This window comes from Streptomyces sp. GL_141 (genome assembly GCF_057834385.1).
Genome location: NZ_CM174402.1, coordinates 680,309 through 737,979 on the forward strand (window position 1 = coordinate 680,309; position 57,671 = coordinate 737,979).

A 57,671-nucleotide genomic window follows, 5' to 3' on the forward strand; every position below is an offset into this window, starting at 1 on the left:
CCTCGATGTCGAAGGTCCCGTCGCGCCGGATCTGCTCGTCGGTCAGACGGCCGGCCAGGGAGCGGCGGCGCCGGTCGGGGACGAGCTCCGGGGTCAGCGGCATCGGCAGGCCGGCGAGGATCTCGTCCAGCGGGCCGGCCAGTTCGGAGTCGAAGGGCGGCGGTGGGGCCTGCCTGCCCTGCTGCCGGAGCTGCGCGGAGTCGGCGTACACGGGGTGCGTGGTCACGGGGCTCCTCACTCGGCGCTCAGCAGGGCGAACGCGTCGATCTCCATCAGCAGGTCCGGGCGGTACAGGGCGACCACCTGGACGACCGTGCTGGCCGGCGGCCGGCTGGTGTCGATGAACTCGTCGCGGGCGGCGAGGATCAGCGGCACGTGCGCGATGTCGGTGACGTAGTAGGTGAGTTTCATGACGTCGGCGAAGGTGGCGCCGACGGCGGCGAGGCAGCCCTCCATGTTCCGGAAGACCTGCCGCGCCTGCGCGGTGGGGTCGCCCGCCCCGACGAACCGGCCGGAGGCGTCGAAGGGCATCTGGCCGGCGATCGCGGCCAGGCGTCCGGTTCCCGTCACCACGTGGGTGTAGCCGGAGCTGGGGGCGACCCCGGGCGGGTCGGAGACATGGCTGAGTCCTGTGGTCGTGATGGTGTCCGCCATGGTGGGCGACTCCTCTGTGCGGTAGCGGTAGCGGTTGCGGTGGGTGGTGGGGGTGGGCGGGGCGGGGAGCGTCATGCGGCGGTGAGGCGCACGGGGAGGCTCTCGGCGCCGTTGACGTGGATGGAGTGCAGGCGTCGTACCGGGCCGGCCTGTTCGATGCGGCGCACGCCGTCGAGCAGTTCGGTGAACAGCACGCGCATCTCGGCCCGGGCGAGGGTCGAGCCGATGCAGAAGTGTTCGCCCGCGGCGAGGGCGATGTGCCGGTTGGGACCGCGGGTGATGTCGAACCGGTACGGGTCGGCGAAGACCTCCTCGTCGCGGTTGGCGGAGGGCAGCCACAGCACCACGCGGTCCCCCGCGTCCAGTCGCCGGCCGCGGATCTCGTACGGCCGGGTGGCGACGCGCATGCTGTGCGTGGCGCTGGAGGTCCAGCGCAGGACCTCCTCGATCGCCCCGGGCATCAGTCCGCGGTCGCCGGAGAGGCGCTGCCACTGGTCCGGGTGCTCCAGGAAGGCCTGGACGCCGCCGATGAGCGCGAGGCGTCCGTTCTCGGTGGCGCCGATCAGGTTCTCGCAGTTGAGTACGACTTCCTCCTCGGTCAGGAGCTCGCCGTCCACGGTGCCGTTGACCAGGGCGCTGATCAGGTCGTCGGTGGGCCGTTCCATGCGCTGGAGCAGCAGTTCCTCGAAGTACTCCACGATCCGGGGGTGGGCGACCAGCGAGGTGTGGGCCTCGAAGGCCTCGTTGGTCCACCGGTACAGGGCCTCGTGGTCCCGTTCGGGCACGCCGAGGATGTGGCAGATGACCGAGAGGGACAGCCGGCCGGCGATGTCGTGGACGACATCGCACGTCCCCTGCTCCAGGGCCCGTCCGAGCACGGTGCGGGTGGCCGCGCGGATGTGGCCTTCGAGACCCCGTACGGCACGGGTGTTGAACCAGTCCGCCATCAGGGAGCGCAGCTGCTTGTGCCGGGGTGCGTCCGTCAGGGCGAGGGTCAGGCCGCCGCCCGGGTCGTCGCCGAGTGCGGCCTTGCGCAGCAGGACTCCGTACCGCGAGCTGAAGGTGGCGGCGTCCCGGTAGACCGTACGGATGTCCTCGTGCCGGGTCAGGGACCAGAAGGCGGGCAGGTCGGTGGCGGGCTGCCGGTGGACGGGGGCGTGGGTGCGCATCCACGCCCACACGCCGTGCGGGTCGCCGGTGGCGTGCAGGGCGGGGTCGGTGAGCAGTTCGGGGTCGGTGAGCGGGGCGGGCGGCAGAGCGGTGGTGGCGGCGGTGGCGGCGGTGGTCATGAGGGGGCTCCTGCGGCGATGGTGTGCACGCGTTCCGTGAAGAGCTTGGTGAGGTCGCGGGCGGTGCTCCCGGCTACGGCGTCCGGGCGGAAGGCGACGTCCAGGCGCAGCCCGTGGTCCTGTGTGGGCCACAGTTCGGCGTGCAGTTCGAGGGGCAGATCGAGGTAGGGCCGGCGTACGAACGTGGTGCGGGTGCCCGGGAGGTCGAGCAGGGGCTCCGCGTTGTCCTGGCAGGCGAAGAGGGTCTGGTAGAGGGGCGGGCGGCCGTCGCCGGGCGGGTCGACGAGGGACACCGCGTCCGGGAACGGCACGTCCTGGGTGGTGAAGGCCCGCGCCACGATCCGGCCGGTGTGCGCGAGGGCGGCCGCGGTGTCGTCCAGTGCGGCGCCGCGCATCCGCAGGCAGAGCATGGTGATGTGGCAGCCGATGGCGTGCTCCAGTTCGGCTCCGGCCCGCTGGGCGAGGGGGACGCCCACGGCGAAGTCCCGCTCTCCGGTCACCTCGGCGAGGCTCGCGGCCCACTGGTGGAACAGGACGACGAACCGGGTGACGCCGGCCTCCGCGGCGGCGGCGTCGATGCGGGCGAGGACCGCGGCGGGCAGCTCCGCTTCGATCCGGCCCGGCGCCGCCCGCTCGCCCGGGGCGGGCCCGGCGGACGCCGTGGGCGCCGTGGGCCAGTGCAGGGGTGGCAGGCCCGCGAGCTCCTCGCGGAGCCGGGCGAGCTGCTCCTCGGGGCGGGCCTGCCGCTGCCGGGCGAGCCGCAGGCGGTGGATCGTGGCGAGCGACGGCCGGGGCCCGAGCGCTGCCGCCGCGGTGGTGAGGCCGGGCTGGTGACCGGTGCCCAGGTCGCTGGCCAGCACCCGCTGCGACCAGCGGTGGAAGGGGCGCTGCCGGGCCCGGTAGGCGGTGGCGAGGTCGTCGGCGAGGATCCGTTCCGACCAGCCGTCGAAGGCGACGTGGTGCACGACGCAGCCGAAGACCGTCGTCCGCCCGGCCGTGCCGCGGACCGGGACGACGGCGGTGCGCCACACCTCCGCGAGGTCCGGGAAGAGCTCCTCGGCGAGGTGGGTGTGCACGGCGTCCAGCGCCTCGTCCACGCCGTCCGCCGGGTCCAGGACGTCGAGGGGCTGGGCGGGGATGTCCGTGGGGCGTACCGCCGGGCGGGGGTCGAGCACGTACGCGGAGCGCAGGGCCTCGTGCCTCCGGTGTACGGCGGCCACGGCGGACTCCAGGGCGGCGAGGTCGAGGTCTCCCTCGACCACCCAGGTGAGCAGGCAGTGGCCGGTGCGGTCCTCGGGGTCGAGCAGTTGGCGGGTCAGCTGGACCAGTTGCAGGGGGGTCGGCGGCACCTCCGCCGGGGCGGTGTCCCCGGCCGGCGGCGCGGGCGGCGCGGACAGCGGGGCCTCGGCGGCGAGTCGTGCGGCGAGGCCGGTGACGGTGGGGTGCTCGTACAGCCACGCGAGCGGCACGGGCCGGCCGAGCCGGGTGGCGAGCCGGGCACACAGCCGTCCGGCGCCGAGCGAGGTGCCGCCGAGGTGGACGAACGGCACGTCGAGGCCGATCGTGTCGCGGCCCAGCACGGCGGCGAAGGCCTCGGCTACGGCGCGTACCGCCGGGTCCCGAACGGCATCGGGGCGTACGCCGTCCTCGCCCGGCCGCCGGGGGGTGTGGGGATCGGGCCGCCGCGGTACCAGGGCCAGGAGCGCCCGTTCGTCCAGCTTGCCGCGGGCGGTCACCGGCAGCGCGTCCACGGCCACGACCGCGGCGGGACGCTGGTAGGAGACGAGGGACCGGTCCAGCACGCTCCGGGCGCCGTCCAGCGGGTCGCCGGGGCGCACGGGCACGCAGAACGCGACGAGTTCGAGACTGCCGTCGGCGCAGTCCCCGCGGGCGAGGACCCGGCAGTGGCGTACGCCGGGGAGCAGCTGCTCCACCTGGCGCTCGACTTCGGCGGGTTCGACGCGATGGCCGCGGATCTTCAGCTGCCGGTCGGCCCGGCCGGCGTAGCGGAGCAGGCCGGACCCGTCCCAGTGGCCGAGGTCGCCGGTGCGGTACACGCGCACGTCCCGGCCGTCGAGGCTCACGTGCTCGAAGCGGGCGGCGGTGAGCTCGGGATCGCGCAGGTACTCCAGGGCGAGGCCGTCGCCGGCGAGGCAGATCTCGCCGGTCTCCCCCGCCTCGCACGGGCGGCTGCCGTCGAGCACCCACACCTGGGTACCGGGGACCGGCCGGCCGAGGGGGATGCCGCCGGGCGCGTCGCAGTCGGCTTCGGTGATGCGGTGGGTGGTGGCGAAGACGGTGCTCTCCACCGGCCCGTAGCCGTTGAGGAGCAGGACGGCGGGATGGCGGCGCAGGAAGCGGCGGACATGGCCGGGCGAGAGGCGCTCGCCGCCGATGGCCACCTGCCGCAGTCCGCGGAAGCTGTCCGGGGCCTCGTCCACGATCATGTTGAACAGGCTGCTGGTGAGCCAGACGGTGTCCGCGCCGTGCCGGGAGACGGCGTCGGCGAGCCCCGCCGCCGACAGGTAGGGGTCCGTCACGATCAGGGACGTACCGCCGTTGAGCAGGACCGACCAGAGTTCGAGGGAGAAGGCGTCCCACGGGGTCGCGGCGGCCAGGGGCATCACGGTGTCGGCGGCGAACCGGGCGAAGCCGTTCGGCTGGAAGAGGCGGGCGGTCGCCCGGTGCGGGGTGAGGACTCCCTTGGGGCGGCCGGTCGTTCCCGAGGTGAAGAAGACGCAGCAGGGGTCCGCCGCATCGACCGGGGCGGGGAGGAAGCCGGGGGCGGGCTCCAGGGGGCCGGTGGGCGGGGACCATACGGCGGTGGTGGACTCGGCGGGTGCCTGGCCGGCGGGGGCGATCAGCAGGGGCGGGTCGAGCTGCCCGAGCACGTCCGCGAGGCGCCGGCCGGGCCAGTCCGGTGGCAGCAGGCAGTACGCGGCGCCCGTCTTGAGCACCGCGAGGAGCGCGGTGACCAGTTCGGTGCTCCGGGGCAGCAGGACCGGGACGATGTCGCCGCGGCCGACACCGGCGCCGGCCAGCCGTGCGGCCCAGGCGTCCGAGGCGGCGTCCAGTTCCGCGTAGGTGGTCACGCGCTCGCCCTCGACGAGGGCGGTGGCACCGGGACGGGCGCGGGCCCGGCGGGCGAACGCCTCGTGCAGTCCGCCGCCGGGCGCGGAGTTCGGGGGACCCTCGGTCCACTGCGGATCTGGTCGCATGCTCGATCTCTCCCCTCGGGTTGCCGTGGGTTGCCGTCAGCTCCGACAACTACGGGGCGATGGCCACGGTCTGACCGACCACGGCGTGACGCCCTCCACCTCTGCCATATTGTCAATGACGTTGCCATCAAATTGCCAGTTCTGGCAACCTCATGGGGCAGGCCGGTTTCCGATCGTCTCTCCAAGGCGCCGACCGGCCGCCGCCCTCCCGCCCGGGAGAGCGCTCCTTGATCGAGCAAAGGTGAGGACATGGCGCGCGACCGTTCCCTCGACATCGCCGTGACCGGCGTCTCCGGCCGGTTCCCCGGCTCGTCGGACCTGGCCGGATGGTGGGAGGCCCTCAAGGCGGGCCGGGTACTGACCACGCGGTACGACAGGCGGCGACTCGTCACCGCCGGTGTGCCCGAGCATCTGGTGGACGACCCGGACTTCGTGCCCGTGCACGGCCATCTCGACGATGCCGACCGGTTCGAGAACGCCCTGTTCCGGATCAGTCCGCGCGAGGCGGAGATGATGGACCCCCAGCTGCGGCTGATGCTGGAGTGCGCGTGGACCGCGCTCGAGGACGCGGCCGTGGATCCGCTGGGCTCCCGTACGAGGACGGGCGTGTACGCGTCCGCGAGTGCCAGCGGCTATCTTCACCGCATGATCGCGGGCGGTCTGCTGGACGACCTGACGATCGAGGACGCCCTGCACGGCGCCGCTCCGGACTTCCTGGCGAGCCTCATCGCCTACAAGCTCAACCTGACCGGGCCCGCGCTCGCCGTGCAGACGGCCTGCTCCTCCTCCCTGGTCGCCCTCCACCTGGCCGTCCAGGCCCTGCTGAACGGCGAGTGCGACCAGGCGCTGGTGGTCGCTTCGGGCATGGCCTACCCCCAGGCCGGCCACCTGCGCGTGTCCGGCGGCATCCACTCGGCCTCGGGCCACTGCCGGCCCTTCGACGAGAGCGCGGACGGGGTCGTGGCCGGGTCCGGCGTGGGCTGTGTCGTACTGCGCCGCCTCGACGACGCCCTCGCGGAGGGCCCCGAGCCCTACGGGGTGATCCTCGGCACCGGGGTCAACAACGACGGTGCGGCGAAGGCCGGTTACTACGCCCCGTCCGCCGGCGGCCAGCAGGCCGCGATCCGGGCCGCGCTGGACGCGGCCGACGTGGACGGTGCGAGCATCGGGTACCTGGAGACGCACGGCACGGGCACCGCCATCGGCGACCCCATCGAGTGGTCCGCGGCCTCCGCCGCCTTCCGCGAGGCCGGCGCGCGTCCCGGCCAGATCGCGGTGGGGGCCCTCAAGGCGAACACCGGCCACCTCGACAACGCGGCGGGGCTCGCCGGCCTGATCAAGGCCCTGCTGGTGGTCCGGGACGGCATCGTGCCGCCCCTGGCCGGCTTCACCCGGCTCAACCCGCTGCTGGAGAACGACGGTTCGCCCCTCCACGTCCCGACCCGGGCCACCCCGTGGGCGGGCCCCGAGCCCCGCCGGGCCGGGGTCAGCTCCTTCGGTGTCGGCGGCACCAACGCGCACGTTCTCGTCGAGGCCCCGCCCGCTCCCGCCACCCGGCCGGAGGAGGAGGGCACACCGTCCGCGGAGCACCTGGTCGTGCTGTCCGCGGCGGACGGTGCGGCGCTGGACCGCTCCGCCGAACGGCTCGGCCGCCATCTGGCGGCGCACGCGCCGCGCACGGCCGACGTGGCCCGCACCCTCGCCACCGGTCGGGCCGCACTCGGCGAGCGGCTCGCGGTGACGGGACGCACCCCTGCGGAGGTCGCCGAACGCCTCGCCCGTGGTACCGGTGTGGTGCGCGGCAGCCGTCCCGTGAACGGGCCCGCGCCGCTCGTCCTGGCGTTCCCCGGACAGGGAAGCCAACGGCCCGGAATGGCAAGGCCGTTCGCCGAGGCCCTGCCCGGCTTCCCGGCGGCCCTCGCGGACTGCCTCGCCTCCTTCGAGTCGGAGCTCGCACGCGTCCTGGAGAGCGCCCTGTACGACCCGGACTTCCCCGAAGCCGAGCTGGCCCGGACCCGTCTTGCCCAACCCGCCCTCTTCGCCGTCGAGTTCGCCGCCGCTACGGCCCTGCGCGGGCTCGGCGTGGTACCCGCCGCGGTGGTCGGGCACAGCCTGGGCGAGATCACCGCGGCCTGCGTGGCAGGCGTGCTCGAACCGGCCGACGCGGCCCGTCTGGTGGCCCTGCGCGGCCGGTTGATGCAGGACTGCGCGCCCGGCGCCATGCTCGCCCTGGGCTGCGGCGAGAGCGAGACCCGCGCGCTGATCGACGCGTCCGGCCTGGCCGTGGAACCGGCCGCCTTCAACTCGCCGGCGGCCAGCGTGGTCGCGGGCGCCCACGAGGCCGTCGCGGCCTTCGAGTCCTGGCTGGCGGGCCGGGTCCAGGCACGGCGGCTGCGTACGAGCCACGCCTTCCACTCCGCGCTGATCGAACCGGCCGTGGCGCCGCTCGGCGCGGAGCTGTCGCGGATCGCCGTACGGGCGCCCGCGCTGCCGTGGGCCACCACGAGCGGCCGGCTCGTACTCCCGGGCGAGGACGTCGACCCGTACGGCTTCGCCGAGCGGGCCCGCGACACCGTGCGGTTCGCCCAGGCCCTCGACGCGCTCGCCACCCACCTGCCCGGGGCGCTCGTCCTGGAGGTCGGGCCGGGCCGGGCGCTGGCCGCGATGGCGGACGCCGCGGACCTCACCGCGGTGCCCCTCACCGCCGGTGGCGGCACGCCGGGCACCGCCCGGGAGGTGCTGACGGCGCTGGGCACGCTGTGGACCCTGGGCCAGCCGGTGGCGCTCGGCGCCCTGTGCGCCGCGGGCCAGCCGGTCCGGCTGCCCGGCTATCCGTGTGCCGGGCCGCGCCGCATCGCTCCGGAGGCGGCCGCGCTGCCGGCCCGTCCCGCGGACGCCGGAGGCCGGACTGCCGCTCCGGCCGCTCCTCCCGCCGCAGCTCCCGCTCCCGCCCCCGCTTCCGGGCAAGCCGGGGCCGGTGCGGCGGCCGGACCGGTCCCCGGTTGGGACGCGGTCCCGCCCGCCGACCCGGCCGTGCTCCTGCCCCGGCTCTGGCACGAGCTGCTCGGCCATGAGGAACTCACCGGCGAGGCGGACTTCTTCCTGCTCGGCGGCGACTCGCTGCTCGTCACCCGGCTCGCCCGCAAGCTGCACGCCGAGCTGGGCGTCAAGGTGCCGATCCGCGGCCTGCTGCTCGGCAGGACGCTGGGCGGGCAGATCGAGCTCGTGCGCGGCCTGCTGGAATCCGTACCGGAGCCTGCTGCCGCGGCCGGCTGAGCCGCCCGCCACGGCGCGGAACGGCAGCCGCCCCCGGACATCTGTCCGGGGGCGGCTGCCGTTCGGTGCGGGCCGGTTCGGTGCGGCCGGTTCGATGCGGGGGCCTAGGCCGCCCGCTCCGCGCCGGGGGCGGCCGTGAGCTCGGTCCGGGGCACACCCGGCGCATCGAAGCCAAAGACCTGTGCGTAGACGGAGAGTTCGGCGTGCAGACAGGCGATGACCGTGTCCGCCCGGCGGAAACCGTGCTGCTCACCCGGGAAGGTCAGGTAGGCGTGCGGAACCCCGCTGTCCTCGATGCGCTCCAGGAAGGCTTCGGCCAGGGACGGCAGGCAGATGGGGTCGTCGAGCCCCTGGAGGAGCACGAACGGCGCCCGGATGAGGTGGGCCCCGCGCAGCGGGGACACCTGGGCGTAGCGCGCCGCGGCCTGCGGCCAGGGCCCGACCAGGCTCTCCAGGTAGCGGGACTCGAAGTCGTGCGTGCCGCCGTCGCTCCAGCTCTCGGGATCGAGGAGCGGGTAGTAGATGCCGGCGGCGCCGTACAGATCGGGTTCGGTGGCGAGCGAAGCCGCCGCCGTCCAGCCGCCGGCGCTGCCGCCCCGGATGCCGAGGCGGTGGGGATCGGCCAGGCCCTGGGCCACCAGCCCGCGGGCGGCGGTCGCGCAGTCGCGCACGTCGATCACGCCCCACTGGCCGCGCAGCCGGTCGCGGTAGCGTCGGCCGAAGCCGGTGGAGCCGCCGTACTGCACGTCGACCACGCCGATCCCGCGGCTGGTGAAGTAGGCGACGGACAGGTCGGCCACCAGCTGGCTGCGGGTGGTCGGCCCACCGTGCGCCTGCACCAGGAACGGCGGAAGCTCGCCTTCCGGGGCCGAGTGGCCCGGATGGTACGGCGGGTACACGAAGGCGTGCACCTCCTCGCCGTCCTCCCCGTGGAAGACGGCGTGGTAGCCCGGTGGCAGGTGGTCCGCGTACGCCGTGTCGGGAGCGCGCAGCACCTCGGCGCCGGCCACCGGCTCGTCGGCGTCCGGATCGATCAGGAGCAGGGTGCGCGGGCGGCGCGGACCCGCGGCGCTCGCCACGAGTCGGCGGCCGTCGGCGGCCAGCACCGCCCACTCGGTGTACTGATCCGCGCCGTCGAGGTCCCGCAGCGTGCCGTCCGGTTCCAGCACCGCGAGCCGGCGGCCGCCCGTGCCGTGGGCGACGAGGATCCGTCCGCCGCCGATGGGGAAGAACCACTGGGCCCCGATGCGCCACAGGGCGTCGCCGAACTCCTCCTCGCGCGGACACAGGGCGCGGCTCGCGCCGCCCGGGGCGAGTTCGTAGAGGTTCCACCAGCCGTCCCGGTCGCTCAGCAGGTACAGCACGCCGGGCCGGTCCGGGTCCCATTCGGCCTGGCTCACCGAGAGGCCCGGTCCGCCGGCCACGGCCTCGGCCGGGCCGAGCGTCCCGTCCGGGCCCGCCGGGGCGCACATCACGCGCGTCCCGTCCCACGGCATGTCCGGATGGTCCCAGCCGAGCCAGCACACCTGCGTACCGTCCGGTGACACCTTGGGCCCGGTCATGAAGTGGTGGCTCGCGGCGAGCACCCGTACGGCCTCGGGGTCCCGTGCGCCCGCTCCGTCCAGCGGAAGGGCGACCAACTCCCTGCGCACATCGGCCGGGTGGTCGCCGATCTCCTCCTCGCGCAGGCACCAGACCTCGTCGCCGACCCGGGTGAAGTCGCAGTAGCGGGCCCCCTGGGGCACCGCGGGCACCGGACTGATCGGCTCCGGAGCGCTGCCGGGCCGCATCCGGTACACCCGCTGGTCGGCCCAGTGGGTGAAGACGCAGCCCGCCTCCGGGCCGTCCCCGAGCGGGAGCCAGGGCCGGCCGCCGTACTCGATGACCCGGGTGCGCACGTCCCAGTCGGGGCCGAGCACCTCTTCGACGGCGCCTTCGGGGGTACGGCGCACGAGGACGCTGCGGCCGGAGTCTCCGGGGCGCAGCTCGGTCCACCACACCTCCGGGCCCACGAGGGCGGCCCATTCGGTGCGCGCCTCGCCCGCCGCGGCTACGGCGGCGGTGACCGGGGAGTTCCAACTTCCGTACGGGGCGGTTCGTTTCATCTGTCCGGGCGTCGGCGCGGGCCCGGAGCGCCGGGGGTCAGTCACGGCCCGCGCTGTACGAGGTGGTGTCGCCGCGCAGGGCCTCGCTGGGACGGCCGTCGACCCCGACGGGGACGGGTGCGACGACGGTGAGCCGCTCCCCGCGCCGGTACTGGTTGCCGTAGTCGTAGATCGCGTAGTGCGCCGTGGACTGGTTGTCCCAGATGGCGATGTCGCCGACCCTCCACTGCCAGCGGACGTTGTGTTCCGGCCGGGTCAGGTAGCCCTGCAGCATCCGGATGATGTCGCGCGAGGCTTCGGGGCCGTAGCCCACGACCCGGCGGGCGAAGCCCCCGAGCAGCAGGGAGCGTTCGCCGGTCTCGGGGTGCACACGCACGGCGGGGTGCTCGGCTTCGAAGACGGTCGAGATGTAGTGGCCGCGCTCGATGACGGTGTCGTCGGTGAAGTCGCAGTCGTTGCTGTGCACGATCCGCAGCCGGTCGGCGAAGTCGCGCAGCTCCGGGGGCATGCTCCGGTACGCGGTCGCGGCGTTGGCCCAGACGGTGTCACCGCCCACCGGGGGGATCACCTTGCTGTGGAGGAACGCGAAGGCCGGGGGGCGCTCGATGAAGGTGAGGTCGGTGTGCCAGTGGTTGGCGCGGGTCCCCTGCTTGGAGTCCATCTCCCTCAGGTTCGGGCGGCCTTCGGGAGCTTCGTAGATGGGGTGTCCGAGGGTCAGGGTGCCGAAGCGCTGCGCGAAGGCCGCCTGGGCCCCGTAGTCGAGGTCCTGGTCGCGCAGGAAGATCACCTTGTGCTTGAGGAGCGCCGCGCGGATCGCGGCGACGGCCGTGTCGTCGAGCGGGCCGCTCGCGTCCACGCCGCCGATCTCGGCACCGGCGTTCGTGGTCAGTGGCGTGACCGTCACGCCGGTCCGAGGGAGCAGAGTCTCCGTCATGGCTGTTGCCCTTCCGTGGGGTTGCCTGGGCCGGGATCCCACCACCCAGGTTTGACAAAACATTGCCACCTTCGTGACACCTCTGGCAATATCAATTGCCATGAAGCTCCACGGACCAGCGAAGGAGTCACCATGGCATCGCTGACGCGGTACGAGACGTCGGCCGCCGTGCCCACGGCACCCCCACCTCCGGCAGGAGGTGAAGCGCCACCCCCGGTCCATGAACTCGTGGGCCGGTTCGCGCGGACCGTCCCCTCCCGCACGGCCGTGCGCAGCGGTGCGAGCAGCATCAGCTACGGCGAACTCGACGCGTGGGCCGGCCGGATAGCCGCCGGGCTGGCCGCGGCGGGCGTGGGACGCGGCGACCGCGTCGGGGTGCTCGCCGAACCGTCCACCGCCATGGTCGCGACGGTCCTCGGCATCGTGCGCAGCGGCGCCGCCTACGTGCCCGTGGACCCCTCGCATCCCGACCGGCGCATCACCGGCGTCCTCACCGACGCCGGGGTCAGCGCCGTCGTGGTCACCGGCACGGGGGGCGACCGCCTGGCGGGCATCGGCGTACCGGTGGTCTCCGCGGAGTCCGGGAAGGACGCGGAGAACGGGTCCGGGGCAGGTGCCGGGGCTGAGGCAGGGGCCGGGGCTGAGGCAGGAACCAGGGCTGAGGCAGGAACCAGGGCCGGGGCTCAGGGCGGGGCGGGCGGCGCCCAGGAGCCGCCCGCCGCCACGGTGGGCGCCGGCGATCCCGCGTACCTCATCTACACCTCCGGCAGCACCGGCGAGCCGAAAGGAGTCGTCGTCGAGCACGGCCAGCTGGCCGCTTCCACCGCGGCCCGCCGCCTCGTCTACCCCGGCGAGCCCGTCTTCCTCCTCGTCTCGCCCCTGGCCTTCGACTCCTCCGTGGCGGGCCTGTGGGGGACGCTCACGGCCGGCGGATGCCTGATCGTCGCCTCCCCCGACGAGGTACGGGACCCCGAGCGCCTGGTCGGGCTGGTCGAGCGGCACGAGGTCACCCACCTGCTGTGCGTGCCCTCCCTCTACGGCGTGCTCCTCGACGCCGCCCGCCGGCTGGGCGCCGAGCGGCTGCGCTCCCTGGAGACCGTGATCGTGGCAGGCGAACCGCTGCCGCCCGAGCTGGTCGCCCGGCACTTCGCCCAGCGCCCGAGCGGGACCGCACTGGTCAACGAGTACGGGCCCACCGAGGCGACCGTCTGGGCCAGTTACCACCGCTTCGAGGCCCCCGGGCCGGTCACGATCGGCCGACCGGTTCCGGGAGCCCGGCTGTACGTGCTCGACGAAGCGCTGCGTCCGGTGCCCCCGGGCGGCGAGGGTGAGCTCTACATCGGTGGTGCGGGCGTGGCCCGCGGGTACCACGGCAGGCCGGAGGCCACCGCGAAGACCTTCACCCCGGACCCGTTCGCCGACTCCCCCACCGCGCGCATGTACCGCACGGGCGACCTCGTACGCCAACTGGCCGACGGCACGCTGGCCTTCCTCGGCCGACGCGACCACCAGGTCAAGATCCGCGGACACCGTGTGGAACTGGGAGCCGTCGAGGCCCACTTGTCCGAACTGCCGGGGGTCCGTGAAGCGGCCGTCGTCGTGGACGGCACGGGCAGTGTGCTGACGGGCTTCGTCCTCGCCGCGGAACCGGCGGATCCGGCGGATCCGGCGGATCCGGCGATCCCCGCCGACCCGGCCTCCCTCAAGCAGCAGTTGGCCACACGGCTGCCGGGCGCCATGGTGCCCGCGCGCATCGTGGTGCTCGACCGGTTCCCGCGCACGGTCAACGGCAAGACGGACCGGGCCGCGCTGAGCCTGCGGGCCGCGGTGCAGCCGGCGGCGGCCACGGTCGCCCCGGCGCCTCCGGCCGCCTCCGGGGATCTGACCGCGCAGGTGTCCGCGGCCTGGGCCGAGGTGCTCAAGACCACGCACGTGCCCTCTGATGTCAACTTCTTCGACCTCGGCGGACATTCGCTCGCCATGTACCAGCTCCGTGAGGCGCTCGAACGGCACACCGGACAACGGCCGCCGCTCGTCGCACTGTTCCAGCACACCACCGTGGCGGCACAGACCGCACTGCTGCGCGACGGCGCGGACCAGCCGGCGGACGGCGCGCGGGACGCCCGAGCGCGGCAGGACGCCGCCCGCCGGGCCCGCGCCCTGCGGGCGAGCCGCCGGACCGCGGAGAAGCAGGAGGCATCATGACCACCGCCATTTCCCCCGCCTCCTCCCGCCTGCTGCGGTGCGCGGCTCCCGATCCCCACGCGCGCGTCCGCCTCGTCTGCTTCCCGCACGCCGGGGGTTCCGCGGCGTTCTTCCGTGACTGGGGCGCGGCTCTGCCCGGCATCGAAGTGCACGCGGTGTGCTATCCGGGACGTGCGGAGCGGATCGCCGAGCCGCCGCCGACCGACCTGCGCCGGCTCGCCCACGACATCGCCGACGCGGTCGCGGAGCTGGCCGACCGGCCCGTGGCCCTGTTCGGGCACAGCATGGGCGCGCCCATCGCGCTGGAGACCGCCGCGGCCCTGGAGGCCCGGGGCATCGAGCCGGTCCGGCTGTTCGCTTCGGGCTCGCGCAACGCACCGTATCCGCCGGCCGGGGACGGACTGGACGCGGACGAAGCGGAATGCGCAGAGGACACGTCCGACGCCGCCGTCATCGAGCACCTGCTCACGCTCGGCGGCACCGATCCCGAGCTGGCCGCCGACCCGGAGTTCCAGGAGCTGGTCCTGCCCTATGTGCGCGCCGACGGACGCGCGTTCCGCACGTACGTCCCCCGTCCCGACCTCTCGGTGCGGTGCCCGGTGACCACGGTCAACGGAGACGCCGACGAGGACGCCGACCTGCGCCCATGGGCCGAACTGACCCGGGGCGGCCTGCGGGAGCACGCGATGCCGGGCGACCACTTCTATCTGGTGCCGGCTCCTCCCCACGCCCTGATCCGGCAGGCCCTGATCCCGGCGCCCGCCACCGCGGGCTGACATCCGCCGGGCGCCGTGCGCCACCGGCCACGGCCGGTGGCGCACGGCGCCCCATCCACCACGGAGCAGTCGGAGGAGTCCACATGCCCAGGCCCGACCAGGTCGTCCTCGCCCGTACGCACCCGCCCGTGCACGAGCTGGTGGCCGCCGTCGTCCGCAAGGTGCCGGCCCGCACCGCTGTGCGCACCGGAACCGATGCGGTCACCTACCGTCAACTCGACCTGTGGGCCGGGCAGATCGCCCGGCGGCTCGCCGCGGCCGGGGTGGGCCGCGGCGACCACGTGGGCGTGCTCGTCGAGCCGTCGCCCGCCCTGGTCGCCGCCGCGCTCGGCGCCCTGCGCGCGGGCGCCGCCTACGTTCCCCTCGACCCGGCGACACCGGCCGGTGACCTGGGTGCCGCCCTGTCCGGCGCGGCGGTGCGCTGCGTCGTGACCCGGGGCGCCGGCTCCGGCACCGGCGCGACCTGGTCGGCCGGTCCCGGTGCGGTGCGGCTGCCCGCCGTGGCGGTGGAACCGCACGCCGCCCCGCCGGTGCCGGAGCCGGTGCGGGAGTGCGCCACCTCCCCGGTGAGCGCACCGGACGGTCCCGCCTGCGTGACCGTTCCCGGGCCGCGCGGCCCGCGCGCGCCCGGTGGCGTGGTCGTCACGCATGCCGAGCTGTCCGCCGCGATGACGACGCGACGCGCGCTGTGTCCGGGGACCCCGGTCCTCCTGCTGGCAGAGCCCCTCGCCCACGAGGTCGCCGCGGCGGGCCTGTGGGCCGCGCTCGCCGCAGGCGGGCGGCTGATCCTGGCCACCGAGGAGCAGACGCGTGAGCCGGGAGCCCTGGCAGGGCTCGTGGAGCGCCACCGGGTGACCCAACTCCTCTGCACGTCCGGCCTCTTCGACGAGCTGCTGGGAGCCACGGGCCGGCCGGGTCTTCGCCAGCAGCTGCGCACACTGGACACGGTGACGCTGGCCGCCGGACCGCCACCCGAATCCCTGATCGATCGTCACGAGGCCTTGCTCGGGCAGGCTGTGAGGCTCTTCGACGTTTCCCGATCCACCCCCACCCCCACCCCGGCCACCCCCGCGACCGGCCCGACCGGCCCGACCGGCGCGGCGGTCGACGCGGACGCTCGTGGACGCTTCGGCCGCCCGGACGCCGTCGTCCGCCGGCTCGCCCGGCCCGCCCCGCGCACCCGGGCCGGAGCCGTGCCCGCGCGCTAGGGGATCCGCGGGATCCCCGCCGCCGACCCGGAAGGAGTACGACCCACATGCCCTCCATGCCCTCCATGCCCCCCGAACCCGCTCCTCCCCATCCCCTGCGCCCCATCCGCGCCGAGGAGTTCGAGGCCTGGGCCCGGACCGTCGCCGACAGCTACGGCGAGGACCGGACGGAGTCCCAGCTGGCCGTGGAACGGACCACGATCGAACTCGACCGCACCCTGGGCGCGTTCGACGGGGACCGGCCGGTCGGCGGCGCCGCGCTGTACACGCGGGCGCTGACGGTGCCCGGTGCGATCGTTCCCGCCGCCCGTGTGGTCTGGGTGGGCGTGGCCCCGACCCACCGGCGGCGCGGCGTCCTCACCTCGCTCATGCGCCGGCAACTGCACGACGTCCACGCGGCGGGGCGGGAGCCGATCGCCGTACTGAACGCCTCCGAGGCGGCGATCTACGAGCGCTTCGGCTACGGCCTGGCCTCGTACCAGGCCGACTACCTGGGCGACACCCGGGCGATGGCCTTCCGGCCCGGGACGGACCTCGGCCGGGGCCGCATCCGGCTGCTGCCCCGCGAAGCGGCCCGGCCGGTCATGGAGAAGCTCTACGACACGGCCCGCACGCTGACCGTGGGCCGGATCGACCGGCCCGGCCCCTTCTGGAACGACCGGCTGTACGACGAGGAGCACGCCCGGCAGGGGGCCACCACCCTGCGCTTCGCCGTGTACGGCGAGCCCGACGGCGAGGTGAGCGGCTACGCCTTCTACCGGCTGCGCGGAGGCGGTCACGAGAATCCGCACAGCACGGTGGAGGTCGGCGAGGTGGTGACCACCACCGGGCCGGCGTACGCGGCCCTGTGGCGCTACCTCATCGACATCGACGTCCACCCGTGGGTCCGCTACCGCGGCGCGCCCGGCGAGCCGCTGCTGCACCTGCTGGCCGACGCACGGTCCCTGCGCACCACCGTCTCCGACGGCCTGTGGGTGCGTCTCGTCGACGTCGGCCGGGCGCTCGCGGCGCGCCGTTACGCGGCGCCGCTGGACGTGGTCCTCGACGTGGAGGACCGGTTCTGTCCGTGGAACACGGGGCGGTTGCGGCTGTCCGCCGACGGCGGGTACGTCTCCTGCGCGCGCACGGCCGCTCCGGCGGATCTGAGGCTGACGGCGGCGGAGCTCGGCGCCGCGTACCTGGGCGGTACGACGCTGGACGCGCTCGCCCGCGCCGGCCGCGTCACCGAGCTGCGACCCGGTGCGCTGGCCCGCTGTTCAGCGGCCTTCCGGTGCGGCCACGAGCCGTGGTACTCGGCCGAACACTGAGCGCGCGCCCGACCCGCCGCACGAGCCCCGCGGAGCGCGATCCGCGGGGCTTGCCGCGTGCCGGGCCCGGCCCGTCACGGGGTCCGCTGGTTGACCCAGCGGCGCTGCCCCGCGGGCCAGGGCTCCCGGGACGCGGGGGTGGCGAGCAGCCGGCGCAGCCGGGCCAGGCGCGCCGAACGCGCCGGGAGGGACAGGGCCGGCCCCGCCGCGAGCAGCGCGAGCGCCACCGCGTTCAGGGCGGCGAGCGCCCCGAAGACCGCTCCCGTACCGGCGAGGAGGGCGACGAACACGCCGACCGGCGGCCCGGCGCTCCACACGAGAACGGTTCCCGTCGGCGCCGGGGGCGGGGCGAAAGCCGCGGCCCAGCCGAGCAGGAGCACGAGTCCCGCCACCGCGGGTGCCGACAGGGCCGGCCCCGCGGCCAGGCCCGCTCCCGCGACCGCGCCGAGGCCGAGGGACAGCACCGCCCGCGTCCGGGGGCCGGGAACGGGCGGCCGGTGGCCCGGGGCGGTGCTCCGCGTGCGGGAGCCCAGGCGCGGGCCGAGCAGGGCGGCGCCCGTCGTCATCGCGGCGAGCGCCGCCCCGGCGGCGTACCCACCGGGCATCCGTCCCGCCAGGAGCACGCCCGCGGGGACGGCGACCGCCGTCTGCAGCGCGCACAGCATCCGTGCCGCGCCGCCCGCGTGGCTTCCGGTCAGGGCCATCCGTCTCCCACCTCTCCCACCCTCTCTCTGCCGGTCGGTCAGAAGAACGTCCGCACGAGATCGATCACGGTCTCGCCGCGGGTCACCGGGATCAGCTGCCATTTGTCGAAGGCGGTGCACGGGTAGGCGAGGCCGATGCCCGCCCAGTCGCCCACGCGGACGTCGTTGCCGGGTGCCAGCCGGATGAAGGCGTGCTGGTCGTTCACTTCCTTGATCACGCAGTCGTGCAGCGGCCGCGTGGATCCGTCGTCCCGGCGGACCAGTTGCGGCTCGGGCTGCCAGGCGTCGAAGGACAGGTCGCGCTTGCCTGCCGTGACCAGGGCGAGGCCCGGTTCGGGTCGCGAGGTGACCCGGCCCCAGGCCCGCAGTGCGGGGCGCAGCCGCCCCTCCCCCGCCGCCTCCCGGGAGAACGGTGACATCCAGCGGTAGAAGCCGTCGTCGTGGGCGATGTAGCAGCCGCTGCGCAGGACCGGGAGCACGTTCAGCCCGTCCGGCCAGGGCTCGGTCAGGGCCTTGGCCACCTGGTCGAAGAAGCAACTGCCGCCGGCCGTCACCACGACGGTGCCGGTCTCGAACAGCCGCTCCTGGTGGATCAGTTCCGTCACCTCGCGCATGCGGCGCAGGAAGCCGTCGATCACGCCGAGGCTGTTCGGCGAGGGGTCGTTGACGAGGACGCCCTCGTATCCCCCGACGCCGGCCAGCCGCAGCACCGGACTGTCGGCGACCGCGCGGGCCGTGGCGAGGGCCTCCGCCACCGTGCGGGCGCCGGCCCGGCCGCCCGTACGGCCGATCTCGACGATGACGTCGATCGGCCGCGCCGGCGCGGGCCGCAGGGCGGTGAGGGCGTCGTGCATGCGCTGGACGACCTCGGGCGAGTCGGCGAAGCAGCTGAACCGGTAGCCGGGATCGCTGTCCAGGTCGGCACTGACCCAGTGCAGCGACGGGGCATCGACGAGTTCGTTGGCGAAGAGGACGTTCGCCACGCCGAAGTGGCGGTAGACGCGCAGCTGCGCCGTGTTGGCGGCGGTGATCCCCCAGGCTCCGGCGTCGAGTTGGCGGGCCCAGAGCTGGGGGGCCATCGTGGTCTTGCCGTGCGGGGCGAGCTCGACGCCGCGCTCCGCGCACCATTTGGCCATGGTGGTGACGTTGTGTTCCAGGGCGTCGGCGTCGAGCGTGAGCACGGGCCCGACGAACCCGTCGTCGAAGAGGTTCAGGCCCCGGGCGGCCAGCTCGGCCACCGTGCCGCCTTCCGCGGAGACCGGAAGTCCCTTGAAGCGCCAGTCGATCAGCTCGTCGCCGAGGGCCCGGAGCGCCTCCCGGTCGATCGCCTCGTGCGGTGTGGTCACCGTGATTCCTTTCCGTGTGCTGTGTGTCGCTGCCTGTCGCTGCGGTTCGGTCATTCGACGATCGCCCGCAGTTCCCGGGCGAACACGGCGATGTCCTCGGGGGTGTTGTAGTAGTGGGGTGCCACCCGCACGGCGTGGTCGATTCCCTCGCGACGCATGAAGAGGGGTGTGTGACTGCCCTGCGCCACCCAGACGTTGACGCCGCGCGCGGCGAGTTCGTCCCGCAGGCGGGGCGCCGGCGCGCGGTCGCACACGAAGGTGACGATGGACGCGTGGTGCGTTCCGGGGTCGACGAGCCGGGTTCCGGGCAGTTCCACGACCGCCGCGCGCACCAGGTCGCGCAGCGTGTCTCCGGACGGCACGGCGGTGCTCTCCGTACGGCGGAGATGGTGCCGCAGGGCCGCGTCGAGCCCCAGCACGGCGGCTGCCGAGCGCTCGGCGTACTCGAACCGCCGCGCGCCGTCGGCGTGCACCTCGTAGGTCGTGTCGGAGGTCATGTCGGCGACGTGCAGATCGTGGAACGGGGGTCGCGCCCGGGCGCGCAGGCGCGGTCCGATGTACGCGAACCCGGTGCCGCGCGGTCCGCGGAGGAACTTGCGGCCCGCACCGGTGAGCAGGTCGCATCCGATGTCCCGTACGGAGACGGGCAGTTGTCCCACCGACTGGCAGGCGTCGACGAGGTACAGGCACGGCCAGGAGGCCAGGACCTGTCCGATCTCCTCGACGGGGTTGACGATGCCGCACCCCGAGGGCACGTGCGGGACCGAGACCACGGCCACGTCCTCCCGGATGGAGTTCCGCATCCAGTCCACGTCCAGGTCGCCGCCGGGCAGCAGGGGTACGACCTCGATCCGTACGCCCGTGCGGCGCCGTAGCTCGGTCCACAGGATGAGGTTGCCCGCGTACTCGTACGGGGTGATCCAGATCCGGTCCCGCGCCGAGAGCGACAGGGCCGTGACGGCCGCGGTCCAGGCGCGCGTGGCGCTGTCGAACAGCGCGAGGTCCTCGGCCGGCGCGTCGAGCACGCGGGCCAGGTTCTCGTACACGCCCTTGTCGAGGGTGTCCGCGTGCCACAGTTCGGTCTCGTACGCGCCGCCCCGCGCCTCCCTGCGCAGGCAGTCGGTCATGGCCTCCACGACGGCGGCGGGCATGAGGCCTGCGCCCGCGGTGTTGAGGTGTACGGGCATGGCTCTCCTCGTGGGTCCTGGTCTTCCGGGGTCAGGAAGCCCGCGCGAGAGCGGCGGCCTCCGCGAAGGATCCGTCGGCGCCGAGCTGCTCGGGGTCGCCTCCGGCACGCTGCCACTTGCGGTACTTGGAGGCGTAGCTGAGCAGGGTCTCCTGGTTGCGCCGGCCGCGGGAGCGGGTCAGGATCCCCGCCCACAGTCCGTCCCAGCGGGCGTAGGCGGGGTCCCGCAGCAGGACGCGGTGGGCGCGCTTCATGTTCCAGAACGGCACGCCCGTGTTGAGGTGGTGCACCAGGTGGTAGTTGTCGTGGTGCCGGCCGAGGAGGAACCGCTCGATCGCCCAGCCGTGCCGGTTGCGGGTCATCAGGATCTGCCGCGACTCGCTCTCCGGCAGCGGGTAGTGCTCGGCCAGCTCCGAGAGCCAGCCGATGGCGATGGCCGTGGTGAACAACGGCACGAACCAGAACAGCAGCAGTTCGAGCAGCCATCCCTGCCAGGTGCACACGGTGGCGATCGCGGCCCATTGCAGGAGCATCAGGACGAGTTCGGTGCGCTGGCGGATCGGCATGGACACCGTGGCCGCGTCCGCCTTGAAGAGGATGCGGTCGCGGACGACGTACGTCACGTACTCCGCGGCCCGCAGGCCGAGGATCGCCTGGGCGATGTTGCGCAGGAAGAAGGTCCGGTCGGACTGCGTGTGGTCGTAGAGGCCGACGCCCACGTGGAAGTTGTAGTCGGGGTCCTTCTCCGGGTCGCCGAGGAACCGGTGGTGGAAGCCGATGTGGGAGTGCCGGTACGGGTTGTACATGTGCAGGACGAGATAGCCGGAGAACACCGTGCCCAGGGCGAGGTTGAGCCGGCCGTTGCGTGCGAGCACCTTGTGCGAGGACTCGTGCAGCAGGTTCACGAAGGCCCGCTGCGTGGACCCGATGAGGACGAGCGCGACGGGGTAGAACCAGTAGGAGACGCCCACGCTGAGCCAGACCGATGCGGCCAGGATCAGGTAGTCGCAGAGCAGCGCCAGCGGGGCGTGGTGGTTGTCCAGCGTGCACAGCTCTCGGAGCTCCTTGCGCACGGTGCGGTCGAGCCTGCTGAAGTCCAGGCTGCGGAGGTCGTTCTGTACGGTGGTCGTCACGTTTCCTCTCCAGGTGCAAAAAGGGCAGCACGGCGCGGACCGGAACAGACGGGGAAGGGCGCCGTCGCGCGGTCGGTTCCGGGAGCTCGGTGGCGCATCGCGCATCGCGGACCCCGGCGGGCGGCGGCGGGCGGCGGCGGGCGGCGGCGGATCACGCTGCGGGCCGCCCCGGCCGCCGGGGGAAGGCGACTGCGCCGTGGGGCGTCAGGCGGTGGGGCCGGCGAGGATCGCGTCGAGCAGCTTCTCGGCGCCGTAGCGGACCACGTCGGTCGCCGGCAGGCCGGTGGCCGCCTCGATGGCGGCGATCTCCGCGCGCGCCTGTTCGTCCGAGAGGCCCGCGGTGATGAGGGAGAGGCCCACGATCGGGCAGCGGCCCTCCGGCCACACCCAGCTCGCGCCCTCCGCGTGCATCTCGATCGCCCGCTCCAGCGAGGGCAGCGGGTGGTCCGGCAGGTACTTGATGGCCGGCCGGCTCAGGTCGTGGCACATGATCAGGGAGTCGGCGCGGCTGCCGTGCATCAGGAACAGCGGACCGCCGGAGCCGCGCGGGTGGTTGAGCGCGCCCTGCCCCTCGACCAGGACGAGGTCGCTGTCCTCGACGGCGGCGCAGACCTCCTCCTCGATGATCTTGGCCACGTAGTCGACCATGATCGCGTCGATCGACACGCCCCGGCCGGTGATCATGGTGCCGATCTGCCCGGTCGCCACGAAGGCCGGCGCCAGGCCGCGGCGCAGCGCCTCCTTCTCGATCTCCAGCATCGTGGTCATCTTGCCGATGCCGCAGTCGGTGCCGACCGTGAGCACGGTCCGCGAACCGGGCCGGTGCGTCTTGATCTCGAACACGGGCTTGCCGTCGTCCCGGAACTCGACGACATAGCGCTCCCTCGGCTCCCGGCGGACGTCCCAGAGCCGGGCCCCGCTGCGCTCGGCGGCGGCGCTGATCTCCTCGTCCTCGGACAGCATGGTGTGCAGGCCGTTGATCACGTCGAGGCCGTGGCCGATCGCCTCCAGGACCATCGGCCGCCAGCTCGGCGGCAGGATGCCGCCGGTGGGCTCGGTCCCCAGCAGGACCGCGTCCGGCTGGAGGGCCAGCGCGGCGGCGATGTCCGCCACGATCGGGATCCCGGTGCCGAGTCCGCCGGTGACCACCTCTCCGGCGTCCCGGCCGGCGTTGTCGCGGTCGACCACCGCGACCACGCGGTCGGAGCGGTACCGCAGGATGCCGGTCACGGTCTTGGCCGTGCTCGGGGTGATCTCGCCGTCGGCGAGGATCGCGATGCGCTTCAGATGGTCCATGTCAATGCCCTTCGTTCCGAGGTGCGGTGGTGGTGTGGGCTTTCGCCCCGGTGTGGTCTGTGGCCCCGGTGTGGTCTGTGGCCCCGGTGTGGACGTGTGCCGGGCCGCGGGCTTTCGCGGGTCGGTGAACGTGTCCCAGGTGGAGGCAGACGCCGACGATCGCGGCCGTGCCGAGGCCCAGCCAGTACCAGTCGCCGGCGCCATGGTGGTAGCTGGTCAGGAAGACGGCGCCGCCGAACAGCGAGCCGAGTGCCTCGCCCGAAGTCAGCGAGACGCCCTGGAGGTTGGAGGAGGCGATGGGGGAAACGTTGGTGAGCCGGTTGAACGCGATGCTGACCATCGGCGCGTAGAGCATCTCGGCGAAGGCGAACACCGCCATGGCCACGGCCGCCCCGGCAACGGCCGGCAGGCCGACCCCCAGGAGGACGATCCCGCTCCCGAACGCGATCACCCCGAAGGCGAGGAGGGTGTTCGGCGCCACGCCGGCCCGCAGTCTGCGGTTGGCCAGGACGGTCACCCCGGACTGGAGCAGCACGATGACGACCGGGGGGCCGCCGAGCAGTACCGCGCGGAGCATCGGGGAGTCGATCGCCAGGCTGACGTACAGCGCGAACGCGGAGTAGAACTGCCCGTAGACGAAGGCCCCGGCCACCGTGAGCGCGATGGCGCGCGCACACTCCGGGTCGCGCAGCGCACTGAGCCTCGCCGGTGATCCTTCGGCGGGCCGCACCGTGCTCGGCGGGCGCAGTCCGTACGGGACGCCGACGAGGAGCGTCACCGCGGCGGCGAGGTAGGCCGCGGCGACCAGGGCGATCAGCGGCCGGTTGTCGCCGGAGACGTAGAGCGCGCCGGCGATGAACGGGCCCAGCGCGGCAGCGGCGTTGGTGGCCATCTGCATGATCGCGTAGACGATGTTGCGGGCGGGCTCGGCCGTCAGGTTCTCCGCGACCAGCACGCGTACGAGGACACCGTGGATGCTGTTGCCGAATCCGGCGAGGCACAGCGCGAGCACGACCGGTACGGGGCGGGTGGTGTAGGCCAGGGCCCCGAAGCCGGCGGCCGAGCAGAGCATGCCGGCCGCCATCGTCACGGAGTACGGCAGCCTCGGCAGCCAGCGGCTGACGGGCAGCGAGGACAGGCCGATGCACAGGAGGAAGGCGAACATGCCGAGCCCGGCGATCGACGCGTTCCCCTGGCCCCCTTGGGTCAGCATGACCGCGAGGACCGGCATCAGGGAGAACTTGCCGAACTGGCAGAACAGGTAGTTGACGGCGACGACGCGCCGCAGGGCCGACTCACCCATCGTGGGCCCGGAGCCCTTGCGTTCGATCACCTCAGTCATCGCAGACGCCGTCCGTCCGCTCGTAGCCGACGTGCCGGGAGAGATCGTTCTCGCGGCTGAGGTCGCGGTCGCCGGCCTGGTCCGGGGAAGGGGCGGTCGTGGCCTGTGCCGCGGACGCCTGGGACGCCGTGGACGCCGGGGGCTGGGTGTCCGAGGGGCGGGTTCCCGAGGGGCGGGTGTCCGAGGGGCGGGTGTCCGAGGGGCGGGTGTCCGAGGGGCGGGTGTCCGACGGCGGAGTCACGGTGAAGACCAGCCGTGCCGCGCTCGCCTCGGCCTTGGCGGCCGCCCGGGCCGGGGTGTCCCCGGTGGCGATGACGTATCCGGCGCGGTCGCCCGACCAGCGGACCGGGCCGATCCGCCGGCCGACCTCGTGCAGGACGCGGACCTCCGCCACGTCCGGGTCGGCGAGTACCTCGGTCTCCCCGGTCACCGCGGTCAGTTCGCCGCAGGGGGCCTCGGCGAACGCGATCGCCGAGGCGCGCAGGGCCTGCGGCGGTCCGGCCAGGGGTTCGGTCAGGCCAAGCGCCCACGCCACGGTCAGCTCTTCCATGTCCACGCCGTAGGCGAGGCGCACGAGTTCGTTGATCCGGTCGCCGCCGCGACGGCAGTGGCCCTCGACGATCCGTGGTCCGGCGGAGGTCAGCTTCACCTCCACGTGGGACGGCCCGTCGGTCAGGCCGACGGCGTCCAGGAACGCCCCGACCACCTCGACCGCCTCCGCGCGGACGGCCCCGTCCAGGGTGGCGGGTATGGTGTGCCCGCTCTCCACGAAACCGTGACCGGTCGACTTGTCGGTGAGGGCGAGGACGACGTGGCGGCCGGCGAAGGTGAAGCTCTCGACGCTGATCTCGGGGCCGTCGAGGTGCTCCTCCATCAGGAACGCGCTCACCCCGCTGCCCGCGAATCCCCCGGCGACCGCGTCCACCGCCCGCGGTTCCACCAGGACCACCCCGAAGCTGCCTGTGGCCGCCACCGGCTTGGCGATGAACGGGAATCCGTGCTCGGCGCCGAACGCGCGCAGGTCGTCCGCGGTCCGCCCCAGGGCGGCCGCCACCGGACTCACCCCGCGTTCGGCGAGCCTGGCCCGCATGGCCCATTTGTCGGTGACCAGCCGCGCCGTCTCGTGGTGCGGCCCGCGCAGCCCCAGCCGCTCGTTGAGCGCGGCGAGGGACAACAGCGCGTGCTCCTGGATGCTCACCACGGCGTCGAAGGGCCGGAGTGCGTGCAGGTGCGCGACGAGGTCGACGAAGGCCGGATCGGTGTAGTCGGTCAGCAGCGTCACGACCGGAGCGACGGCCTCCTCGGCCCGGACACGCTCGGGGCGCTGCGCCCACCACACCTCGGCTCCCAGCTTGACCGCCGCGTCGACCATGGTCTGCTGATCGCCGAGGACAAGTACACGAGGCTTCATGGCAAGAATGGTGACAGTCATTTGCCTAATTTGGCAACCCCTTGCCGAGGTGCTGCTCAGGGGTTGTCGTGGTGCGGCCGCCCACCGACCGGCGGACAAGAAGTGCAGACGGCTGGACGCGAGTCGGCGAGGACTCCTGGAGCGCCGGTGACGTCCCTGCCGGGTCCCTAGGCGGTGCGCAGGGCCTCGATGGGCCGCATCCGGGCCGCGCGCAGTGCGGGGAGCAGCCCCGCGACCGCACCGATCGCGACGGCCGCGCCGAGCCCGCCTCCCCCGGCGAGGACCGGAACGACGGTCGCCCAGCCCTCGACGTCGGCGTAGACGACGGTGGCGAGGGCGCGCCCAGCGCCACTCCGGCCATGCCGCCGACGAGCAGGGCCACCACCTCGAGCCCCAGGAGGAGACCGTTCAGCGCGGACCGCGTCGCGGCTCTGGCCTCAAGGGCGGCCGACGGCTGGCCGACGCCTCCCATGAACTGCGTACGCCGCTGGCCCGTCAGCGGACGCTCGGCCAGGTCGCCCTGCCCGACCCCGAGGCGACGGTCGCGTCCCTGCGCCAGGCCCACGAACGCACCCTCGCCGCGGGCGCCCAGCAGGAACGGCTGATCGAGGTGCTCCTCACCCTGGCCCGCGGCCATGCGGGCATCGAGGTCCGCAGGCCCTTCGATCTGACGGAGACCGCGCGGGAGGTCGTCGAACGCCTCGTCGTCAACCTCGTGGACAACACCCTCCGGCACAGCACGCCGCACGGCGAAGTACGGGTCGCCACCGGGACCGTGGACGCTCGCGCCGTCCTCACCGTCTCCAACACCGGTGACCCGGTGCCCCCGGAGGACGTCGACCGGCTCTTCCAGCCGTTCCAGCGGCTCGGTGCCACCCGGGCCGCGCGCACCGAGGGCCTCGGGCTCGGCCTGTCCATCGTGCAGGCCATCGCCCACGCGCACGACGCCGGCCTCACCGCCTCCCCGCGACCCGGAGACGACCTAGCCGTCACCGCCACCTCCCCCTGCCCGGACGAGTACGTACCCCTCACCCCGCGCAAACCTCCCTCACCGGGGCGCGGGTCCCGGTCCCCCGGGCTGGAACTCCTTGGGGCCGCCGGCGACCTTCTCCCGGGTCGGCTGGCACGTCGTGTCGGCCGCCTTGAAGACCGGTCCCCGCGGGTCTACAGCCAGCGTGTCGCCGTTGATGTCGAGCCCGACCTCGGCATGGGGGGCGGGGAACTTGGGGACTCCGCTCTCGCGCGCACTTCGCATACGCGAGCGTGTTCTTCTTGTCGCCGGCGGCCGGCTTCGAGGCGCCCGGAGGGGCCGAGCCGTCGTCATCACCGCCGGATCCGCCGCACGCGCCGGCGAACAGCAAGACGGCCGCTGCACCGGCCGCGGAGGCCACCAGCGACCGTGGCCAGAGGCACCGTGCATGTCAATCTCCGTCCCTCGTGGAGGTTCCCGTCGACTTCGTCGGCGACGGGCGCGGACGAAGCCGGGACTCTTGATCCAACGCCGGAGAACCGAGGGTTTCGGGGAGGTGTCACCGGCGCCGGGCACCCGGCCCGGCCGGCAGGCCGTGGGCGCCCGCTCCTCCGCCCGCGACGCGGTTCTCATGGCAGTCGCAACGTCCCGCGCAACGACCGCCCTCCGTCCGGCGGCCGATGTGGCCCCAGCCGCTTGCACCTTGACGAACTGTCAGGGATGAGCAGACTGCGGATGTTTGGGTGGACGTCGGTAGGGCTCGGCCCGTACATGGTGGTTGATTCCGGGCCGTGGACGGCTCTTGACGGTACATGGGCGTTGTGCGAATCTCTCGACAGGTCTGGACCAATTGTCTTCATCGGGTGGGGGCCCGAGTTGTCAGACACCTCCGGCGATCCTCGGATTTCCGGCGGTCCCGACCATCCACGGCCATCAGCCGGTCCCCGGGGGAGGACCGGACGTCACACGGTGGCCGCTGCCGTCACCGAACCCGTTCGCCGCAGCCTGCCGTTGACCTCTGAAGCCCTTACGTGCGGTACTCCGCGCCCCATGCCGCGTCCGCGCGTCGATGTGTGCTGCTCCTCCACCTTGCTCCGACGTCCTAAGTGAGCCGCCGATGTCCGAAGTACCCCCTCTGCCCGACCGCACGCCGGCCTCGCCGGCCCAGCAGGGCGTCTGGCTGACCGATCGGCTGGGACTGGCCCGCGAGGCGTTCCACATGCCGGTGCGGATCTCCTTCGACCGCGTCGACACGGCGGCGCTGGCCCGCGCGGTGACCGCGGTGACCGGGCGTCACCCGGCCCTTTCCGCCCGGCTGGTGGAGCGTGACGGGCGGGTCTGGCAGGAGCCCGCGGCGCGGCGGCCCGAACTGGTGCAGCTCGAAGCACCCGCGGACGAGGCCGACTTGGAGAAGCGGCTGGAGGAGGAAACCGCTCGCCCGTTCTCCCTGGAGACCGGGCCGCTCAGCCGCTTCACCCTGCACCGGCGCACCGACGGCAGCGCCGAACTGCTGGTCACCGCCCACCACGCGGTCTTCGACGGCAACTCCAAGGACGTCCTGACCCGGGACCTCGCAGCCGCGTACGGCTCGGCGCCCCTGCCCGCGACCACCGCACCGGCCGCAACGGGCACCCCGACGGCGGATCCGGGCACCGCACGGAGGGCCGCCGAGTGGTACGGGCCGCGCTGGGCCGCCGCCACCGATCCGGTACTGCCCGGCGCGCCGCGCACGCCGACCGCCGCCGGGGCCGGCGAGGCGGTCGAGTGGCGCCTCGACGGCGCAGAGGCCGGGGAGTTGGCCGCCGCGGCAGCCCTCTCGGGCACCACCGTCTTCGAGTTCCTGCTCGCGGCCCTGCACGGGCTGCTGCGCCGCTACGGCGGCGAGGCGGTGCCGGTGTCCGTCCCGCTTTCCACCCGGACACCCGAACTCGCCGATGAAGTCGGGCTGTTCGTCAACGAGCTGCCCGTCCACGCGCCCGCCGCCGATGCGCCGCAGACCTTCGCCGCCTTCGCCCGCGCCGTCCGGGCCGAGCTGCGGGCCGGATACCCGTACCGCGCGGTGCCCTTCGGCAGCGCCGTCGCCGGGCTGAGCCCCCGTGTCGGCCTGACCGCGATCTCGCTCGGCTACCGCCGGCGCGGCCCGGACCCGGACTTCGCCGGCGCCGGTGCCCGGATCGCCTGGGCGGTGCACAACCGCACCGCCCGCAACACCCTCCACCTCCAGGTCGTCGAAGCGCCCGGCGGCCGGGGAACCCCGGGCGGCGGCCTGGACTTCAGCCTCCAGTACGACCCGGCCGTGCTCGCCCCGGACACCGCCCGCCGGATCGCCGGCCACTACGGCACCCTGCTCGCCGGCGCGGTCGCCGCGCCCGGTGCCCGACTGCTGGACCTGCCGCTGCTGGACGCCGCGGAACTCCGGGCCGTCACCACCGCGCCGAACGCCACCGACCGGCCCTATCCGGCCGACCGGACCGTACTCGACCTGGTCCGCGCGCAGGCCGCCGCCACTCCCGAGGCGATCGCCGTCAGCACGGCCGGCCGCCACCTCGGCTACCGTGAACTGCTTCTGCGCGCCGAACAGTTGGCGGCGGTACTGCGCGGTGCCGGTGTCCGGCCCGGCGATCTGGTCGCCCTCCACCTGGACCGCACCGCGGACCTGCCCGCCGCGCTGCTCGCCGTCCTCGCCACCGGCGCCGCGTACCTGCCGCTGGACCCCGGTTATCCGGCCGAGCGCCTCGCCCTCGTGCTGCGCGACTCCGGAGCCGTGCTGGTGCTCGCCGACCGCGAGCCTTCGCCCGAGGTCGCCGCCGCCGCCCCCGCGGTCCTACGGATCCCCGCGCCATCGGCGCAGGACCCGGCCGAGGCCGCCACCGCTTCCGTCACCGCTTCCCCCGCCGCTTCCGACGCGGATGCAAACGCCGCCCCCGGTCCGGACGATGTGGCGTACGTCCTCTACACCTCCGGCTCCACGGGCCGCCCCAAGGGTGTCTCGGTCGGCCACCGGGCGCTGGTCAACCTGCTCACCTCCTTCGCCGACCGGCTCGGCTCCGGACCCCAGCACGCCTGGCTCGGCTTGACCTCGCTCTCGTTCGACATCTCCGCACTGGAGCTCTACCTGCCGCTGATCACCGGCGGCCGCCTGGTCCTGGCCCCGGACGGCCTCGCCGTCGACGGCCCCGGCCTGCTCGCACTGATCGGCGCCGAGGGCGTCACCCACGTCCAGGCCACACCTTCCGGATGGCGGGTGATGCTCACGGCGGGGAGCGGAGCCGACGCGCTCACCACCGTCACCGGCCTGGCCGGCGGCGAGGCACTGCCGCTGCCGCTCGCCCGCGAACTGCGCGCGCGCACCGCCCGGCTGTTCAACGTGTACGGCCCCACCGAGACCACCATCTGGTCCACCTGTGCCGAACTCCCCGCCGAGCCGGAGCAGGTCAGCATCGGCCGCCCCATCGCCAACACCCGGACCTACGTGGTCGACCAGCAGCTGAACCCCACCCCGCTCGGCATCCCCGGAGAGCTGCTGATCGGCGGGGACGGCGTCGCCCACGGCTACCTCGGCCGCCCCGAACTCACCGCCGAACGCTTCGTGCGGAGCCCGTTCGGCCCGCCCGGCGCCCGGCTCTACCGCACCGGGGACCGCGCCGTCTGGACGGCCGCCGGCGAGCTCGAGTTCCTCGGCCGGATCGACGACCAGGTCAAGATCCGCGGCCACCGGATCGAACTCGGCGAGATCGAGTCCGCCCTGCTGGAGCACCCCGCCCTCGCCCAGGCCGCCGTTGCCGTGCACACGGAGGAGGACGGCGAGCCCTTCCTGGCCGGCTACCTGATCCCGGCCGCCGGCGTCCCTGCGCCCGTCCCCGCCGACCTGCGCGACCACCTGATGCGCACCCTGCCGGCCGCGATGGCACCGCAGCGCTGGCTCACCCTGGAGCGTCTGCCGCTCACCCCGAACGGCAAGCTGGACCGGCGGGCCCTGCCGGTACCGCCCCGCGAGACTCCGACGCCCCGGGCCGGCGATACCAGCGATGACACGGATACCGCCGACACGGGCGACACGGGCGACGCGGGCGACGCGGGCGACGCGACGACCGGAACGGTCCGCCGGATCTGGGCCGAGGTGCTGAACCTGCCCGATGTCGGCCCCGAGGACGACCTGTTCGACCTCGGCGGACATTCGCTGACGGTGATCCAGATCGCCGCCCGGATCCGCGACGCGCTCGGCGTGGAGCTGGACTTCGACGTCTTCTTCGACGTCCCGACCCCGGCCGGCATCGCGGCCGCCGTCCGCGCGCGCCAGTAGGCCCTCCCTGTCGGACCTTGCCGGGCCCGCCCCGCCCGGTACGCCGGGCAGGGGCCGCTCGGCCCTGCCCGGCTCCGCCGCGCCACGTCCGTCCGTCCGTACCCCCCGTACTCCCGTACTGACTCCCGTCCGTCCCCCGCACCCTCCGATCCTCCCGCCGCACGCCCGAACAGGAACTCGATGACGGATACCCAGGACCTGCCCACCGACTGGTCCGCATCCAAGCGCGCCCTCCTCAGCCAGCGGCTGCGCGGCGCCTCGGCCCCCGCCCGGGTGGTGGAGCCCCGCCCGGCGGACACCGCACCGCCGCTCTCCAGCGGCCAGGAACGGCTCTGGTTCATGGACCAGCTCGCTCCCGGCTCCACGGCCTACACGCTGGCGCCGGCCCGCCGGTTCCGGGGCCCCTTCGACCGGGCCGCCCTCGACGCCGCGCTGACCGACCTCGTCGCCCGGCACGAGAGCCTGCGGATGACCTTCCGCACCACCGAGGCCGGCACCGCCGAAGTCCGGGTCGCCGAGCCCGCCCCGTTCGCCGCCCAGCACCTGGACGCCAGTGCGGACCCCGACCCGCAGGCACGGGCCACCGCCGAGCTCGGCGCGTTGATCGCCGTGCCCTTCGACCTCCAGGCCGGTCCGCTGCTGCGGGCCCTGGTGGTCCGGATCTCCGAGGACGACCACGTCCTCGCCCTCGTGATGCACCACATCATCTGCGACGGCTGGTCGATCGATCTCCTCAACCGCGAGCTCGACCTCCGCTACGCCCACCACGCCCACGGCGCTCCGGGCGAACTGCCCACCCTGCCCGTCCAGTTCGGCGACTACGCGGCCTGGCAGCGGGACCGCCTGGAGAGCGGGCCGCTCGCCGCCTCCCGCGCACACTGGCGCACCGAACTCGACGGCGTCCCGGCCCTGGAACTGCCCTGCGACCGGCCCCGCCCGCCGCTGTTCACCTTCGAGGGGGCGGCGACCGAGTTCCGCTGGAGCGCCGAACTCTCCGGCCGGGTGGGCGAGGTGGCGCAGGCCTACGGCGCCTCCACGTACATGGTGCTGATGGCCGCGTTCCAGGCCCTGCTGAGCCGGCACACCGGCCAGCGGGACTTCGCCGTCGGCTCCGCCGTCGCCGGCCGCCTCCACAGCGAACTCGAAGGCGTGGTCGGCGCGTTCGTCAACATGCTGCCGATCCGCGCCCGGCTCGACGCCGACCTCGACTTCGACTTCGGCCGGCTGATCAGCCGGGTCCGGGAGACCACGCTCGACGCGTACGCGCACCAGGAGGTGCCGTTCGAGCAGATGGTCAACGACCTCGCGGTGGAACGCGACGTCAGCCGCGCCGCCGTCTTCCAGACCACCTTCGCCTTCCAGAACTACGGCGACCACGCCGCCACCCCCACCGCGGGCCTGGACTCCGAGGGTTTCGGCTACGAAGCCACCACCACCCACGCCGACCTCGCCCTCTACATGCGCGAGGAGCCGGACGGCGGCCTCTACGGTCTGCTCACCTACCGCACCGACCTCTTCGACGCCGGCACCGTGGAGCGGCTCGCCGAACGGTTCGAGCTGCTGACCGCGGCCGGGGTCGCCGACCCCGCCCTGCCGGTCGACCGGCTCCCGCTGCTGAGCGCGGCCGAGCGGACGGCCGTACTGCGGACCTGGGCCGCCGGGCCCGCGCTGCCGGACGGCGGGCCCGCCACGCTCACCAAGGCACTGGCCGAGGCCGCGGCCCGGACGCCCGGTGCGCCGGCCCTGGTCTTCGAGGACCGCACGCTGACCTACGGCGACCTCGACCGGCGCGCCAACGCCATGGCCCGGCGCCTACGGGCGCTGGGCGTGGGGGCCGACGACCGGGTGGCGGTCTGCCTGGAGCAGTCCGCCGAGCTCGCCGTCGCCCTGGTGGCCGTACTCAAGGCCGGCGGCGGCTACCTGCCGCTCGACCCCGAGCAGCCGCCCGCCCGCCTCGCCCACCTGGTCGCCGACGCCGGAGCCAAGGTCCTGGTCACCGACACCATGCTGCGACCGCGGTTCGGGGACCACCCGGCGATCGACCTGCTGACGGGCGACGGGGGCGACGGGGACACGCCGGAGGGGGACGCCGCGGAGGAGGACGGTTCGCCGCTGGAGGAGGTGTCCGGCGCCGACCACCTGGCGTACGTGATCTACACCTCGGGCTCCACCGGCGCGCCCAAGGGCGTCGCGGTGCAGCACCGCCAGATCCTCAACTACCTCGCGGGCGCGGGCGAACGGCTGCGGATCGAGCCCGGGGCCTCCTTCGGGCTGCTGCAGTCGCTCTCCTTCGACTTCAGCATGACCATGCTCTACCTGGCGCTCACCACCGGTGGCCGGGTCCATCTGCTGCCGCGCCGGATCGCGGGCGTGGAACTGGCCGCGGAGATCGAGCGGGCCGGTATCGACTACCTGAAGATGACGCCCTCCCACCTGGCCGCGCTGACCGCCGACGCGCCGCTGGAGCGGCTGCTGCCGCGCCGAGCGCTGGTCCTCGGCGGCGAGGCCAGCAGCTGGTCCTGGGCGGCGGGCATCGCCGCACTGGGCCGGTGCGCGGTGTTCAACCACTACGGGCCGACCGAGGCGACGGTGGGGATCACCGTCCACGAGGTCACCGCCGACGGGCTGAACGCGGCGGGCAGCACCCCGATCGGCAGCCCGCTCGCCGGCGGACGCTGCTACGTGCTGGACGAGGCCCGCAACCCCGTACCGCCGGGCGTCACCGGCGAGTTGTACCTGGGCGGGGACCGGCTGGCCCGGGGCTACCTCGGACGCCCGGACCTGACCGCCGAGCGGTTCCTGCCCGATCCGTACGCCGCACCGGGCGACGGGGAGCCGTACGCCATCCCGGCCGGCGTGGACCCGTACGCCGACCCGCGCACCGGCGGCCCGCGGATGTACCGCACCGGCGACCTGGCGCGCTGGCGCGCCGACGGGACCCTGGAGTACCTCGGCCGCGGCGACGACCAGATCAAGGTCCGCGGCTACCGGGTCGAGCCCGGCGAGATCGAGGCGGCGCTGACCGCGCTGCCCGGCATCACCCAGGCACTGGTCCTGGCCCGCGGCGAGGGCGTCAAGCAGAACCTCGTCGCCTACCTGGAGCGCCCGGCCGGCGGCGAACCGCCGGCCGCCGCCGAGCTGCGCGCCGCCCTGGGCGAGGTCCTGCCGGACTACATGGTCCCGGCCCGCTACGTGGTGCTGGAGCGGCTGCCGCTGCTCGCCCACGGCAAGGTCGACCGGAAGGCGCTGCCCGCGCCCGCGGACGGCCCGGCCGCCGGCGCCCACGTCGACCCCGAGGAAGGGACCGAGCAGGTGATAGCCGCCATGTGGGCGGACCTGCTGGACCTCCCCCGGGTCGGCGCCCTGGACGACTTCTTCGAACTCGGCGGCCACTCCCTGCTCGCCACCCAGGTGGTCGCCCGGATGCGCCGGGCCTTCCCCGACCTGGCCACCCCGGTCAGCGTGATGGACCTCTTCAAGCACCCGACGGTCCGCCGGCTCGCCGAACTGGTGGCCACCCCCGAGGGCGACCGCGGCCCGCGCCGGCTGCTGCACCTGCTCACCCCCGAGCGCCGCACGACGGCCGCCAGCGTGGTCTGCGCCCCCTACGGCGGCGGCAGCGCCCTCATCTACAAGCCGCTCGCCGACGCCATGCCGGCGGACTGGGCCCTGCACTCCATCGCCGTCCCCGGCCACGAGCTGGGCGAGGAGGCGATGGACGTCGACGAGGTCGCCCGGCTCTGCGCCGAGGAGATCGTCGCCAACGTCGCCGGACCGCTGGTGCTCTACGGGCACTGCGGGGTCGGCGTCCGGCTGACCGTGGAGATCGCCCGCAGGGTGGAGGCCGCCGGCCGGGAGATCGACGCCGTCCACCTCGGGGGCATCTTCCCGTTCGCCCGCCCGAAGGGCCGCGGCGCCGCGATGGCCGAGCGGTTCGCCGAGCTGGCCGCACGGCTGCGCAGCGACCAGGGCATGATCAACGCCCTGGCCGCGGCGGGCCTGGACGTGGACGAGGTCGACGAGGAGCAGCTGCGGCTGATCGTGCACAACCGCCGGGTCGGCACCAAGGGCGCCGAGCGCTACTTCGGCGACCTGTACGAGAGCGAGGGCGGCACCATCACGGCGCCGGTCATCGCCGTCTGCGGAGACCGGGATCCGGCGACCGAGTTCTACCAGGAGCGGTTCCGCGAGTGGCACCGGATCACCGGCACCACCGCCGTGGTGGTCCTGGACGAGGCCGGGCACTTCTACCTCAAGTACCGCGCCGAGGAGTTGGCCGGAATCCTGACCGGGGTGCACCGCTCGATCGCCGCCGGCGAGGAGGCGCGCCACGCGCGCACCGCCGACGCCACCTGGTGGCTGGCCGGCCTGTCCCGCGATGTCGCCGGGACGGAGCCGGACACCGTACGGGAAGTCGCGCGGGATGCCGTACGGGACCCCGCGCGGGATGCCGTACGGGACCCCGAGCCGGGATCCGGGCAGCCGGGGGACCCGGAGCGGTCCGGGACGCCGGGGAAGGCCGGAGCACCGGGGAAGGCCCGGAAGGCCCGCGCGCCGCGCCGCCCCGTCCGCCCGACCATGGGCCGCTTCCTGGCCATCGCCACCGGCCAGCAGCTCTCGATGATCGGCTCGGCGCTCACCGAGTTCGCCCTGCCGATCTGGATCTACCTGCAGACCGGCTCGCTGTTCCAGCTCGGCATGCTCGCCGCCTTCGGCCTGGTGCCCGGCATCGTCGTCGCCCCGCTGGCCGGCGCCATCGTCGACCGCGGCGACCGCCGCCGGGTGATGCTGGGCGGCGACATCGCGGCCGGCCTGACCCAGGCGGCCCTGCTGGTGCTCTACCTCAGCGACTCGCTGGAGATCTGGCACTGCTACGTGATGATCTCCCTGCTCTCCACCGCGCTCGCCTTCCAGCGCGTCGCCTGGGGATCGGCGGTGCCGCAGCTGGTGCCCAAGCGGTTCCTCGGCCGCGCCAACGGTGTGGTCCAGATGGCCCTCGGCCTCGCCCAGTTCCTCGTGCCGCTGATCGCCGTCGGCATCCTGCACGTGATCGGCCTCGGCGGCATCCTCGTCTTCGACGTCGTCAGCTACCTGGTCGCCACCGGCGTCACCCTGGCGGTGCGCTTCCCCGACGTGATGGCCGCCACCCGCCGCGAGAGCGTCGGCGCCGAGATCCGGGCCGGCTTCCAACGCGCTCTCGGGAGCCGCCACTTCAGGGCCATGCTGTTCTGGTTCGCGGTACTGAACATCTTCCTCTCCCCGCTGTTCCTGCTCATCACCCCGCTGGTGCTCTCCTTCTCCTCGACCGCCGCCGCCGGCTGGGTCTCCACCGCGGCCGGCCTGGGCGCCGTACTCGGCGGCCTCACCCTGCTGGTCTGGGGAGGCCCGCGCCGGATGCGGCTGCGCGGTGTCCTGTTCGCCACCCTCGGCCTCGCCGCCGCCTGTGTCGTCACCGGCCTGCGGCCCTCGGTGACCGTGGTCGCCGTCGGCGCGTTCGGCATGACCTACGGGCTGGCGCTGCTCAACGGCATCTACGCGACGGTCATCCAGACCAAGGTGCCGATGCGTTTCCACGGCCGGGTGATCGCGGTGAACACCCTGGTCGCCTGGTCCACCCTGCCGATCGGCTTCGCCCTGGTCGCCCCGGCCGGTCCCGAACTGCTCCAGCCGCTGATGGACGAGGGCGGCGCGCTCGCCTCCAGCGTCGGCGCCCTGATCGGCACCGGCGACGGGCGCGGCATCGGCCTGCTCTACCTGGTGTTCGGCCTCGCCATGGCCGCACTGGTCCTCATCAGCCTCTGCATCCCCGTCCTGGCGCGCTTCGACCGGGACGTCCCGGATGCCGAGTCCGACGACCTGATCGGCCTCGAGACCCTGCAGGCCCGCGCGAAAGGCGAGACGAACAGATGACCTCCCCGAACCCGGCCCCGAACCCGGCCCCCGCCCCCGCCCCTGCCCCCGCCCCTGCCCCTGCCCCTGCCCCGATCTCCCGCCATCCGCTGACCGACGAGCAGCGCCGCCTCTGGTTCCTCCAGCAACTGCAGCCCCAGGACTCCGGGTTCAACATGTACCTGAACCGGCGCTGGAGCGGACCCGTCGATCCGCGGGCACTGGCCTCGGCGCTCACCCGGCTCACCGCGCGGCACCGGGTCCTGCGCACCCGGTTCGCCCTGGACGGTGAACAGCCCGTCCAGCTCGTGGAACCGGTTCGGGACGTCGAACTCGCCCTGGTCCCGCTCCCGGAGGCCTCGGAGGAGGCCTTCACCGCGGCCTGTGCGCCCTTCGTCAACGCCCCCTTCGACCTGGGCGAGCGGCCGCCGCTGCGGGCCGTCCTGGTCTCCGCCGGCGAGCACGAGCACGCCCTGAGCGTGGTGGTCCACCACATCGTCTCCGACGGCTGGTCGTTCACCGTGCTGTGGCGCGAACTGCTCGCGCTGTACCGCGAGGAGATCGGCGAGGGTCCGGCCGATCTGCCCGAACTCAAGCTCCAGTACGGCGACTTCGCGCTGGCCGAGCGGACCAGGCTGGACGGCGGCGCGGCCGAGGAGGCGGTCCGGCACTGGAGCGGGCGACTGGCCGGTGTCAGCGCCCTGCGGATGCCGCTGGACCACCCCAGGCCCGCCGAGCCCACCCACCGGGCCGGTTTCGCCGACCTCGTCCTCAACCCCGGCCTCGTCGCCGGACTCGACGCCCTGGCCCGCGAGCAGCGCTGCACCCCGTTCATGGTGCTGCTCGCCGCCTACCAGTGCGTACTGGCCCGCTGGAGCGGCACCTACGACTTCGCCGTCGGCACCCCGCTGGCAGGCCGCAACGAGACGGCCCACGAGGCCCTGCTCGGCTACTTCTCCCGCACCGGGGTGATCCGCGCGGACCTCACCGGCGAGCCCGACTTCCGTACGGTGCTGCGCCGGGTGCGCTCCGCCACGATGGCGGCGCTGAGCCATCAGGACATCCCGGTCGAGCGGGTCGCCGCCGAACTGGGGCTGCCCGTGCTGCCCGGCGTCGGCCCGCTCTACCAGGCGGTGTTCGTCCACCAGAGCCAGTACGAGCTGGCCGGCGCCGACGAGCAGGCCTCGCTGCCCGCGGGCGTCCGGACGGCGAGCATGGACTCCGGTTTCGACCGGGCCAAGACCGATCTGCTGCTGGACAGCTGGCGCACCCCCGACGGCGGGATGACGCTCTCGTTCTGCTTCGACCGGGAGCTCTTCGAGCGCGCCACGGTCGAGGCCCTGGCGCGCCGGGTCCGCGACCTGCTCGCCCGGGCCGTCGAGGACGTCGAGGTCCCGCTGCAGGGTGACTGGCTGCTGACCGGCGAGGAACGCGCCGCGCTGCTCGCGCTCGGCGCCGGGCCCGCCGTCACCGAGGAGGCCCGCCCGATCCTGCGCGGCTTCGCCGACCAGGTCCGTACCCGCCCCGACGCACCCGCTCTCGCATGCGCGGGCGCCACCCTCACCTACGCCGAACTCGACCGCTCGTCAGATGAATTGGCCGGTCGGCTGGGCCCGGTGGCCGGCCGTGCGGTGGGCGTCCGGATCGCGCCCTCCTTCGACCTGGTCATCGCCCTGATGGCCATCTGGAAGGCCGGCGCCGGATACCTGCCCCTGGACCCCGCGCACCCGGCAGAGCGCCAGCGGCTGATGCTCGGCGAGGCGAACGCCGCCCTGCTGCTCAGCGGGGGCGATCAGCCGGACCTGGGCGTCCCGGTTCTGGGTGTCCCGGTGCCGGAGGTCCCGGTGCCGGAGGTCCCGGTGCCGGAGGTCCCGGTGCCGCCCGTCGGCCATGCGGACGCCGGGGCCGCGCCGCTGCCCGGGACCGACCCGGGCGGCCTCGCGTACGTCCTCTACACCTCGGGCTCCACCGGGGTACCCAAGGGCGTCGCCGTCGAGCACGCCGCCCTGGCCGAGCGCGTCCGGTGGATGGCCGGACCGGAGGGCTACCGGCTGCGGCCGGGTGACCGGATCGTCCAGTTCGCCTCCATCGGCTTCGACACCCACGCCGAGGAGATCTGGCCGGCCCTCACCGCGGGCGCCTGCGTCGAGCTGCTGCCCGGCGGCGGCCGGATGCTGCCCGACCTGCTGCGCGGCGAGGCCGGACGGTCCGTCACCGTACTCGACCTGCCCACCGCGTACTGGGAGGAACTGGTGTCGCTCGGAGACCAGGCCCCCTGGCCGCCGGCGCTGCGCCTGGTGATCCTCGGCGGCTCCGAGGCGCGCGCCGCCACCCTCGCCCGGTGGCGGGAGCGGCACGGTGACACCGTCCGGCTGGTCAACACGTACGGCCCGACCGAGGCCACCGTCATCGTCACCGCGGGCGAGCTGGACGGCGGCCCCGCCGGCCACCCGGGCGGCGGGCCCGCCACCGCGCAGCGCCCGCCGCTCGGCCGTCCGCTGCCGGGGGTGCGGCTCTACCTCCTGGACGAGCGCGGGAACCTGCTGCCCGCCGGCTGCGAGGGCGAGCTCCACATCGGCGGGGACGGCCTCGCGCGCGGCTACCTGGCCCGGCCCGGGCTGACGGCGGAGGCTTTCCTCCCGGATCCGTTCGCCGAGGTCCCGGACGGCCGGATGTACCGCACCGGCGACCGCGCCCGGTGGCGCACCGACGGGCAGCTGGAGTTCCTCGGCCGCGCCGACGGCCAGGTGAAGATCCGCGGATACCGGATCGAGCCCGCCGAGATCGAGGCCGCCCTCGCCGCCCACCCGGCCGTCGCCCGGGCGGCCGTGCTGGTCCGGGGCGGCCGCCGGCTGATCGCCTACGCCGTCCCCCGGCCGGCCGCGGCCGCGCCGCGGGCGGCCGAACTGCGCGAGCACCTTGCACTGCGCCTGCCGGCCTTCATGGTGCCGGACGCCGTGGTGCTGCTCGACACGCTCCCGCTCAACGCCAACGGCAAGCTCGATACCGCGGCCCTGCCCGACCCGGACCCGGCGGTCGCCGCCGCCGGGTACCTGGCGCCGCGTACCGATGCCGAGGCCCTGGTGGTCGGCCTCTGGCAGGAGGTGCTCGGCATACCGAGGGTCGGCGTACTGGACGACTTCCTCGCCCTCGGCGGGGACTCGCTGCTGGTCACCAGGGTCGCCGCCCGCATCCGGGCCGGCGTCGGCCTCGACGTGTCGATCCGCGACGTGTTCGAGAGCCCGACCCCGGCAGCCCTGGCGGCCCGGATCGAGGCACTGCTCATCGCGGAGATCGATGCGCTCAGCGAGGAGGAGGCCGCCGACCGGCTGGACTGACCCCGCCACCCACTCACCCGACCACCTGCCCCTCGCCCCTCACCGAATCTCACCGGAGATCGCCATCGCCACCACCGCGCCGCCCGCCGCCACGACCGTCCCGGAGCTCCTCGACGCCCGCGCCACCGAACACCCGGACCACGTGGCGCTACGGGTCGTCGGCGGCGGGGAAATCAGCTACCGCCGCTGGCGCGAGGAGGCACTGCGCGCTGCCGTCGGGCTGGCCGCCGCCGGAGTGGGACCGGGCGACCGGGTGCTGCTGCGGTTCTCCAACGCGCGCTGGGAGCGGTACGCCGTCGGCTTCCTCGCCGTCCAGTACGCGGGCGGGGTGCCCGTCCCGGTCCGCGAGGACCTGTCCGAAGCCGATGCCGCCGCCCTGGCCGCGCTGGCCGGGGCCGGCACGGTCCTCCAGGACGGGGAGGGCGGACCGCCCGCCCTCCCGGGGCGGGCGGAACTCCGGCTGGACTCCCTGCTGGCAGCTCACCCCGAGCCGCCGGCGAGCGCTCCGCACCGGGTCGGCCCGGCCGATCCGGCGCAGGTGATCGGCACCTCCGGCACCACGGGCGCGCCCAAGGGCGTGCTCGCCGCGCACGCAAACCTGACGGCCGGCCTGGTCAGCCACCCCCGCCGCCGCGCCTACGCGCACTCGCGGCACGCCCTGCACGCCTTCCCGATCGGGACCAACGCGGGCCAGGTGATGCTGCTGGGCGCGCTGACCGCCGCGCCCACCACGCTCAGCCTGCCGCGCTTCGACGCGGACGAGTTCGGCAGCGCGGTCGAGAAGTTCGGGGTCGGCACCGCCTTCCTGGTGCCCTCGATGGCGATCGAGCTGGTCAACGCGGGCACCGCCGGGCGGTACGACCTGAGCAGTCTCCGGCTGGTCAACTCCTCCGCCGCCGCGCTGCCCGTACCGGTGGCGGCCGCGCTGGCCGCGGCGCTGCCGGGCACGACGCTGGTCAACACCTACACCTCCGCCGAGGCCTCGCCCGCGCAGATCTCCACGGTGGTCGACAGCCGCCGCCCCGGCTCACTGGGCCGCCCGGCGGACCCCCGTGACCTGCGGATCCTCGACGCGGACGGGCTACCGCTGCCCGCCGGGCAGGTCGGCGAGGTGTGGCTGCGCCAGCCCGGGCCGCCCCGCGGCTACCTGGGCGCCGCCGGTGAGAGCGACCGGGTGTTCCGGGACGGCTGGGTGCGGATGGGCGATGTCGGACACCTCGACCCGGACGGCTACCTGTACTTGGTCGACCGGGAGAGCGATGTCATCAAGAGCGGTGCGCTGAAGGTCTCCACGCTGCGGATCGAGGAGGCGCTGCACGAGCACCCGGCGGTCGCCGACGCCGCCGCGCTCGGTCTGCCGCACCCCGTGATGGGCGCCGTCCCGGTGGCGGTCGTCGTGGCCGGGCCCGGCGGCCTGGACCTGGACGGTCTCCGGCTGTTCCTGAGCGGCCGGTTGAGCCGCCCCGAGCTGCCGGTCCGGATCCTGCTCGCCGGCGACCTTCCCAGGAACCCGAGCGGCAAGGTGGTCAAACACCTGCTCCGTCCCCTCTTCGACGCGCCCGCGGAGTCCGCGGGTCCCGCGGTGGCCCCGGCCTCCCCGACGGAACTGCGGCTGGCCGGACTCTGGCGGCGCCTGCTCGGCCGGCCGGTCACCGACGTGGCCGCCGAGTTCTTCGCGCTCGGCGGCGACTCGTTCCGGGCGGTCCAGCTCGCCACCGCCATCAGCGGCGAGTTCGGGGTCCGGGCGGGCACCGCCATGGTCTTCGAGCGGCCCTCGCTGCGCTCCCAGGCCGCCTGGGTGGACCACCCCGACCGCCGGCGGAGCGCCGAGGACGCGGCGTCCGCCGGGACGGACACCGTGACGCCCTACCTGGCCGCGCTCCGTGCGCAGCCGCACGCCGTCGCGCTCACCTCGCAGCAGGAGAACTTCTTCCGCTGGATGGCCGAGGCCCCCGGGCGGGACGCCGGAGCGGTGACGGCGCTCTTCCGGGTGGCCGACCGGCTGGAACCGGAGACCCTGGGCCGGGCGCTCACCGAGGCGGTACGGCGCCACCCGGCGCTGCGGACCCGGTTCGAGGCGGCGGATGGGGGGGTCGTACGGGCGGTGCTGGACGAGGAGCCCCGGGTGCGGATCACCCTGACCAGCGCCCCGGGGGCCACGGACGCCGAGGTGGACGCCCTGCTGCTGGCCGAGCGTGACCGGCTCACCGACCTGGCCCGTGACCCGATGGCGCGCCTCCTGGTGGTCAGCCGGTCGGAGACGGACCACGTGGTGCTGGTCGCGGTGCACCACATGGTCTCCGACGGCTGGTCGGTCGGCGTGCTGCTGGCCGACCTTGGGGTGTTCTACTCGGCGCTGCGGCGCGGCCGTTCGGCCCCGCCGGCCCGATCCGGCCCGGGCTACGAGGAGTTGGTGGGCTGGGCGAACGGGCACTGGCCGGCCTCCCGGGCCCACTTCCAGGCCGCACTGGCCGGGGCGCCGGAGGCCGTAGAGCAGTTCGCCGGCCGCCGGGCGGTGGAAGAAGTCCTCACGCAGGCACACGAGTTCGTGGTGCCGGCGCCGTTGGCCGAGGCCCTGCGGGCCCGGGCGGCCGAACTGGGCGCCACGCCCTTCCTGGCCGTCACGGCGGCCTGGACCGCACTGCTGGCGAGTCGCAGCGGCCGCCCCGATCTGGTGGTGATGACCCCGGTACCGGGACGCCCGCGCCCGGACACCGAGCGGACGGTGGGCTGCTTCGTCCAGTCACTGCTGCTGCGGGTGGACGCGAGCGGGGGGCCCGGCTTCGCCGAGCTGGTGGACCGGCTGCGGACGGTCTACAGCGAGGCACTGGACCACCAGCTGTACCCCTTCGCGGAGTTCAGCCCGTCCGTGCCGTTCGCGGCCTGGCTCCGCTACGAGGCGTGGGCCGCGCCCGCCCAGTTGCCCGGCCTGGCCTGCGAGCCCTGGGAACTGCCGCGCGGGAGCACCGTGCCCTGGCCCCTGCCGGGCGGCGACCGGGGCGTCCCCGAGCTGACCGTGCTCGAACAGCCGGACGGCGGCCTGCGCTGCTGGCTGCAGTACAACTCCCTCGCCTTCGACCTCCCCGTGATCACGGAACTGGCAGGGGAGTTCACCGCGGCCCTCACCACCGCCTGCGGGTGACCTCTCCCCCTTGTACGGCAAGGGTCACGGACGTGTCACCGGCCGCCCCGGTGACACATCCGCCGTGCGAGCATCGAGTGCGCCCACGACCAGGGCCGCCGGGGCAGGGGGACACATGGACAGCGACAGCGGAGCCCTCCGGTTCATCGGCCTGGGAGTGGCCAGGTACGACCACGCGAAGCGGGGCCTGCCCCACCGCCCCGACGTGACGGAAAGCCTCGCGGGGCTCGCCGCCCGGCTGCGTCGGGGGATGTCCGAACTGCCTGCCGCGGTGGGCGTGTCCTTCTCCGCGGACGTCATCGAGGACCCGGCGCACGCCGACGTCGAGGAGCTGTTCGCGCGCGGCGCGTGGGGGGACCCGGACGCGCCGGAGGGACCGTTACCGAACGCGACCGACCTGATGGTGATGTGGGCGGGGCACGGCATGTCCGACGGGGACACCTTGCTGCTGGCCACCCGCGACACCATCCCGGTGGAGAACGCGCCGCACGCGCCGGGCGGTTGGGCTCCCGCGGTGGTCGCCGACCGGCTGGTCACCTGGGCCGCCGCCTCGCAGGCACGGCAGCTGCTGATCGCCATCGACTGCTGTACGTCGGGCACCGCGCTCGACACCATCGCCGCGGCCGATGCCGTGGCCAACCGGACGCTGATGAACGGCACCGCGGACACCGCGGGATTCCTCTGGATCGGCATCCTCACCGCGAGCGGCCCCGACCAGCAGGCCGCGCAGGGGCTGTTGGCCGACCATCTCAGCGAGGTCCTGCGCGCCGGCCCCGTCGTCGGCGGCAAATGGCTGGCCTGGGCGGCGAACCTGCCGATGGTCAGCGCCCAGGACGTGGTCGAGGCCCTGCGCGGCCGCTGGCGCCGGGAGGTCGAGCCGTATTCGGAACAACGCCTGCACTTCGTCGCCAATCCGCTGCGCACCCGCATGGCGCACGAAGGGGAGGAGGAGAGCTGGCGGGGCATGTTCGCCAATCCCCTCTACCGGCGCGGAACGGGCCCGCAGATCGTGCAGCACCTCCGGGACGCGGCCCGGGGCACGGGGACGGGTGCGGCCGACAGCCGTGTGCTGTTCAGCGGGCGCGGCGAAGAGGTCGACGCGGTCGTCGCGCGGATCCGGTCCACCGATCCGGGCCTGTGGACCCTGACGGGTCCGCCCGGGACGGGGAAGTCGGCCCTCATCGGCCGGATCGTGAGCCTGTCCGACCCGGCCGAACGGCTCCGGATCCTCACGGACGGCGGCCCCCTGCACCACGAGGATCCGGGTGAGCGGGTCGTGAGCGCGAACGTGCACGCCCGCAACGGGTCGGCCGACGACCTCGCCGTGCAGATCGACCGGCAGCTGATCGGCGCCGACGTGGTCGCCGCGGACGCCACCGGCCGGTACCGCAACGCCGAGGAGCTGGTCGCCGCACTACGAAGGGCCGATACGGCGGGAACGCTGACCTCCAGGCCGGTCATCGTCTTCGACGGCCTGGACGAGGCGCGCGGGGTGCACATCCGCTCCAACGGCACCCGGAGGGAGGCCTTCGACATCGCCGAACGGCTGGTGATCCCGCTCGCCGAGTCCGCCGTCGTCCTCGTGGCCACCCGGGACCTCGCCGACGACGGCGCGGAGAGCAGGGGGCTGGTCGACCGGCTCTGCGGTGCCCGCGGGCCCGATCTCGATCTGGGATCCGCCTCCCACCGCGAAGGCGGTCTGACCGCGCTGCGGGAGTACGTCGTGCGCAGGCTCACCGGCATCGCGGACGGCACCATGGACCCGCACCGCGTCGCCGACCACCTGCTGGCCGACGGGTCCGGCGCCGACCACACGCCCTTCCTGCTGGCCCGGCTGCTGACCGACCAGCTGGCCGAGCATCCCGTGGACACCCGTACGGCCGGCTGGAGCGGCCGTCTGGCCCGTACCGTCTCGGAAGCGGTGGAGGCCGACCTCGCCCGGCTGCCCGCGGACGCCTGGCCCCAGCCGGCCGGAACCGCCGCCGACCACGCGCGGGTCCTGCTCACGGTGCTGGGTGCGGCGCTCGGCAACGGCTTCCCGCAGGAGGAGTGGCTGGCCGTCGCCTCGTACACGGCCCGCGAGGAGGGGCTGCTCGCGGAAGGGCAGCAGTACACGACCGCCGACCTCGACCGGCTGCTGGAATCCCTGGGGCGCTACGTGATCCAGGACGTCTTCCGCGGACGGGACGGCGGCCCCCGCCCCGCCGTCTACCGGATCTCCCACCAGAGCGTCCTCGACGCGCTCCGGCCGCCTTTCGTACCGACCAGGGAGGCACCGTTCGACCCGGCGGCGATCGCCGTCGCGAACGCGCTGCTGAACCGGTCCAACGCGATCCTGCGCTCCGGCGGTTCGGCCCCCGACGCGCCGTACCTGTGGGAGTACCAGACGGAGATCGCCGGAAGGGCGGGCGAGCAGGGCGTCCAGCGCCTGGAGGAACTGCCCCCGCACGACGGCCAGGAATGGCAGTTGGCCTCCGTGATGGGCGAGGTCGGCAAGCGGCTCCTGGAGCACGGGTACACCGCACGGGCCGTGGACATGCTCACCCGTTGCGTGGCCGTGTGGCGGACCTTCCAGGAGCAGGACCTGCTGTGGCGCGGCGCCCTGGCCGAGAACCTGGACCGGCTGGCCGTGGCGGCCGTGCAGGCCGGCGATCTGGACGTGGCCCTCGATGCCTTCGGGGAAGCGGTGGAACACTTCGAGGCGATCATCGGGGGCGAGGACGGCCGTCTCGCACGCGATGAGCTCGCACGCTGCCTGATCAACCGGGCCGAAGTCAGCTACCTCACCGACCCCCGGCAAGCACTGGCGGACGTGGAATGGGCCTGGGAGCTCGCCGAGGGAACGCAGGACCGGAGTGTGCGAGTTCAGGTCCTGAGCGGGCGAGCCCTCGTCAACCATGCGCTCGGTCGGCCCCGGCAAGCCCTGGCGGCCGTGCTGGAGATCCTCGGATCCGCCGATGAGTTCTCCCTTTCCCACCCGGACCCCCTCGCCGGGGACACCGGGAGCGCAGGGGACACGGGGGAGGACGAGGACGGGCTCCTCGCCGAGACCATCGCCCTGGGGCTGGTGAACTCCGCCGGCATCCTGTTCAACACGGGACGGGTGCGCGAGGGCCTGGAGGTGGGCAGGCGGGCGGTGTCCCTGGCCCGCACCCTGTACGTCCGGTGGCCCGGCCTGTACCGCCGGTTGCTGACCCTGTCCCTCCAGAACCTCGCCGCGGCCCTGGTGAGCGCCCATCTGGCGACGGAGGCCGTGGCGGTCGCCCGCGAGGCCTTCGAGCAAGCCCGCAGGCTGCACGAGGAGACCGGGGCACACTCCCTGCTCCTGGGCAGCGTCCGGTCCAACCTGGCCATTGCCTACTGCTTCGAAGACCGGAACGGCGAGGCACTGCCGCACGCCGTCGCCGCCGTGGCGACCCTTCGGGAGGTGGTGGACGAACAGCCCGCATCGCTACCGATCCTGGCATCCGCACTGCTCATTCTGGCCGCGGCGATGCGCGGAGACCTGCCGCAATCGGGATCCTTGGACGATGCGGCGCGCCGGCGCCTCGACGAGTCGTCCGCCCTGATGTCCGAGGCGATCGGGCTCCTCGACGAACTGCTGGCGGCCGACCCCGAACGCCACTCCACCCGGTGGGTGAAGGGGATGACCCAGTACTTCAGGGCCGGCCCGTACGGCCGGCGGCCGGACGAGGTCGTGCCCCGCGCGGAACGGGCGGTGGCGGTTGCCGAAGAGCTGTACAGGGCGAACCCCGACGCCCATCGGGCGATGCTCGCCCAGCTCCTGGCCGCGGCGGCCACGGCACTGACCGACGCGAGGGACGCGACGCCCGGCACCCCGACCGAGCCGGAGCCGTCCCCCGGAGCACTCGGGCGGGTCCTGCGCCGCGTGCCGCGCCCGGGCCGGCGCAGGCCCGACCCGGCAGCCCCCTCGCTCACCGACCTGATCTCCGCCCACGACCACCGGGCCGTCGAGCTCCTGACCGTCCTGGCGGAGACCGATCCGGACGGGTACCTCACCGAGTTGTGCACCGCCGAGCTCGATCTGGCGATCGGACTCGCCGCCGACAGTCCACGGGAGGCGGAGCGGTTGCGCGCCGACGCGGTCCGGCGACTGCGCCCGTACGGGGAAGCGGCGCCCGATGTGTACGGCGAGGCGCTCGCCGAGGCCTTGCAAGCGATGATCTCGAGTGCCGTAGGCGGCGACCGGATCTCCCTGCGCGACGAACTCATCGGGGTCCTCGGACCCGCCCAGGGCCGGCCGGGCGATGCGGCGAGCGCCAGACTGCACCGGGCCACCCGGAAACAGATCGAAGGCCTGACCGAGGCCGGCCGCACGGAAGAGGCCGCGGGGCTCTGGGCCCGCGTCCTGGACCCCGAGGCGCCGGCCGCCACGCTGCGCCGACGCCTCGGATTCCAGGGCGGCGAGGACCCGGCCGGCGTCGTCGCGTACCTGCGGGAAGCCCTGGCGGACCCCGGCACGACCCCCTTCCGCCGCTACTGGCTGCGTCAGGCCGGCCGGGCGATCCGCGCGCAGGATCCCGACGGCTGGGACCGGGCGTGGACGGAGCCGGGGGAACCGCTGCCGGACTGGCACGGCACCTCGGCACGGCAGGTCGCGGACGCCTACCTCTGGCTGGTGACCCCGTCGCTCGGCGCGTGCCACACGCACCTCGTCGCGCACCCGGAGCTCCTGGAGCCGGAGTTCGACGCGGCCTTCGAGGAGGCCGCCGAGGCTGCCGACACGTTCGACGACGTGCCCTTGGACCCTTCCACGTTCCGGGCCGTCCGCTGGGCGGGAACCCGGGACGGCCTGGCCGCCACCACCGAGGAAGCCGTCCGGGGACGCATCGCACGGTTCTGCGAAGCCGACCCGCAGGAGCAGGTCCGCCTGCTCCGGACGGAACGCACCTTCCTGCACAACGTGGTGGAGGACCTCATCCCCGAGATCACGGAGGCCGACAACGAGAACCTCCCTCTCGCGTGCGGCTTCGCCTTCCTGTCTCTGAGCATCGACCGGCCGGGCCTCGCCCTCTTCGCACCCGTGACCGAGGCACTCGGCGATCCGGATGCTCTCGCGGAGGTCTGCCGTACGGCGGGACGGGCCAAAGCACCGGACGACATCATGTGGGCCCTGTTCTTCGTCCTGATCTCCGTCACCGACGAGCTGGCCCTCGTGGCCTACTGCGGCGCCTACTTGGCGATCGCCCGTGCACGGGCACACGGGTTCGAGGCGATCCGGAACGAACTGCCCGACTGGACGTACCTCCGGTCGGGTCCGGGCACCGCCCTGGGCGAACGCTGGCGTGCGGACCTCGCGGAGCTGCTCGTCGACGAACCCGAACTCGCACCCATGGCCGACCTGTTCGACAGGGTCGAAACGGCGGACCGATGACGGCCCCGGCAGCCCCGCCCTCCCCCTCTCCCGCGCCCGTCCTGGACGACCAGTGCCTGGTGGGTCACCTCTTCGCAGCGGCCACTCCGGCCGGATACGGACACCTGCGCGCGCTCTGGGGGGACGCGGTCAGGCGCTGGGGCACGAGCGAGCCCATCGGGCCCGCGTCACCGGGCAGGCTCCCCGCGCTGCCCCCGGAGGCGCTCCCCTCCTCGGACGGGCTGATCTGCATGGCGCAGGGCACCGCCGCCCTGCCGGGACTCCACCAGATGCTGCTGCGCCGGCACCGCGACCGCATGTGGCTGAGCGCCACCCTCTCGCCGCCCGGCGGATCCTGGAACGCCCTGTGGGCCCAGTGGCGTACGGTCGTCGACCCGGACGATCCGCGCCTCATCGGATCCGCGGTCCTGCTCACCGCGTTCACGGACCTGCCCGCACCGCCCGGCGGCACGGGCTTGTCGGCGGTGCAGGACTCGGTGGCCGCGCAGTTCCCCGCCGCGCACGCGCCGTCGGCCCGCACCCGCTGGAGGACCGCGCTCACCACGACCGGCCTGTACCTCACCGAGCCGGTGGCATCCGACGCCGCCGCGCCCTCCCGCTGCCTGGCGGTCATCGCGCCGCGCGCTGCCGGGCGGGAGCTGGACGCGTGGACCTGGAGCGACGGCACGGCCGCGCCGACACCGTTCGCCCGGTACCTGCTGCACGCGGTCTCACTGCGTCAGCTGATGCGCGGCCTCGACGAGCGCGGCGCACGGGCCGAACTCCTCGCCGGCCGGGTCGACACCGGCATCCGGGAGCTGCGCGGGCTCCTGGACGCGCCCGGCGACGTCCGGCTGATCGCCGCCGGGCGGGACCTGCTCGTACGGACCGGGATCGCCCTCCTGGACCTGGTCACCGTCCGCACCAGGGTAGCCCAGGACGCCCGGGACGCGGAGATCGTGGCCCACAACCTCCACCTGGCCGTTTCGCCGACGCTGCCCGGCGCCCCGGGGCCGGCCGATCCCCTCGGTTCGGCGTCCGGGATCTCCGAGGAAGCGGCGGAACTCCACCCCGTCCAGCACGACTTGTACCTGAGTGCCGCCCTCGCCCGCCGCGCCGGGGACCTGGAAGCCTGGTTGCGCTCGGTCGAGGAACGGGCCGGCCACATCAACGCCGCCGCGCAGACGGCGGTCGCCGAACAGCTCCGGCTGGCCGACGAACGGGAGGCCCGCCGCAAGGCGCGCTCCACCCTGCGCAACACGGCCCTGGTCGGCGCGCTCCTCATGGTCCTGACCACGATCCAGAGCCTTCAGTACCGGCTGCCGCTTCCGGGGCGCGTGGTGCCCGCCCTGATCGCCACCCTCGGCGGGGCGGCCCTGCTGCTCGCGGGGAGCACCGTCCGTGACACGGTGCGGGGCTCCCGGCGCGACGTACCTGTGTTCCTTCCGCTGAGCGCGGGGGCGTTGGCGGCCGGGCTCGCCTGGTGCGCGGAAGGTGTGGCGGGCTGGGCGACGCACGCCGGCCCGAGCCCCGTCCGAAGCCTCGTCGTCGCCTCGGCGGCCGCTCTCGTGTCGGCCGTCTGGACCGCCCTGGCCCTGCGCCGCCGCAGCCCGGCACCACCGCCCGGCAACCCGACGCTTCTCCCCCGCCCCGGCGGGGGCGTCAACTAGGCTGCGCGGCATGAGCGACAGCAGACTGCCGCGTCCGGCCGCACCCGAACTGCCGGCGCGGGACGTGGCCGGCGATCTCCCGCGCCTGCTGAATCGGGCCCGGCGCTGGGTACTGGACGCGGACCGGGAATGCCGGGTCCTCGACGTGCTGGACCACCTCGACAGCGCCCGGCTCGCGGGCCGTTGGGAGGAGGTGGGCCGACACCTGGACGAACTGGCCACGCTGGCCCCGCCGCAGGCGGACCAGCGGATCGAGGGACCGGACAGCGCCTCGGCGAAGGTCGGCGAACGGATCGACCGCATCCTCCACGAAACCACGGACCCCCCATCGCCACCCCCGCCCCCGCCCGCGACCCCGCCGGACCGCCGCTGACCCCACCCCGTGACGGGCTGCGGGCATGTTTCCGCGCCTCGTGGTCGGGGGAGGGCTCGGGGGTCGTGCCGTACTCGCCGCCCGGGGGATCAACGGGGTGGGCGGGTGCGTCCGGCGCCGTGTCAGTCCGAGAAGACAGGGGAGATCTTCTTGTTACCCGTGGTGGTTTCCGCGATGTTATCCGTGATGGTGGCGCCTTCCGCGCCCTCCGGCGTCGCCGTTTCGATGTACGAACTGCCGCTCCTGGCAGGCCATTCCAGTAGTTCGGCCCAGGCGATGAACGACGCCGGGGACGTCGTGGGGCTCTCGCTGGACGAGAACGAAGAGGGTTACCTCGTGCGGTGGGGAGCCGACGGCTCGCTCACCCGTCTGCAGGCCGTCTCCGCGGGTTCGGGCGGGCAGGCGGTCAAGGTCGTCGAGGACGGCACCGTGGCCGGCTTCACCGCCGCGCCGGACGGCGTACGGCATGCCGCCCGATGGGACGCGGCGGGCGCCCTCACCCGGCTCCAGGAACCACCGGGCTACGTCGACGGCGAAGCCCAGGACATCAACGACTCCCATGTCGCCGTGGGGCGTCTGTCGACGGCCGTCGGCACGCGCCCGGTGCGCTGGAGCCCGGACGGCCGGGCGACCTTGCTGCGTCTGCCCCCGAAGGCGGAGGGGGGCGTGGCCACCGGGATCAACGAGCGGGGAGAGATCGCCGGCCACGTGTTCGTGCCGGGCGAGAAGACCCGGGCCGTACGCTGGGACACCGCGGGCCGGGTCCACGATCTCGGCTCGCTCGGGGGCTCGTACAGCGAGCCGGTCGCGATCAACGACCGCGGCACGGTGATCGGCCGGGCGACCGACGGGGCCGGGGAGTGGAAGGCCGTCCGTGCCCCGCGCGGGACGAAGTTCAAGGCACTGCCGTCGCAGGGGGTCGGCGCGCGGTCCGTGAGCGTCAACAACGCCGACGTCGTCGTAGGGAACGTCAAGGACCACGCCGTGAGGTGGGACGGGAACGCCACCACCGAACTCGCGGTGCTGCCCGGCACGGGCCGGGTCTTCGTCAACGGGATCAACGACGCGGGGACCGGCGTCGGCACCTCCGACGAGCGTGCCGTGACGTGGGATCCGCTGGGGCGGGTCACCGCCCTTCCCCTTCCCGCCGGCATCGACAGGACCCAGCCGCTCGCGATCAACGCGGCCGGGAACGTCGCGGGGGACGTGGGCAGTTCGAGGAGCTGGCCGGTCCGCTGGCGCGCCGTCGTCTGGCGCTAGCCGCGGGCACTTCTTGACGATCACGTGAACGTGTCCGGTCTTCCCGACGCGTGCGGGACCGGTCGGGTTCTCCTGGCCCGAGGTGACACGGACCTCCGACCGCCACCGGTACGCCAACGGTACGCCACAGCAGGTTTCCGGAACGGGAGTTGGAACATGAGGCAACGGTACGTGCGGGTCCTGGTCGCGGTCGGGCGAAGCTCGGCCCCTCGACCCTGCTGGACGGAGTCTTCTGGTCCGGCGAGCTGAAGCAGACCACGTACGAGCGCTCGCGCGAGTTCGATGTCGACCGGGTCGGCCCCGAGGGGCTGCGCCACGTCGCCGACGTCATCCGCAAGCAGTACCACCAGGAGTCGGTGCTGACGTTCCGCTGCCTGCCGCGGAGCTCGCCGGACACCGACGCCGTGGAGATCCAGGCCGCGGGCGTGAGCGCGACCCGCCTCCACGACGCCCTCCTCGCCGACCCCGAGGCCCGCGAACGCCTCGGTGGGGGCTCCGTCACCCTCGGCGGCCGCCTGATCCTCATCGCTCCACTGGCGGACCTCCCCCTCGCCCGGAAGCTCACGGCCGACCTCGGCGTCGACTGGAACACCGCGGAAGTGCGCTACAGGGACCAGGAGTTCATGGGCTGACGGTGCCGGGGCACCGCAGCGGGTCGCCGTCCCCCGAGGGGGACGGCGGCCCGGCAGGTCAGCCGCGCGGGCGGCGGCGCAGCCGCGGGTCGGACAGTGCGGGCGGCACGTATCCGGCGTCCCGGGTGGACAGGTTCGTGCCCGGCGGCACGATCTTGTCGATGCGGTCGAGCACGTCCGCGCTCAGCCGTACCCGGTCGGCGCCCAGCTGGCTCTCCAGCTGCTCGAAGGTGCGCGGTCCGATGATGGCCGAGGTGACGGCGGGATGCTCCAGGACGAAGGCCAGGGCGAGCTGCACCAGGGTCAGCCCCGCTTCCTGCGCCAGCTGGGCCAGCGCCTCGGCGGCGTCCAGCTTGGCCGCGTTCCCGGTGTCGGCGATGTCGAAGCGCTCGGCCTGCCGGTCGATCCGGCTGGAGGTGGGCTGGTCGCCGCCCTTGCGGTAGCGGCCGGACAGCCAGCCGCCGGCGAGCGGGCTCCAGCTGAGCACGCCCAGCCCGTACTGCTGGGCGACGGGCAGGACCTCGCGCTCGATGCCCCGCGCGAGCAGCGAGTACGGAGGCTGCTCGGTCACCACCCGTTCGCGGCCTCGGCGTTCGGCGAGCCACTGGCCCTCGACGATCGCGGAGGGCTCGAAGGTGGAGGTTCCGATGTAGCGGATCTTGCCCTGGTGGACGAGGTCGCTGAGCGCGCCCAGCGTCTCGTCGAAGTCGGTCCCGGGCTCGGGCCGGTGCACCTGGTAGAGGTCGATCCAGTCGGTGCCGAGCCGGCGCAGGCTGTTCTCCACTTCACGGATGATCCAGCGGCGGCTGTTCCCCTGTTCGTTGGGGTCGGATCCGAGGCTGCCGTGGAACTTGGTGGCCAGCACCACGTTGTCCCGCCGGCCTCCGGCGAGCGCCTTCCCGACGATGGTCTCCGACTCCCCCGCCGAGTACACGTCGGCCGTGTCGACGAAGTTGATGCCCGAGTCGAGGGCCCGGTGGATGATGCGGACGCTGTCGTCGTGGTCGGTGTTGCCGCGGGCCCCGAACATCATGGCGCCCAGGGCGAGCGGGCTCACCTTGACGCCGGTGCGTCCGAGCAGGCGGTATTCGGTCATCGTGCACTCCCGTTGACGAGTTGATCGGTATGGGTGTCGGCTTGGCCGGTAGAGCTGTCGGCTTGTTCGGCAGGGCTGCCGGCCGGAGCCGGAAGCAGAGCCGGCGGCCGGACGTCCGCGCCGCCCGGCCGGTAGGCGTCCCACAGGCGCCGGTACGGCCCCTGTGCGGCCAGGAGTTGGCTGTGCGTGCCCGTCTCCACGACGGTCCCGGCGTCGAGCACCACCACGCGGTCCGCGCGGGCGGCCGTGGTGAGGCGGTGTGCCACCACCACGGTGGTGCGGCGCCGGGTGAGGGCCTCGACGGCGGCGGTGACCCGCCGTTCGGTGGCGAGGTCGAGCGATGCGGTCGCCTCGTCGAGCAACAGGATGTCGGGGTCGACCAGTTCGGCCCTGGCGAGGGCGAGCAGCTGGCGCTGGCCCGAGGACAGGCCCCGGCCGCGTTCCCCGATCCGAGTGAGGTATCCGTGCGCGAGCGTGGCCACCATCTCGTGGGCTCCGACGGCCCGGGCCGCGGCCTCCACCTCCGCGTCGGTCGCCTCCGGCCGTCCGTAGGCGATGGCGTCGCGGACGCTGCCGCCGAAGAGGTGCGGCTCCTGCGGGACGATGCCCAGCCGGCGCCGGTAGCCCGTCAGGTCGAGTCCGCGCAGGTCGTGGCCGTCGACGCGGACGGCCCCGGAGGCCGGATCGTAGAAGCGGGCCAGCAGCTTGATCACGGTCGACTTGCCGGCGCCGGTGGTCCCGACGAGGGCGACGGTCTCGCCCGGGGCGATGCGCAGCCCGATGCCGTGCAGGACGTCGCGGTCCGATCCGCCCGCGTAGTGGAAGGAGACGTCGTCGAACTCGATCTCCCCGCGCAGCGCCTCGACGCGCCGCGGGGCGTCCGCCGGGGGCGTGGCGACGGGGGTGCGCATCAGACCGCGCAGCCGGTTCATGCCGATGACCGCCTGCTGGTACCCGTCGAAGACCGGGAACAGCTGCTGGATCGGGGCGAAGAACAGCTCGACGCAGAGCAGGAACGCGATCAGGGTGCCGGCGGTCAGCCCGCCGGAGACGACCTGGCCGGCTCCGACGGCGAGGACGGCGGCCGTGGACAGCGTGCCGAGGAACTCGACGAAGGGGAAGAAGGTGCCCATGTACCGCTGCGCCCGCAGCCGGGACGTGCTGAACGCCCTGGCGAGGGCCGCGAAGTCCTCGGCGTTGCGCTGTTCCCGGCGGAAGGCCTGGGTGATCCGCAGGGCTCCGACGTTCTCCTGGAGGTAGGCGTTGACCGTGCTGATCTGCTCTCGGGCCTCCAGGTAGGCGGGGACCGAGTAGTGCCGGAACAGGGCGGTGGCGATGATCAGCGGTGGCAGTGCGGCCAGCAGGACCAGCGCGAGCTGTGCGTCGATGACCAGCAGGGACACCAGGACCCCGAGGACCGTCAGCAGGCTGACGACCGCCGTGATGAGGCCCGTCTGGAGGAAGTTCGACACGGCGTCCACGTCGGTGGTCATCCGGGTCATGATCCGGCCCGCCGGTTCCCGCTCGTAGTAGTCGAGGCCGAGTCGCTGCAGCTGGGCGTACGTCTTGACCCGCAGGGTGTAGAGGAGCCGCTCGCCGGTTCGCCCGGTGGCGCGGACCTGGACGATGCCGAGCAGCCAGTTGGCGACGACGACCGCCGCCGCGGCCGCGGCGGCCGCCAGCAGGACCCCCCTCGCCTGGCCGGTGACCCCGCTGTCCACGCCGTGCCGGACGAGTACGGGTACGGCGATCTGCGCGAGCGCGTCCACGGCGACCAGCAGGAGCCCGCCGAGCAGCGGGATCCGGAAGGGGCGCAGCAGGGAGCCGAGACGGAAGGCGGGGTCTCCCGCCACGGCCTGGGCGAGCGGGACGCCGGGCTCGGCGGCGGGCATCGGGGTCTTCGCGAGGGCGGCCAGCAGCTCGGGGGACGGCGGGGCGGAGCCGAGCACTCCGCTGCCGGGTCCGCCCCGGCCGGGGCCGGAGGCGGCGGCTGCGGCGAGGGCGTTCGCGGCGCGGACCGCGGTGCCCTCGTGGTGTACGGGGCCCTCCCCGTCCGGCTGTCGCCACAGCTCCGCGGTGATGCCGCCGACCGGGACGCCGAGCGCGGGCGCGGTCCCGTCGGCCGTGTCGGGGGCATCGGCGTCACCGGCGTCACCGGCGTCACCGGGACGGGGCGAGGTGGACAGCAGGGACCGGAAGAGGGCCGAGCGGGCGCGCAGCTCGTCCGGCGTGCCGATGTCGGTGATCCGGCCGCCGTCCATCAGCGCGACGCGGTCCGCGAGCTCCAGGGTCGACTCCCGGTGGGCCACGATGAGCGTGGTGCGCCGTCGGCCGGCCTCCCCCAGGGCGGTGTGGATCTCCGCTTCGACCCGGGCGTCCAGGGCCGAGGTGGCGTCGTCCAGGACGAGCACGGCGGGGTCGATGAGCAGGGCGCGGGCGAGCGCGACCCGCTGGCGCTGGCCGCCGGAGAGCGTCAGCCCCTGTTCGCCGACGGCGGTGTCGTAGCCGTCGGGGAGCCGGTCGATGAACTCGTCGGCCCGGGCGAGCCGGGCCGCCTCGCGGATCTGCGCGTCGGTCGCGTCCGGGCTCCCGTACGCGATGTTGGCGCGGATCGAGTCCGACAGGAGGAGGCTCTCCTAAGAACCTCCAGCGTCAGCAATAGGTCAGCCTTGGCGCCGGAGGGGTCCGCGAGACATGGCAACGAAGTCCCTCGCCCATGGAATGGGCACGTTCTTCAAGGACTGCGAGCACCTTGAGTCCCGCTGGTCGAAGTGCCCGCACCCCTACACGATCCGTTACCGCAGCGCCGCCGGTAAGCAGACCGAAGAGGTCGGATTCTCCAACCAGGAGAAGGCCCTCACCCGCCTCACGGCCATCTACAACGAGAAGAAGGCCGCACCGCGCAGCCAGAGCGTCTGGTCCGGGTCGCGCATTTCGCCGAGGAGTAGGACGCCCCCCGTCCTGGTCGAGGCCGGCGAGGTCGGCCCTGTTCTCGTAAAGCTGCGCCCAAGGGACATGTAGCGCTGCGGAATCACCCCAGGTCCTCGCCTTTCCTGGCGGGGCCCTCCTTTGACTGCACGAGTGATCGCGGGGAGGGGAGAGAGACGCGGGCGCGGCACGACCGGGAGCCGGAGGACCTGATCGAGGCCTGGACGCTGCTCGAAAGACGACGTGACGAGGGTGCGGAACAAGTCCGGGGCGACCCGGCTCGGGTTCGCACTGCGGCTGAGTTCTTCGAGGTGGAGGTTGACGGACTCCAGGTGCGAGCTCGGTGGTCCTAGCCTCCGGGCTGCGCGATGAGTGATTCGACTCCGTCCAGCATCCGTGCGAGCCCGAATTCGAAGAGGGTCTCGAGTTCGAGGTCGAACCCCTCCCGGTCGAAGAGAGTGGACAGGATCGGATAGGACCCGGCGCTCTGGATCGTCTCCATCCGCGGTTCGTTGGAGGCCATCCACTCCTCGGGTGTCATGCCGGTGTCCTGCCGTGCTTGCGACTCCAGCTCGGCGGCCGCCGCGACGCCCTGCGCGTACCCGACGAGGGCGAGGTGGACGTGGATGATCTGGGTCGGTGTCAGCCCCAGGCCGGTCAGGGCACCGAGGACCCGCTCGGTGTAGCGCATCGCGTGGGGTGAGGCCATCGGCCGGGTGAGGGCAGCCATGGCTCGTGCCAGCCAGGGATGGCGCTGGTACAGGGCCCACAGCCAGCGGGCCTCCCGTTCCAGTCGCGCACGCCAGCCGGGCGGTCGCGGCCCCGGCGGTTCTCCGTTGAACACCGTCTCCGACATCAGCCGTACGAGCTCGCCCTTGCTCGGGACGTGGCGGTAGAGCGCCATGGTCGAAACGCCGAACTCGGTTGCGACTCGGCGCATGGAGAGCGCGCCGAGCCCTTCGGCGTCGACGAGGGCGATCGCGGCGCGGATGATGCGATCCCGGGTAAGCCCGTGGTGCGGAGCCGAGGGCCGTTCTCGTCCCGACTCGGCGACCACGGTGCCGACGCCGGGCACGGCCCGCACCAGACCCTCCTGGCTCAGTGTGGCGAGCGCCTTCGTCGCGGTCGCCATCGCGACGCCCCACTCCTGGGTGATGCGCCGGGTGGAAGGGATGCGGGCACCGGGCTCAAGCTCACCCGAGGCAATGAGCCGACGGATGTCGCCGGCGATGCGGAGGTAGGGCGGTTCCACAGTCATGACCGCACTGTACTAGTGCACTCACAGGGCATTGCGGCTGCTCAGAGC

The 57,671-nt window shown here is 74.0% G+C and carries 30 protein-coding genes and 3 pseudogenes (1 of these 33 cut by a window edge); 16 read left to right on the forward strand and 17 right to left on the reverse strand.

The window, feature by feature from the left end; all coding sequences use genetic code 11:
• The 4 genes from AC3IX6_RS03020 to AC3IX6_RS03035 form a co-directional block, all read right to left on the reverse strand.
• Positions 1–226, reverse strand: partial view of an alpha/beta hydrolase gene (locus AC3IX6_RS03020; protein ID WP_489368628.1) — the start only. It extends 797 nt beyond the left edge of the window; only the first 226 of its 1,023 coding nucleotides appear in the window; the start codon lies at positions 224–226; the stop codon falls past the left edge of the window.
• 8 nt (positions 227–234) lie between these two features.
• On the reverse strand, positions 235–654 hold the full coding sequence (locus tag AC3IX6_RS03025) for a RidA family protein (RefSeq protein WP_489371720.1): 420 nt from the start codon (positions 652–654) through the stop codon (positions 235–237).
• A 71-nt stretch (positions 655–725) separates the two neighbouring features.
• On the reverse strand, positions 726–1,943 hold the full coding sequence (locus tag AC3IX6_RS03030; protein WP_489368629.1) for a cytochrome P450: 1,218 nt from the start codon (positions 1,941–1,943) through the stop codon (positions 726–728).
• Entirely contained in the window at positions 1,940–5,161 is a 3,222-nt protein-coding gene (locus AC3IX6_RS03035) for an amino acid adenylation domain-containing protein (RefSeq protein ID WP_489368630.1), read from the reverse strand. The genes AC3IX6_RS03030 and AC3IX6_RS03035 overlap by 4 nt, the downstream gene beginning before the upstream one ends.
• 249 nt (positions 5,162–5,410) lie before the next feature.
• Here AC3IX6_RS03035 and AC3IX6_RS03040 point away from each other — a divergent pair, with 249 nt between their 5' ends.
• On the forward strand, positions 5,411–8,437 hold the full coding sequence (locus tag AC3IX6_RS03040) for a type I polyketide synthase (protein ID WP_489368631.1): 3,027 nt from the start codon (positions 5,411–5,413) through the stop codon (positions 8,435–8,437).
• Positions 8,438–8,541: 104 nt separating this feature from the next.
• Here AC3IX6_RS03040 and AC3IX6_RS03045 read toward each other — a convergent pair whose 3' ends face one another.
• Together AC3IX6_RS03045 and AC3IX6_RS03050 are read right to left on the reverse strand one after the other, a co-directional pair.
• Positions 8,542–10,542 (reverse strand): prolyl oligopeptidase family serine peptidase, encoded by a 2,001-nt coding sequence (locus AC3IX6_RS03045; RefSeq protein ID WP_489368632.1) that lies wholly within the window; start codon positions 10,540–10,542, stop codon positions 8,542–8,544.
• Positions 10,543–10,579: 37 nt separating this feature from the next.
• Positions 10,580–11,476 carry a TauD/TfdA dioxygenase family protein gene (locus tag AC3IX6_RS03050; protein ID WP_489368634.1) on the reverse strand — a complete coding sequence of 299 codons (897 nt, stop codon included), beginning with the start codon at positions 11,474–11,476 and terminating at the stop codon, positions 10,580–10,582.
• A 132-nt stretch (positions 11,477–11,608) separates the two neighbouring features.
• Here AC3IX6_RS03050 and AC3IX6_RS03055 point away from each other — a divergent pair, with 132 nt between their 5' ends.
• From AC3IX6_RS03055 to AC3IX6_RS03070, 4 genes are all read left to right on the forward strand, one after another.
• A complete protein-coding gene (locus AC3IX6_RS03055; protein WP_489368635.1) occupies positions 11,609–13,681 on the forward strand; it encodes a non-ribosomal peptide synthetase in 2,073 nt (690 codons plus the stop codon).
• Positions 13,678–14,457 (forward strand): thioesterase II family protein, encoded by a 780-nt coding sequence (locus AC3IX6_RS03060; protein WP_489368636.1) that lies wholly within the window; start codon positions 13,678–13,680, stop codon positions 14,455–14,457. Before AC3IX6_RS03055 ends, AC3IX6_RS03060 begins: the two co-directional genes overlap by 4 nt.
• An 83-nt stretch (positions 14,458–14,540) precedes the next feature.
• On the forward strand, positions 14,541–15,665 hold the full coding sequence (locus tag AC3IX6_RS03065; RefSeq protein WP_489368638.1) for an AMP-binding protein: 1,125 nt from the start codon (positions 14,541–14,543) through the stop codon (positions 15,663–15,665).
• A 47-nt stretch (positions 15,666–15,712) separates the two neighbouring features.
• Complete coding sequence (locus tag AC3IX6_RS03070) at positions 15,713–16,972, forward strand: GNAT family N-acetyltransferase (RefSeq protein ID WP_489368639.1); 1,260 nt, start codon at positions 15,713–15,715, stop codon at positions 16,970–16,972.
• A gap of 74 nt (positions 16,973–17,046) precedes the next feature.
• Here the strand turns inward: AC3IX6_RS03070 and AC3IX6_RS03075 are convergent, their stop codons facing one another.
• The 7 genes from AC3IX6_RS03075 to AC3IX6_RS03105 form a co-directional block, all read right to left on the reverse strand.
• Positions 17,047–17,676, reverse strand: coding sequence for a hypothetical protein (locus AC3IX6_RS03075; RefSeq protein ID WP_489368640.1), 630 nt, complete (start codon positions 17,674–17,676; stop codon positions 17,047–17,049).
• Between the two features lie 38 nt (positions 17,677–17,714).
• Positions 17,715–19,022, reverse strand: a complete 1,308-nt coding sequence (locus AC3IX6_RS03080; protein ID WP_489368641.1) for an alanine racemase — start codon at positions 19,020–19,022, stop codon at positions 17,715–17,717.
• Between the two features lie 50 nt (positions 19,023–19,072).
• The gene (locus AC3IX6_RS03085; RefSeq protein ID WP_489368642.1) at positions 19,073–20,209 is read right to left on the reverse strand and encodes an aminotransferase class V-fold PLP-dependent enzyme; all 1,137 of its coding nucleotides are present in this window, start codon (positions 20,207–20,209) and stop codon (positions 19,073–19,075) included.
• Between the two features lie 31 nt (positions 20,210–20,240).
• Positions 20,241–21,341, reverse strand: a complete 1,101-nt coding sequence (locus AC3IX6_RS03090; protein WP_489368643.1) for a fatty acid desaturase — start codon at positions 21,339–21,341, stop codon at positions 20,241–20,243.
• A gap of 204 nt (positions 21,342–21,545) precedes the next feature.
• Complete coding sequence (locus AC3IX6_RS03095; protein WP_489368644.1) at positions 21,546–22,637, reverse strand: N-acetyltransferase DgcN family protein; 1,092 nt, start codon at positions 22,635–22,637, stop codon at positions 21,546–21,548.
• 1 nt (position 22,638) lies between these two features.
• On the reverse strand, positions 22,639–23,979 hold the full coding sequence (locus AC3IX6_RS03100) for an MFS transporter (protein WP_489368645.1): 1,341 nt from the start codon (positions 23,977–23,979) through the stop codon (positions 22,639–22,641).
• Entirely contained in the window at positions 23,972–25,390 is a 1,419-nt protein-coding gene (locus tag AC3IX6_RS03105; protein ID WP_489368647.1) for an ATP-grasp domain-containing protein, read from the reverse strand. The genes AC3IX6_RS03100 and AC3IX6_RS03105 overlap by 8 nt, the downstream gene beginning before the upstream one ends.
• A 214-nt stretch (positions 25,391–25,604) precedes the next feature.
• On the opposite strand from AC3IX6_RS03105, the pseudogene AC3IX6_RS03110 reads away from it, so the two are divergent.
• A pseudogene (locus AC3IX6_RS03110) lies at positions 25,605–26,381 on the forward strand (sensor histidine kinase); the annotation flags it as partial.
• 57 nt (positions 26,382–26,438) lie between these two features.
• Here AC3IX6_RS03110 and AC3IX6_RS03115 read toward each other — a convergent pair.
• A complete protein-coding gene (locus AC3IX6_RS03115) occupies positions 26,439–26,645 on the reverse strand; it encodes a hypothetical protein (RefSeq protein WP_489371732.1) in 207 nt (68 codons plus the stop codon).
• Positions 26,646–27,477: 832 nt separating this feature from the next.
• Here AC3IX6_RS03115 and AC3IX6_RS03120 point away from each other — a divergent pair.
• From AC3IX6_RS03120 to AC3IX6_RS03160, 9 genes are all read left to right on the forward strand, one after another.
• Entirely contained in the window at positions 27,478–30,663 is a 3,186-nt protein-coding gene (locus tag AC3IX6_RS03120) for a non-ribosomal peptide synthetase (protein ID WP_489368649.1), read from the forward strand.
• A 180-nt stretch (positions 30,664–30,843) separates the two neighbouring features.
• Positions 30,844–36,573, forward strand: a complete 5,730-nt coding sequence (locus tag AC3IX6_RS03125; RefSeq protein ID WP_489368650.1) for an amino acid adenylation domain-containing protein — start codon at positions 30,844–30,846, stop codon at positions 36,571–36,573.
• Positions 36,570–39,890: an amino acid adenylation domain-containing protein gene (locus AC3IX6_RS03130; RefSeq protein ID WP_489368651.1), complete on the forward strand. Its 3,321-nt coding sequence runs from the start codon at positions 36,570–36,572 to the stop codon at positions 39,888–39,890. Before AC3IX6_RS03125 ends, AC3IX6_RS03130 begins: the two co-directional genes overlap by 4 nt.
• Positions 39,850–43,032: a class I adenylate-forming enzyme family protein gene (locus AC3IX6_RS03135; protein ID WP_489368652.1), complete on the forward strand. Its 3,183-nt coding sequence runs from the start codon at positions 39,850–39,852 to the stop codon at positions 43,030–43,032. Before AC3IX6_RS03130 ends, AC3IX6_RS03135 begins: the two co-directional genes overlap by 41 nt.
• A 115-nt stretch (positions 43,033–43,147) precedes the next feature.
• On the forward strand, positions 43,148–48,427 hold the full coding sequence (locus AC3IX6_RS03140; protein ID WP_489368653.1) for a hypothetical protein: 5,280 nt from the start codon (positions 43,148–43,150) through the stop codon (positions 48,425–48,427).
• Positions 48,424–50,076, forward strand: a complete 1,653-nt coding sequence (locus AC3IX6_RS03145) for a CATRA conflict system CASPASE/TPR repeat-associated protein (RefSeq protein WP_489368655.1) — start codon at positions 48,424–48,426, stop codon at positions 50,074–50,076. Before AC3IX6_RS03140 ends, AC3IX6_RS03145 begins: the two co-directional genes overlap by 4 nt.
• A gap of 10 nt (positions 50,077–50,086) precedes the next feature.
• Positions 50,087–50,449: a hypothetical protein gene (locus tag AC3IX6_RS03150; protein ID WP_489368656.1), complete on the forward strand. Its 363-nt coding sequence runs from the start codon at positions 50,087–50,089 to the stop codon at positions 50,447–50,449.
• A 186-nt stretch (positions 50,450–50,635) separates the two neighbouring features.
• The gene (locus AC3IX6_RS03155; protein ID WP_489368658.1) at positions 50,636–51,709 is read left to right on the forward strand and encodes a hypothetical protein; all 1,074 of its coding nucleotides are present in this window, start codon (positions 50,636–50,638) and stop codon (positions 51,707–51,709) included.
• A gap of 149 nt (positions 51,710–51,858) precedes the next feature.
• Positions 51,859–52,341, forward strand: a complete 483-nt coding sequence (locus tag AC3IX6_RS03160) for a hypothetical protein (protein ID WP_489368659.1) — start codon at positions 51,859–51,861, stop codon at positions 52,339–52,341.
• A gap of 58 nt (positions 52,342–52,399) precedes the next feature.
• Here the strand turns inward: AC3IX6_RS03160 and AC3IX6_RS03165 are convergent, their stop codons facing one another.
• Complete coding sequence (locus AC3IX6_RS03165) at positions 52,400–53,437, reverse strand: aldo/keto reductase (protein WP_489368660.1); 1,038 nt, start codon at positions 53,435–53,437, stop codon at positions 52,400–52,402.
• Positions 53,434–56,073 (reverse strand): annotated as a pseudogene (locus tag AC3IX6_RS03170) (ABC transporter ATP-binding protein); the annotation flags it as partial. The gene AC3IX6_RS03165 and the pseudogene AC3IX6_RS03170, both read right to left, overlap by 4 nt.
• A gap of 85 nt (positions 56,074–56,158) precedes the next feature.
• Between AC3IX6_RS03170 and AC3IX6_RS03175 the strand changes: the two are divergent.
• Positions 56,159–56,350, forward strand: a pseudogene (locus AC3IX6_RS03175) (tyrosine-type recombinase/integrase); the annotation flags it as partial.
• A gap of 364 nt (positions 56,351–56,714) precedes the next feature.
• On the opposite strand, the gene AC3IX6_RS03180 reads toward AC3IX6_RS03175, so the two are convergent.
• Positions 56,715–57,623, reverse strand: coding sequence for a TetR/AcrR family transcriptional regulator C-terminal domain-containing protein (locus tag AC3IX6_RS03180; RefSeq protein WP_489368661.1), 909 nt, complete (start codon positions 57,621–57,623; stop codon positions 56,715–56,717).
• Positions 57,624–57,671: the final 48 nt, after the last annotated feature.

Bases quoted from the DNA above. Each gene is read 5' to 3' on its own strand.
- AC3IX6_RS03050 (WP_489368634.1), bottom strand. From the start codon at position 11,476: ATGACGGAGACTCTGCTCCCTCGGACCGGCGTGACGGTCACGCCACTG.
- AC3IX6_RS03025 (WP_489371720.1), bottom strand. From the start codon at position 654: ATGGCGGACACCATCACGACCACAGGACTCAGCCATGTCTCCGACCCG.
- AC3IX6_RS03155 (WP_489368658.1), top strand. From the start codon at position 50,636: ATGGTGGCGCCTTCCGCGCCCTCCGGCGTCGCCGTTTCGATGTACGAA.
- AC3IX6_RS03030 (WP_489368629.1), bottom strand. From the start codon at position 1,943: ATGACCACCGCCGCCACCGCCGCCACCACCGCTCTGCCGCCCGCCCCG.
- AC3IX6_RS03125 (WP_489368650.1), top strand. From the start codon at position 30,844: ATGACGGATACCCAGGACCTGCCCACCGACTGGTCCGCATCCAAGCGC.
- AC3IX6_RS03165 (WP_489368660.1), bottom strand. From the start codon at position 53,437: ATGACCGAATACCGCCTGCTCGGACGCACCGGCGTCAAGGTGAGCCCG.
- AC3IX6_RS03115 (WP_489371732.1), bottom strand. From the start codon at position 26,645: ATGCGAAGTGCGCGCGAGAGCGGAGTCCCCAAGTTCCCCGCCCCCCAT.
- AC3IX6_RS03085 (WP_489368642.1), bottom strand. From the start codon at position 20,209: ATGCCCGTACACCTCAACACCGCGGGCGCAGGCCTCATGCCCGCCGCC.
- AC3IX6_RS03070 (WP_489368639.1), top strand. From the start codon at position 15,713: ATGCCCTCCATGCCCTCCATGCCCCCCGAACCCGCTCCTCCCCATCCC.
- AC3IX6_RS03095 (WP_489368644.1), bottom strand. From the start codon at position 22,637: ATGGACCATCTGAAGCGCATCGCGATCCTCGCCGACGGCGAGATCACC.
- AC3IX6_RS03130 (WP_489368651.1), top strand. From the start codon at position 36,570: ATGACCTCCCCGAACCCGGCCCCGAACCCGGCCCCCGCCCCCGCCCCT.
- AC3IX6_RS03135 (WP_489368652.1), top strand. From the start codon at position 39,850: ATGCGCTCAGCGAGGAGGAGGCCGCCGACCGGCTGGACTGACCCCGCC.
- AC3IX6_RS03065 (WP_489368638.1), top strand. From the start codon at position 14,541: ATGCCCAGGCCCGACCAGGTCGTCCTCGCCCGTACGCACCCGCCCGTG.
- AC3IX6_RS03075 (WP_489368640.1), bottom strand. From the start codon at position 17,676: ATGGCCCTGACCGGAAGCCACGCGGGCGGCGCGGCACGGATGCTGTGC.
- AC3IX6_RS03140 (WP_489368653.1), top strand. From the start codon at position 43,148: ATGGACAGCGACAGCGGAGCCCTCCGGTTCATCGGCCTGGGAGTGGCC.
- AC3IX6_RS03105 (WP_489368647.1), bottom strand. From the start codon at position 25,390: ATGAAGCCTCGTGTACTTGTCCTCGGCGATCAGCAGACCATGGTCGAC.
- AC3IX6_RS03040 (WP_489368631.1), top strand. From the start codon at position 5,411: ATGGCGCGCGACCGTTCCCTCGACATCGCCGTGACCGGCGTCTCCGGC.
- AC3IX6_RS03150 (WP_489368656.1), top strand. From the start codon at position 50,087: ATGAGCGACAGCAGACTGCCGCGTCCGGCCGCACCCGAACTGCCGGCG.
- AC3IX6_RS03045 (WP_489368632.1), bottom strand. From the start codon at position 10,542: ATGAAACGAACCGCCCCGTACGGAAGTTGGAACTCCCCGGTCACCGCC.
- AC3IX6_RS03180 (WP_489368661.1), bottom strand. From the start codon at position 57,623: ATGACTGTGGAACCGCCCTACCTCCGCATCGCCGGCGACATCCGTCGG.
- AC3IX6_RS03060 (WP_489368636.1), top strand. From the start codon at position 13,678: ATGACCACCGCCATTTCCCCCGCCTCCTCCCGCCTGCTGCGGTGCGCG.
- AC3IX6_RS03145 (WP_489368655.1), top strand. From the start codon at position 48,424: ATGACGGCCCCGGCAGCCCCGCCCTCCCCCTCTCCCGCGCCCGTCCTG.
- AC3IX6_RS03055 (WP_489368635.1), top strand. From the start codon at position 11,609: ATGGCATCGCTGACGCGGTACGAGACGTCGGCCGCCGTGCCCACGGCA.
- AC3IX6_RS03035 (WP_489368630.1), bottom strand. From the start codon at position 5,161: ATGCGACCAGATCCGCAGTGGACCGAGGGTCCCCCGAACTCCGCGCCC.
- AC3IX6_RS03100 (WP_489368645.1), bottom strand. From the start codon at position 23,979: ATGACTGAGGTGATCGAACGCAAGGGCTCCGGGCCCACGATGGGTGAG.
- AC3IX6_RS03120 (WP_489368649.1), top strand. From the start codon at position 27,478: ATGTCCGAAGTACCCCCTCTGCCCGACCGCACGCCGGCCTCGCCGGCC.